General features: G+C 39.7%; 48 protein-coding genes and 1 tRNA gene (2 of these 49 cut by a window edge). 38 read left to right on the top strand and 11 right to left on the bottom strand.

The genetic code is table 11. From position 1 onward, the window contains the following. The 4 genes from AC1DDK_RS18270 to AC1DDK_RS18255 form a co-directional block, all read left to right on the top strand. Positions 1-998: the 3' portion of a SusD/RagB family nutrient-binding outer membrane lipoprotein gene (locus tag AC1DDK_RS18270; protein ID WP_337716995.1), read on the top strand. 460 nt of this gene lie to the left of the window's left edge; the window shows 998 of its 1,458 coding nt (coding positions 461-1,458); its start codon lies off the left edge, out of view; the stop codon is at positions 996-998. An 11-nt stretch (positions 999-1,009) separates the two neighbouring features. After that, complete coding sequence (locus AC1DDK_RS18265) at positions 1,010-1,459, top strand: hypothetical protein (RefSeq protein WP_172662180.1); 450 nt, start codon at positions 1,010-1,012, stop codon at positions 1,457-1,459. 94 nt (positions 1,460-1,553) lie between these two features. Next, on the top strand, positions 1,554-1,769 hold the full coding sequence (locus AC1DDK_RS18260; protein WP_048908302.1) for a hypothetical protein: 216 nt from the start codon (positions 1,554-1,556) through the stop codon (positions 1,767-1,769). Between the two features lie 61 nt (positions 1,770-1,830). Beyond that, positions 1,831-3,534 carry a S41 family peptidase gene (locus AC1DDK_RS18255; RefSeq protein WP_172662179.1) on the top strand — a complete coding sequence of 568 codons (1,704 nt, stop codon included), beginning with the start codon at positions 1,831-1,833 and terminating at the stop codon, positions 3,532-3,534. A gap of 9 nt (positions 3,535-3,543) precedes the next feature. On the opposite strand, the gene AC1DDK_RS18250 is transcribed toward AC1DDK_RS18255, so the two are convergent. After that, the gene (locus AC1DDK_RS18250) at positions 3,544-3,873 is read right to left on the bottom strand and encodes a 2Fe-2S iron-sulfur cluster-binding protein (RefSeq protein WP_068889978.1); all 330 of its coding nucleotides are present in this window, start codon (positions 3,871-3,873) and stop codon (positions 3,544-3,546) included. A gap of 2 nt (positions 3,874-3,875) precedes the next feature. Continuing rightward, a complete protein-coding gene (locus AC1DDK_RS18245; protein WP_172662178.1) occupies positions 3,876-4,886 on the bottom strand; it encodes an NAD(P)/FAD-dependent oxidoreductase in 1,011 nt (336 codons plus the stop codon). 128 nt (positions 4,887-5,014) lie between these two features. Here AC1DDK_RS18245 and AC1DDK_RS18240 point away from each other — a divergent pair, with 128 nt between their 5' ends. The 8 genes from AC1DDK_RS18240 (at position 5,015) to AC1DDK_RS18205 (ending at position 13,566) form a co-directional block, all read left to right on the top strand. Then, positions 5,015-5,767 (top strand): UDP-2,3-diacylglucosamine diphosphatase, encoded by a 753-nt coding sequence (locus AC1DDK_RS18240; protein ID WP_337716993.1) that lies wholly within the window; start codon positions 5,015-5,017, stop codon positions 5,765-5,767. 134 nt (positions 5,768-5,901) lie between these two features. Beyond that, positions 5,902-6,975: a peptide chain release factor 1 gene (prfA, locus tag AC1DDK_RS18235; protein ID WP_337716991.1), complete on the top strand. Its 1,074-nt coding sequence runs from the start codon at positions 5,902-5,904 to the stop codon at positions 6,973-6,975. Positions 6,976-7,094: 119 nt separating this feature from the next. After that, a tRNA-Asp gene (locus tag AC1DDK_RS18230) sits at positions 7,095-7,168 on the top strand. A 127-nt stretch (positions 7,169-7,295) separates the two neighbouring features. Next, positions 7,296-8,105, top strand: a complete 810-nt coding sequence (locus tag AC1DDK_RS18225; RefSeq protein WP_337716988.1) for a Fic family protein — start codon at positions 7,296-7,298, stop codon at positions 8,103-8,105. 591 nt (positions 8,106-8,696) lie between these two features. Continuing rightward, positions 8,697-9,059 carry a response regulator transcription factor gene (locus AC1DDK_RS18220; RefSeq protein WP_172662174.1) on the top strand — a complete coding sequence of 121 codons (363 nt, stop codon included), beginning with the start codon at positions 8,697-8,699 and terminating at the stop codon, positions 9,057-9,059. Next, complete coding sequence (locus tag AC1DDK_RS18215) at positions 9,056-10,120, top strand: HEAT repeat domain-containing protein (RefSeq protein WP_337716986.1); 1,065 nt, start codon at positions 9,056-9,058, stop codon at positions 10,118-10,120. The genes AC1DDK_RS18220 and AC1DDK_RS18215 overlap by 4 nt, the downstream gene beginning before the upstream one ends. Beyond that, the gene (locus AC1DDK_RS18210) at positions 10,117-11,541 is read left to right on the top strand and encodes a glycosyltransferase family 2 protein (RefSeq protein WP_172662172.1); all 1,425 of its coding nucleotides are present in this window, start codon (positions 10,117-10,119) and stop codon (positions 11,539-11,541) included. The genes AC1DDK_RS18215 and AC1DDK_RS18210 overlap by 4 nt, the downstream gene beginning before the upstream one ends. 3 nt (positions 11,542-11,544) lie before the next feature. Then, the gene (locus AC1DDK_RS18205) at positions 11,545-13,566 is read left to right on the top strand and encodes an LTA synthase family protein (protein ID WP_337716984.1); all 2,022 of its coding nucleotides are present in this window, start codon (positions 11,545-11,547) and stop codon (positions 13,564-13,566) included. Here AC1DDK_RS18205 and AC1DDK_RS18200 read toward each other — a convergent pair whose 3' ends face one another. From AC1DDK_RS18200 to AC1DDK_RS18190, 3 genes are read right to left on the bottom strand one after another with little or no spacing between them, the layout of a single operon-like run. After that, positions 13,567-14,709, bottom strand: coding sequence for a hypothetical protein (locus AC1DDK_RS18200; protein ID WP_337716983.1), 1,143 nt, complete (start codon positions 14,707-14,709; stop codon positions 13,567-13,569). It lies immediately after the preceding gene. Between the two features lie 20 nt (positions 14,710-14,729). Beyond that, on the bottom strand, positions 14,730-15,977 hold the full coding sequence (locus AC1DDK_RS18195; protein ID WP_172662169.1) for a YaiO family outer membrane beta-barrel protein: 1,248 nt from the start codon (positions 15,975-15,977) through the stop codon (positions 14,730-14,732). 38 nt (positions 15,978-16,015) lie between these two features. After that, positions 16,016-17,188, bottom strand: a complete 1,173-nt coding sequence (locus AC1DDK_RS18190; RefSeq protein ID WP_337716980.1) for a GAF domain-containing sensor histidine kinase — start codon at positions 17,186-17,188, stop codon at positions 16,016-16,018. A 668-nt stretch (positions 17,189-17,856) separates the two neighbouring features. Here AC1DDK_RS18190 and AC1DDK_RS18185 point away from each other — a divergent pair. From AC1DDK_RS18185 to AC1DDK_RS18175, 3 genes are all read left to right on the top strand, one after another. After that, a complete protein-coding gene (locus AC1DDK_RS18185; RefSeq protein WP_172662167.1) occupies positions 17,857-18,444 on the top strand; it encodes an RNA polymerase sigma factor in 588 nt (195 codons plus the stop codon). 83 nt (positions 18,445-18,527) lie between these two features. Beyond that, complete coding sequence (locus AC1DDK_RS18180; RefSeq protein WP_172662166.1) at positions 18,528-19,655, top strand: FecR family protein; 1,128 nt, start codon at positions 18,528-18,530, stop codon at positions 19,653-19,655. Positions 19,656-20,083: 428 nt separating this feature from the next. Further along, positions 20,084-20,608, top strand: coding sequence for an ExbD/TolR family protein (locus AC1DDK_RS18175; RefSeq protein WP_337716978.1), 525 nt, complete (start codon positions 20,084-20,086; stop codon positions 20,606-20,608). A gap of 11 nt (positions 20,609-20,619) precedes the next feature. Here AC1DDK_RS18175 and AC1DDK_RS18170 read toward each other — a convergent pair whose 3' ends face one another. Next, positions 20,620-21,513 (bottom strand): AraC family transcriptional regulator, encoded by an 894-nt coding sequence (locus AC1DDK_RS18170; RefSeq protein WP_172662164.1) that lies wholly within the window; start codon positions 21,511-21,513, stop codon positions 20,620-20,622. A 329-nt stretch (positions 21,514-21,842) separates the two neighbouring features. On the opposite strand from AC1DDK_RS18170, the gene AC1DDK_RS18165 reads away from it, so the two are divergent. The 7 genes from AC1DDK_RS18165 (at position 21,843) to AC1DDK_RS18135 (ending at position 34,172) form a co-directional block, all read left to right on the top strand. Next, positions 21,843-25,028, top strand: coding sequence for a SusC/RagA family TonB-linked outer membrane protein (locus AC1DDK_RS18165; protein WP_337716976.1), 3,186 nt, complete (start codon positions 21,843-21,845; stop codon positions 25,026-25,028). A gap of 20 nt (positions 25,029-25,048) precedes the next feature. Continuing rightward, on the top strand, positions 25,049-26,980 hold the full coding sequence (locus tag AC1DDK_RS18160) for a RagB/SusD family nutrient uptake outer membrane protein (RefSeq protein ID WP_337716974.1): 1,932 nt from the start codon (positions 25,049-25,051) through the stop codon (positions 26,978-26,980). A gap of 24 nt (positions 26,981-27,004) precedes the next feature. Further along, on the top strand, positions 27,005-27,703 hold the full coding sequence (locus AC1DDK_RS18155; protein ID WP_337716972.1) for a DUF3823 domain-containing protein: 699 nt from the start codon (positions 27,005-27,007) through the stop codon (positions 27,701-27,703). Between the two features lie 112 nt (positions 27,704-27,815). Beyond that, on the top strand, positions 27,816-31,373 hold the full coding sequence (locus tag AC1DDK_RS18150; protein WP_337716970.1) for a PVC-type heme-binding CxxCH protein: 3,558 nt from the start codon (positions 27,816-27,818) through the stop codon (positions 31,371-31,373). A gap of 20 nt (positions 31,374-31,393) precedes the next feature. Next, a complete protein-coding gene (locus AC1DDK_RS18145; RefSeq protein WP_337716968.1) occupies positions 31,394-32,134 on the top strand; it encodes a ThuA domain-containing protein in 741 nt (246 codons plus the stop codon). Positions 32,135-32,182: 48 nt separating this feature from the next. After that, on the top strand, positions 32,183-33,301 hold the full coding sequence (locus AC1DDK_RS18140) for a Gfo/Idh/MocA family protein (protein ID WP_172662158.1): 1,119 nt from the start codon (positions 32,183-32,185) through the stop codon (positions 33,299-33,301). 22 nt (positions 33,302-33,323) lie between these two features. Beyond that, positions 33,324-34,172 carry a sugar phosphate isomerase/epimerase family protein gene (locus AC1DDK_RS18135; protein WP_172662157.1) on the top strand — a complete coding sequence of 283 codons (849 nt, stop codon included), beginning with the start codon at positions 33,324-33,326 and terminating at the stop codon, positions 34,170-34,172. 47 nt (positions 34,173-34,219) lie between these two features. On the opposite strand, the gene AC1DDK_RS18130 is transcribed toward AC1DDK_RS18135, so the two are convergent. From AC1DDK_RS18130 to metK, 5 genes are all read right to left on the bottom strand, one after another. Continuing rightward, positions 34,220-35,722, bottom strand: a complete 1,503-nt coding sequence (locus AC1DDK_RS18130; protein ID WP_337716966.1) for a RagB/SusD family nutrient uptake outer membrane protein — start codon at positions 35,720-35,722, stop codon at positions 34,220-34,222. Positions 35,723-35,751: 29 nt separating this feature from the next. Beyond that, complete coding sequence (locus tag AC1DDK_RS18125; RefSeq protein WP_337716964.1) at positions 35,752-38,892, bottom strand: SusC/RagA family TonB-linked outer membrane protein; 3,141 nt, start codon at positions 38,890-38,892, stop codon at positions 35,752-35,754. Positions 38,893-39,126: 234 nt separating this feature from the next. Continuing rightward, on the bottom strand, positions 39,127-42,468 hold the full coding sequence (locus AC1DDK_RS18120) for a VCBS repeat-containing protein (RefSeq protein ID WP_337716962.1): 3,342 nt from the start codon (positions 42,466-42,468) through the stop codon (positions 39,127-39,129). A 184-nt stretch (positions 42,469-42,652) separates the two neighbouring features. Continuing rightward, positions 42,653-43,000 (bottom strand): hypothetical protein, encoded by a 348-nt coding sequence (locus AC1DDK_RS18115; RefSeq protein ID WP_172662153.1) that lies wholly within the window; start codon positions 42,998-43,000, stop codon positions 42,653-42,655. A gap of 147 nt (positions 43,001-43,147) precedes the next feature. Further along, on the bottom strand, positions 43,148-44,398 hold the full coding sequence (metK, locus tag AC1DDK_RS18110; RefSeq protein WP_172662152.1) for a methionine adenosyltransferase: 1,251 nt from the start codon (positions 44,396-44,398) through the stop codon (positions 43,148-43,150). A 233-nt stretch (positions 44,399-44,631) separates the two neighbouring features. On the opposite strand from metK, the gene AC1DDK_RS18105 reads away from it, so the two are divergent. The 16 genes from AC1DDK_RS18105 to nuoF form a co-directional block, all read left to right on the top strand. Then, entirely contained in the window at positions 44,632-45,522 is an 891-nt protein-coding gene (locus AC1DDK_RS18105; protein ID WP_172662151.1) for a diacylglycerol/lipid kinase family protein, read from the top strand. After that, complete coding sequence (locus tag AC1DDK_RS18100) at positions 45,512-45,865, top strand: translation initiation factor (protein ID WP_172662150.1); 354 nt, start codon at positions 45,512-45,514, stop codon at positions 45,863-45,865. The genes AC1DDK_RS18105 and AC1DDK_RS18100 overlap by 11 nt, the downstream gene beginning before the upstream one ends. A gap of 134 nt (positions 45,866-45,999) precedes the next feature. After that, positions 46,000-47,604 carry a phosphoenolpyruvate carboxykinase (ATP) gene (gene pckA, locus AC1DDK_RS18095; protein WP_172662149.1) on the top strand — a complete coding sequence of 535 codons (1,605 nt, stop codon included), beginning with the start codon at positions 46,000-46,002 and terminating at the stop codon, positions 47,602-47,604. A gap of 306 nt (positions 47,605-47,910) precedes the next feature. Then, positions 47,911-48,753: a MotA/TolQ/ExbB proton channel family protein gene (locus AC1DDK_RS18090; RefSeq protein WP_172662148.1), complete on the top strand. Its 843-nt coding sequence runs from the start codon at positions 47,911-47,913 to the stop codon at positions 48,751-48,753. Positions 48,754-48,840: 87 nt separating this feature from the next. Further along, entirely contained in the window at positions 48,841-49,458 is a 618-nt protein-coding gene (locus AC1DDK_RS18085; protein WP_172662147.1) for a biopolymer transporter ExbD, read from the top strand. Between the two features lie 9 nt (positions 49,459-49,467). Then, positions 49,468-50,001 (top strand): ExbD/TolR family protein, encoded by a 534-nt coding sequence (locus AC1DDK_RS18080; RefSeq protein WP_172662146.1) that lies wholly within the window; start codon positions 49,468-49,470, stop codon positions 49,999-50,001. A 28-nt stretch (positions 50,002-50,029) separates the two neighbouring features. Beyond that, complete coding sequence (locus tag AC1DDK_RS18075; protein ID WP_048903390.1) at positions 50,030-50,851, top strand: energy transducer TonB; 822 nt, start codon at positions 50,030-50,032, stop codon at positions 50,849-50,851. Positions 50,852-50,878: 27 nt separating this feature from the next. Next, the gene (locus tag AC1DDK_RS18070; protein ID WP_235206961.1) at positions 50,879-51,082 is read left to right on the top strand and encodes a hypothetical protein; all 204 of its coding nucleotides are present in this window, start codon (positions 50,879-50,881) and stop codon (positions 51,080-51,082) included. A 3-nt stretch (positions 51,083-51,085) separates the two neighbouring features. Continuing rightward, positions 51,086-51,991, top strand: coding sequence for a substrate-binding domain-containing protein (locus tag AC1DDK_RS18065; RefSeq protein WP_337716960.1), 906 nt, complete (start codon positions 51,086-51,088; stop codon positions 51,989-51,991). A gap of 150 nt (positions 51,992-52,141) precedes the next feature. Then, positions 52,142-53,878 (top strand): tetratricopeptide repeat protein, encoded by a 1,737-nt coding sequence (locus AC1DDK_RS18060; protein ID WP_337716958.1) that lies wholly within the window; start codon positions 52,142-52,144, stop codon positions 53,876-53,878. Positions 53,879-53,956: 78 nt separating this feature from the next. After that, positions 53,957-54,328: an NADH-quinone oxidoreductase subunit A gene (locus tag AC1DDK_RS18055; RefSeq protein WP_048903394.1), complete on the top strand. Its 372-nt coding sequence runs from the start codon at positions 53,957-53,959 to the stop codon at positions 54,326-54,328. Between the two features lie 107 nt (positions 54,329-54,435). Then, entirely contained in the window at positions 54,436-54,978 is a 543-nt protein-coding gene (locus tag AC1DDK_RS18050) for an NADH-quinone oxidoreductase subunit B (RefSeq protein WP_172662142.1), read from the top strand. Continuing rightward, a complete protein-coding gene (locus AC1DDK_RS18045) occupies positions 54,978-55,481 on the top strand; it encodes an NADH-quinone oxidoreductase subunit C (RefSeq protein ID WP_172662141.1) in 504 nt (167 codons plus the stop codon). Before AC1DDK_RS18050 ends, AC1DDK_RS18045 begins: the two co-directional genes overlap by 1 nt. Positions 55,482-55,487: 6 nt before the next feature. Then, positions 55,488-56,696 (top strand): NADH-quinone oxidoreductase subunit D, encoded by a 1,209-nt coding sequence (locus AC1DDK_RS18040; RefSeq protein ID WP_048903397.1) that lies wholly within the window; start codon positions 55,488-55,490, stop codon positions 56,694-56,696. After that, on the top strand, positions 56,689-57,201 hold the full coding sequence (locus tag AC1DDK_RS18035; protein WP_172662140.1) for an NADH-quinone oxidoreductase subunit NuoE family protein: 513 nt from the start codon (positions 56,689-56,691) through the stop codon (positions 57,199-57,201). The genes AC1DDK_RS18040 and AC1DDK_RS18035 overlap by 8 nt, the downstream gene beginning before the upstream one ends. Next, positions 57,201-57,671 carry the start of an NADH-quinone oxidoreductase subunit NuoF gene (nuoF, locus tag AC1DDK_RS18030; RefSeq protein WP_172662139.1) on the top strand. 897 nt of this gene lie beyond the right edge of the window, so 471 of the gene's 1,368 nt are visible here — the first part of the coding sequence; its start codon is at positions 57,201-57,203; its stop codon lies beyond the right edge, outside the window. The genes AC1DDK_RS18035 and nuoF overlap by 1 nt, the downstream gene beginning before the upstream one ends.

The following is a 57,671-nucleotide window of genomic DNA, read 5'->3' as shown; positions in this document are numbered from 1 at the left end:
GCCCGACTTATGATAAGCAACAAGATATATACACTGTATCATTAAAAGAGCTTTTAGACGGAGCAATAGCCGATTTAAATAAGCCTGTGCCAACAAATACAGCATTACAGGTTGGCGCTACTGATCTGGCTTTTAAAGGTGTAATTGCCAGCTGGAAAAAGGCAGCCTATGGTGCAAGAGCCAGATATTACATCAATTTATCAACTAAAGACCCATCTAATGCGCTTAAAGCGGCTGATGATGCTGCACTGGCCATTGATGATGTTACCGGAGCAGCCGATTTGCAAGTGAAATATACTCAGGATAAGCCTAGTCCTTGGTATACCAATCTTGGTCAGCCAGCCATTGCCTCAAAACAGCATCGCCCTTCTTATTTTATGGTTAACTTAATGAATGGAACGGGGTATTTTAACGCACTTATTGATCCAAGGTTGCCGAAATTGTTTGATAATGCTGGTGCAGCCACCTATATCGGCAGACCGGTTGGTGCCTTGAGCACCCAGCAAGGGGCTAGTTTGGCAAATAGTGATATCACTGAAAAAACCTTTTACGGAGCAAGAACATCGCCTGTGACTATATTGACATATGCCGAGGTTCAGTTTATTAGGGCCGAAGCATTATTTGCTACCAACAAAGAGGGAGCCTATACTGCATATTTAAACGGAATTAAAGGGAACATGCAGAAGTTGGGGGTAGGAACAGATGATATTAATAAATATGTTAATGATCCGCTTATCAGCAAAGGCTCTGCTAATTTAACGCTTACTGATGTGATGTTGCAAAAGTACATTGCGCTATTCCTGCAAATGGAAACCTGGACAGATATGAGAAGATATCAATATAGTAATACCATATATCCTGGTTTAGTTCCGCCATTTAAAAATTTATTGGGCACAAGCTATGTACAGCGTGCAAAATATGCAGATAATGAGCCGGGCAGAAATCCAAATGTTCCTCAGGTGGCCAATCAGGCTGTGAAATTATGGTTGTTTAATTAATATTGAAGAATATGAAAAATAAAATATCAAAACTCTTTATAGCTGCTTTTACTGCCATGATCGTGTTTTCGGCATGCAAGAAGAATGATCCGGACCAATGGCTAAAAGATAATATTACAATTATTGGAAAGGTACCTGTTGTGGCAGGATTTACGGTTAAGCCTCCGCAAACTACCAATGTAGCGGCAGGAACTAATGTACAGTTGGACCTGAGATATTGGTCTGATGATCCAATTGATAAAATCAATTTAAGATCAACTGTAGGTGCAAATGCTCAGGCACTTGTTTCGACAACTCCTTATCAAAAAGCGTATTCTTCAGTTAGTCGGACAGACTCTTTATTGCTTGGTTATCAGGTTCCTGGTGATTTGGCAAAAGGCACTTCTGTGGTTATGGAAATAGAGGTGGTTAATAAGAATACCCTTACTAAAAAAGCTACACTGACTCTTAAAATCCAATAATGTAATCTCTCGTTAGTCCCCGGTTGTATGACCGGGGATTTTTTATTGCAGAGATATCTCTTATTTTCATACTTTTGCGCTAAAGTATTTATTTATGGCAAGTTTTACTCTTACTCCTGAAACCTGGCAAAAGGTTAAAATTAAATTTTTAAGAAAATATCGTGATTTGGCGCAAGTGAATCTTTCTTTTGCTCCGGGACAGGAAGATCAACTTGTACAGCAGCTTATGGATTTGGTTAAAAGAGACAGAGAATATGTTGAATTTACCATAAAAAAGGCCCTGGCTGATCCTGACGGGAACAGACTTTAACTTTTGGATTTTTTTGGAGTGTTTTTATTTGTAAGTTTACCATTAAACAGATTGGTGAACGATGAAACAATATAAACTAGCTGCCGTTTTTGCGCTTATAGCTTTCGCTTCTTTAACATGGTCTTTTAAAGAGGACTTGTTTCAGGTATCTAAAAATCTGGACATCTTTGCGTCTTTATATAAAGAGATTAACATCAATTATGTAGAGGAAACCAATCCATCTGACCTTATGCGAAACAGCATCGATGCGATGTTGGAGAATCTTGATCCTTACACTGAATACATCCCGGAATCTGAAATTGAAGATTATAAATTAAAGTATGTGAGTACGCAATACGGTGGTATTGGTGCCAGCACGGTTTCTATTGAAGGTAAGTTGTTTGTAAATGAAGTGGTTGAAGGATATCCGGCAGATAAGCAGGATGTAAAGCCAGGAGATCAGTTGGTAAAGATAAATGGCAATGAGGTAAAGGGGAAAGACCGTAATCAGATAAGCCAATTGTTACGTGGCCCCAAAGGGTCTACAGTAGATATGTTGATTATAAGAGACGGTTCTGTAATCACTAAGAAGCTGGTGCGTGATGAGATTAAGCAACCTAATGTGCCTTATTCGGGTATGACGGAAGATAATATTGCCTACATCCGTTTAGATAAGTTTCTTGAAAATTCTGCTCAGGAGGTAAAGGACGCCGCAATTGCCCTGAATAAGCAGCAGCCAAAGGGAATGATCCTTGACTTAAGATACAACGGTGGAGGTATTTTACAGGAAGCCGTTAAAATAGTTAACCTTTTTGTAAACAGAGATGTGTTGGTGGTAACCCAAAAGGGTAGGAATCCGCAAAAAACCATTGTTTATAAAACAATGACTGAGCCTTTATTGCTGAAGATGCCATTGGTAGTGCTTGTTGGTGGTTCCTCAGCTTCTGCTTCAGAGATTGTTGCAGGATCATTGCAGGATCTCGACAGAGCAATTATTGTTGGCCAGCGAAGCTTTGGTAAAGGGTTGGTACAACAAACCTTTAATTTGCCTTACAATAGCCTGGTTAAGGTTACGGTGGCTAAGTACTATACGCCATCTGGTCGCTGTATTCAGGCGCTTGATTATGCGCATAAAGATGCAAACGGGAAAACACTGAAGTTTGCAGATTCGTTATCTCATAAATTTAATACCAGTGCAGGCAGAAGCGTTTATGATGGAAACGGAGTATATCCGGATGTGGTAGTGAACTCGAGCAGACCAAGCCCTATTACCATGTCAATTATGAGCAAGAATCTGTTTTTTGATTATGCTAATGATTATAAAAAGAAAAATAAAACTATTGCTCCTGCTGGTAACTTTCAATTGACAGATAACGATTACAATCAATTTGTAGCCTCATTAGCGGGTAAAGATTATTCGTATGCTTCACGTACTGAACGTTTATTGTCTGATTTGCGAGATGAGGCAGAAAAAGAGAATAAATTGGGCGTTGTTAAGGTAGATCTGGATGATTTAAAGGATAAGATGCTTGGTGCTAAGAAAACAGATCTTATCACTTATAAAGCCGAAATAAAACGTGTTTTAGAAACACAGATCGTAAGCCGTTATTATTACGAGAAGGGAAAGGTTATTCAGGCATTCCAATACGACAAGGAGCTTCAGGCAGCTAAGGCGCTTTTGGGTAGTTCCACTAAAATGCTAGCGGTATTAAAAGGTGAGGGTGAATATAAAACTATAGGCAGCCCCACCAAAACGATTGCAGCAATAACAACAGCAGAAAACTAAAGACCTTTTTTATTCAGCGTGATGTAGTTTAACAACTAAACCATCCATAGCAGGATTTAGCTGAAGCTGGCAGGCAAGTCTTGAATTTGGAAGTACATCTGGTAAAGTATCAAGCATTGCATACTCGTCATCTGTCATTTCATTCAGCTTTTCCTCTCCTTCAAGTACATCTACACAGCAGGTAGCACATAAGGCCATTCCGCCGCAGGTTGCAAGAATATCATATTCGCATGCTTTAAGGTACTCCATTAAGCTTAATCCCATATCTACTGGGGCTTCAAGAGTAGTTAAGCTGCCATCAGGGTTTTGTACGTGTAGGGTAATGTTATTGTCTTCCATGCTTAAAATTCTGATACGCCGTTTACAGTGGTGTATTTCATGGTGTATTTAACACCTGGGTTCATGTATTGGTATGCACTATGGCTCATCAAAGCAGCTTCGTGAAATCCACAAAGGATCAGTTTTAATTTGTTAGTGTAAGTATTGATATCACCAATAGCATAAATGCCTGGTATGTTTGTTGAATAATCGTCGGTATTAACTTCTATAGCGCTTTTGTTGATGTTTAAGTTCCATTGCTCAATAGGGCCTAACTTAGGGCTTAAACCGAATAAAGGAATTAAATGGTCTGCAGCTACTGCGGTAGTTTCAAGGCTCTTATTGTGAATAAGCTCTACCGTTTCCAGTTTTCCGTTTCCAGATACTGAATTTAGATTGCTGTTTAAAACAAGGTTTATACGGCCGCTTTCGGCTAATGCCATTACTTTGTTTACTGAATCTGGTGCGCCACGGAAGCTTTCGCTGCGGTGTACCAAAGTTAATTCATCTACGATGTCGGCTAAAAATATGGTCCAGTCAAGGGCAGAGTCACCACCACCTGCAATCACCATTTTCTGACCACGGTATTGCTCCGGATCAAGAATCATGTAGTTAACACCTCTTCCGTTTTCGAATTGTTCTAAACCAGATACAGCCGGTTTACGAGGCTCAAAGCAACCTAAACCTCCCGCAATTACCACAACTTTAGATTCTATAATAGTACCCATGTTTGTAGTAAGTACAAAATCACCTTCTCCACGTTTCTCTAAGCCTTCTATACGCTCGCCTAAAGTGAAACCAGGGTGGAAAGGTTTTCCCTGCTCCATCAGGTTATCTATAAGCTCCTGAGCCAATACTGTTGGGTAGCCCGGGATGTCGTATATAGGTTTTTTAGGATATATTTCAGACAATTGGCCACCCACCTGCGGTAAATAATCAATTAAATGGCAGCGCATTTTTAATAGTCCTGCTTCAAAAATTGCAAATAAACCTACGGGTCCGGCGCCAATTATGGCTATATCAGTAGAAATCATGTGTTTAAAATTTGTGCGAATTTACAAACTTTTGTTATAATATCGATGCTATTTATAAATAATCTAGATACTCCGTAGAACTTATGACAACAAACTGAGCTAATATTTTACTTATCTTTGTTTTATTGATGAATAAGAACATATATTTTGCCTCTGATTTTCATTTAGGCTCTCCGGATTTTTTTGAAAGTCGTAAGCGGGAAGATCGCATTCTTCGTTGGTTAAACGCCATTGAGCCCACATGTAGTGAACTTTTCCTGATGGGAGATGTTTTTGATTTCTGGTTTGAATATAGTACTGTAGTACCTAAAGGGTTTATTCGCCTGCAGGGAAAGCTGGCGGCTATGACAGACGCAGGGATTAAGATCTATTTTTTTAAGGGCAACCATGATATGTGGGTTAACGACTATTTCACAAAGGAAATGGGGATTGAAATTATAAGTGACGAACTTGTAATTGAAAGAAATGGGAAAACGTTCTTTTTACATCATGGTGACGGATTAGGACCTGGCGACAGGAAATATAAGATGCTGAGAAAAATCTTTAGAAATCCGGTGTGCCGCTGGCTCTTTTCAATGGTTCCACCAAGAATTGGAATGGGAATAGCAAACGGTTGGTCTAGAAGCAGCAGGGCAGCCAGTAGCAAAGTGGAAGTTTTTGAAGGCATTGAAAATGAATGGCTGGCCATATATGCTAAAGAGCAAATGGTAAAACAGCACTATGATTTTTTTGTTTTTGGGCATAGACACTTGCCTTTAGATTTGGATTTAGGTGGCGGAACTAAGTATGTGAACCTGGGCGAATGGATTACCTATAATTCATATGCGGTTTTTGATGGCGATGTGCTGAGCCTTAAATATTTTCCTGATAAAAATTTATAGTGTCGTTAACTGAAAAAGCCGTATTTTTGCTGCCCGAATAAAAAATCGTTATCTGGATAAAAGATGCTGTTAACAAACAGGTTGTGTTATTTGTTGCTAACGGTACAATTATAAAGTTTCTGAAATAAAAGAATATGTTAGAGAAATTAGAAGCAATTAAACTGCGTTGGGAAGATGTTGAGGAGCAGTTAAGTAATCCTGATACCATGCAGGATATGAAGCGTTTTGCAGCTTTAAATAAAGAGTATAAAGATTTAGGTAAAATTGTAGAAGAGTATAAAGTCTACAAGAATGTAATGAGCAACATCGAGGCAAATAAAGAGATCTTGAGTACAGAGAAAGATCCTGAGATGCGTGAGATGGCTAAAGAAGAGCTTGACTTGTTACTGGTACAACAGGAAGAATTAGAAGAGAAAGTTCGTTTGATGCTTATTCCTGTGGATCCTGAGGATGCAAAGAATGCGGTGTTTGAGATTAGAGGTGGTACAGGTGGTGATGAAGCAGCTTTGTTTGCCGGCGACTTATATAGAATGTATAGCCGTTTCTTTGAACAAAAGGGATGGAAAGTAGAAACAGTAGATGTAACCGAGGGTACTGCTGGTGGATACAAAGAGGTGATCCTGAAAGTAAGTGGAGAAGATGTTTATGGACAGTTAAAGTATGAGTCTGGAGTACACAGGGTTCAGCGTGTGCCGGATACAGAGACTCAGGGACGGGTTCATACGTCGGCTGCATCCGTAGCTGTTTTGCCTGAGGCTGAGGAGATAGATCTTTACATTAATCCGGCAGATATTGATTTGCAAACCTCCAGATCCGGTGGTGCGGGTGGACAGAACGTAAATAAGGTTGAAACTAAGGTTCAGTTAACGCATAGGCCTTCCGGTATTGTAGTAGTTTGTCAGCAGGAACGTTCTCAGCTAGGAAACAGAGTTATTGCAATGGAGATGCTTCGTAGTAAGTTATACGATATTGAATTGCAGAAGAAGAATGGTGATATTGCCGCCAGACGTAAGACTATGGTTTCCACTGGTGACCGCTCAGCGAAGATCAGAACGTACAACTATCCGCAGGGAAGGGTAACGGATCACCGCATCGGTTTAACGCTTTATAACCTAAACGGAGTGATGGATGGAGGTGTTCAGGAGCTAATTGATGCGTTGCAGTTCGCCGAGAATGCAGAGAAAATGAAAGAGGGATCTGTGATCTAAAAAATAATTATCAGAGAATTAAGGAGTTATAACTATTTTAAAATAAATGTTGCAAAGTTAAATAAAGGCGCTATATTTGCAATCCCGAAACGAAACAACGAAACGAAAATAGGGAAAACGGACCGGTAGTTCAGCTGGTTAGAATGCCGCCCTGTCACGGCGGAGGTCGCGGGTTCGAGTCCCGTCCGGTCCGCTAAAGGTAGCAATGCCAAACTAAAGCCTTCAAATTATACGTTTGAAGGCTTTTTTGTGTTTTTCTATATTTTTAGATTTGGTGTATCTTTAAAAGTCATCTTTTGAATCCTTAATCAAAACAATAAATGGAGAGCTTGATTAAAAAATATGATGCGCTTGTAGCAGAATACAGCAAAGTTATTATTGATAGCTTTAATCTCGAAGATTTTAAGGAATATAACGAAATATTGTTTTCTGCGCACAGCTGTGCAGTAGAGGGGAATACCTTTACCGTGGATGAAACACGCGAGCTTAAAGAAAAGGGCCTCAATTTAAAGTTAAACAACAGGTCTTTATATGAGGCATATGAAATCCTAGATCATTTTAAAGCCTATGAATTCGTATTTAACGACCTAAAACAGCCTTTAACCGAAAATTTGATCAAACAGGTACAAAGAATACTAACGGAAAATACCCTTAAATTTGCGAAGGGCCTTGAGCCAGGGGAATATACCAACACGCAAATGGCTGCAGGGGATACGGTTTTTGGAGATTTCAGGGTGAGTATTGCACGTATGCCATCATTGATCAGTTCCACAGAATTAGCTATGGAAAAGGCCGAATTACATCCGCTGGACATTAGCGCTAGGTTTCACCAGTTTTTTATTTATCTACATCCCTTTCCGGACGGAAACGGGAGAACTGGCCGTCTGATTTCAAACTTCATACTTGCAAAGTTCAATCTGCCGCATGTAATAATTGGAGCCGAAGAAAAGGCTGCTTATATTGAAGCTTTAAAACAATCTGCTAAACATAAAGATACCGGTATTTTAACTGTTTTTTTTGCTGAAACTTCTATGCAAAGAATGAAGAAGGAAATTGACCAAAAGAAAAATCTTACTCAAAACTTTGTCATGAACTTTAATCCGCCTAAAAAAGGGAGGAAGATGAGATAACATAAGCCTAACTAGACCCTATTATATCTCGCATTTATCTGCTCAGGATAACATGTAATCCTGACTTCAGCATAGTTTTTTGACAGATTTCTCAATCCATTGATCGATTTGGAATGGATGAGTATTGAGGACAATTCTTGGGAAATTTTATATACATCCTAACGTTTAGTATATTTGTTATATGGAAACGCTAATTATAAATATTCCTGACAAAAAAAGTACTTTGGTAAAATACTTAAAGGTTTAGGTGTAACCATTCAGGAAAATAATCAAGGTAAGAAATCTGCTTACAGGAAAAAATTGCTTAAAGCATCAACTTGGGCAGCAGAAGATTTGAAGAGTCTCGAAGACAGTTTTACATCAACAGGGTGCCACAAACGGCGGAAGACGGATATTTGGTATTGAGGTGATAATGTTGGTTAGTTTAAAATGACGTCTGCCAAATTGCCAGGATAAAAAAGATTATTGACCAATACTGAGTTCCCAATCATTTTCCAAAACATTTTTGCCTTTTTTTTGCTAAAAGACTTAACTTAGAGTCAGCATAACGCGTTTTAAAATTATTAGTTAATCATCCCTAACTGCTAATATATGAAGATTCTAATTGCTGAAGACGATGAGCTTATGCTCAGGACTTTAGAATTCCGTTTAAAGAAAGATGGACATCAGCTCATCCTTGCCAGGGACGGCAGGGAAGCTTTGGAAAAAATAGATCAGTTCCTGCCTGAACTGGTAATTACGGATATCATGATGCCTTATCTTTCAGGCTTGGAGGTGGTGGCAGCGCTAAGAGAAAAAGATCAGACGCCTATTATTATGCTTTCTGCCATGGGACAGGAGGATATCGTTCTTGAAGCATTCCGCCTAGGTGCCGACGACTTTATTACCAAACCTTTCAGCCCCAATGAGTTGTCTGTGCGAATAAAAAGGTTTATGCTTGTTCATTCGAGATGATATTTTTTCAGGCGCTTTTATTGTTCTTTTTCGGTGCGGCAGTATTTCTGATTTTTTTCATGACCGCTTACCTGTTGATCCGGAAAAAATGGAGAAAAAAATATGCCAAATGGGACAGTATGATTGATTTACTGCTCAGAAAGGCAATTTTTTTCAATGAAAGCGGCAGTAGCGCTGACCAGCCGATACCGGTCACTCCGCGCCTGAGGGTGAATCTGGAGAATAGCAGATTTAGGGCCCAGCTGACCAAAAAGATTACTGCGGCAAAGAAAAATATGTCTGGTCAAGCTGGACAAAATATCAAAAAACTGTACCTGCAGCTGGACCTGGATACCCATGCCATTAAGCTAATTGAAACAGGTAAGTGGCACCTTATGGCTGTGGGGATCCAGCAGATTGGCACCATGGAACTCAAGGAGCACCTTGCCAGGATATACCGCTTCACCAACAATAAAAATGAACTGGTCCGGGCAGAAGCTCAGCTGGCCGTGCTGAATCTTTTTGGGTTTGAAGGGCTTCGGTTTCTGGATGTGATCACTTATCAGCTCTCGGAGTGGCAACAGATGAAATTATTAAAGGAGCTGTCTGTTATCCCTCATGTAAACCTTACCGGAATTGACAAATGGCTTAAATCTGAAAATGCCAGTGTTGTTGTATTTGCGCTGAAACTCGCCCGTAACTACCATCATTTTGAACTTTACCAAGAGATTGTTGCTTGCCTTGAACACCTCGAATCCAGTGTAAGGACTCAGGCGATATACACCCTGACGGAAATTTACAGTGAAGACACATCAAAAAAACTATTGGACAGGGTCCCGTTGGAAGAATATAATAACCAGCTGGCCATTTTGAAGGCTGTAAAAAAAATCGGTGATGAAGCTGATCTACCCCGATTACAAGGACTTTTAAATACAGAAGATCTTGAAATGAAACTCTCGGTTGTCCGAGCAATGGCAAGCCTCAGTCAATCCGGTATGGACTTATTGATGGCTTGGCCACAATCACAGTCCTACCCGTTGAAGGAAATAATTACTCAGGTTAAAAGTGAAATTAGAGTATGAGCTGGCAAACAATAGTGCTTGATTTTTTTACCTACGGACTGCTGATCTATTCCATCCTGCTGCTTTCCTGCTACATGTTCATTGGCGGTTATTCAATCGGCGAAATCCGTACTTACCTGCGTAAAAACAGTTTTACAGACTACCGCGTGCTGGCCAGTTCGACACAGGCCCCAAGTATCAGTATTCTTGCGCCTGCCTATAACGAAGGTGCAAATATCATTGAAAACGTAAGGTCTTTGTTGTCGATCAATTACAACAATTTGGAGGTGATTATCATTAACGACGGGAGCAAAGACGATTCTCTAGAGAAGCTGATCAGCGCCTACGACCTTTATAAGACGGATTTTTTTGTAAACAAAAGGATTCCCACCAAGGACGTGCTGGGTGTTTACAAAAGCAGAAAGGCAGTTTACAAGAAGCTGATCATTGTAGATAAGCAAAACGGGGGGAAGGCAGATGCCCTTAATGTGGGAGTCAACATCTCCCAAAATGATTATATCGTTTGTATTGACGTGGACTGTATCCTGGAGCAGGATGCCCTGCTGAAGCTGGCAAAACCTTTTCTGGAAGACAGCAAAATCAGGGTTATCGCCACGGGCGGAGTAATCCGAATCGCCAACAGCTGTATTGTCGAAAACGGGCGATTGGTAAAGGTTAATCTGCCCAAACAGTTTCTTCCTAGGGTGCAAACCCTGGAGTACATCAGAGCATTTTTATTGGGCAGGATGGCCTGGAGCCGTCTAAACGGCTTGCTATTGATTTCAGGTGCCTTCGGGGCATTCGATAGGGATATCGTCATCAAATGCGGCGGATATAATCACAATACCGTGGGGGAGGATATGGAGCTGGTGGTAAGGATGCGCAGGTATATGGAAGAGCAAAAAGTACCTTATAAGGTGAGTTTTATTCCTGATCCGCTTTGCTGGACCGAAGCACCTGCATCTTTTAAAATTCTTGGCAGGCAGAGAAACCGCTGGACAAGAGGAACCATAGAGACCCTGCAGCTCCATAAAGTGATGTTCTTTAACCCCAAATACGGACGACTGGGGATGATCAGTTATCCTTATTGGTTCTTTTTTGAGTTTTTAGCACCAATCGTGGAATTTCTGGGATTGCTGAGTTTTGTGATTTTCGTATTACTGGGCTTGATTCACTGGTCTTTTTTTATTGGTCTGCTGCTGTTTATATTCAGCTTCGGATTTCTTTATTCGGTGTTTGCCATTTTGATGGAAGTACTGACCTATAACCAGTATAAAAGCAGCAAAGATCTGCTGATGTTAATCATTACGGCATTTTTAGAGCCATTTATTTTTCATCCTTTTGTTGTATGGTCAGCTATTAAGGGGAATATTGATTTGCTGAGAAAGAAGAATTCCTGGGGTGAGATGACCAGGCAGGGTTTTACAAAAAAAACAGTTTAGACAATGATCGATCGATTTAAATCAGCAACATTGGTTTTTATACAGCTGGCCCTGGTCTTGCTTGCTGCCTTATTCTTGATACGCATTTTTGAGATTTTGTTAAATGGATTTACCCATGAGTTCCCGCAAAAGGGAGCATCCTTTGTTTTCTGGGCGCTGCTGGGAGATGTGGTTTTCTGGTTCAAAGGGCTTTTTCTGGAATATATCTTTTTTGTTCTGCTTGCCCAGAGCTCTTTAAAGTTGTCAAAAGTGCTGTTCAAAATCTTTATCATCCTGATGATCATCATTCAGATCGGCCTGGTTCAATATTTCAATACCTCTCTGGTGCCTCTGGGTGCTGATCTGTATGGATATTCCATTGCAGACATCAAACAGACCGTTGGCGCCTCCTCAGGACTGGGTATTCAGCTGGTTGTGAGTTTTATCCTGCTGGTGGCATTGGTACTTGTGGCTTTAAAATTCCTGCCTGGTAAAATACAGCTGCCCTTTTGGGCCGCGGTGATCTTCCCTGGATTATCCTTGTTCTTTTTAGTTACCGGTGTCTTGCAGCTGATGCGTGGCCGTCCGTTTCAATCTGATTTTGACAACAATCTGGTGCTCAATAAAACTGACTATTTTTTTGTAAGTTCTTACCTTCATTTTTATCCTCCGGACGAGGAATCCGATATTTATGCAGATGCTTATATTGGGGATTATGGGGATACAAAGACCGTCGGCACATCATTTAAATATACCGGTGGTTCTGAATTCCCTTTCCTGCACGAAGTGTCCGATCAGGATGTGCTGAGCTCCTTTTTTAATTTATCCCCAAGCAGGCCCAATATTGTCATCATTTTGGTAGAGGGATTGGGTAGGGCATTCACTAATGAAGGGGCCTACCTGGGTAATTTCACCCCCTTTTTGGACTCCCTGTCCGGTAAAAGTCTATATTGGAAGAATTTCTTAAGTGAAGGTGGGCGTACCTTTGCTGTGCTGCCCTCTTTAATGGCCTCGCTGCCGTTTTCAAAAAATGGTTTTCTGGAACTTGGAGATAAAATGCCGCCACATGCCTCATTATATAGCGTGCTGAAGTTTAACGGCTATACTACTTCATTTTATTACGGGGGTGATGCGGGTTTCGACAATATGTCTCTATTCTTAAAGAAGAATCATGTTGATGAGCTCAGGGACATTCAATCCTTCCCCGGGGGATATGTGAAACTCCCCGCTGTCAACGGCTTCACGTGGGGCTACAATGACAAGGAGCTTTTCAGATACTATCTGGCCACCAGGGCGGATAGCGAATCAAAATCCCCGGAACTTAATGTGATCCTCACTGTCGCCAGTCATAATCCTTTTCTGGTTAATGATCAGCCTGAATATGTTAGTAAGTTTGAGCAGCGTATGGATGAGCTGGGTTTTGAGAATCCAAAAAAGGACACCTATAGGAATTACAAGCTGCAGTATTCTTCCATTATGTATACTGACGACGCACTCAGAAGCTTTTTTCAGGAGTGCAAAAAGCGTAAAGATTTTGCAAATACGATCTTTGTGATTACAGGTGATCATAGAATGCCCGAAATCCCCATGAGCAGCAAAATTGACAGGTATCATGTCCCGCTGATCATTTATTCACCCTTATTAAAGCGGAATGCACAGTTTGCATCCGTTTCCACACATTTTGATATCGTCCCAAGCCTGCTGAGCTTCCTTAAGGCCAGTTATAAACTTAAGGTGCCAGATCAGGCGAGCTGGATGGGAGAGGGCCTCGATACTGCAAGAAACTTCCGTAACGTTCATCAGTATCCCCTTATCCAGACCAAGACAGATATTATCGACTTCATCATGGGCGAGTACCACCTCAACGGAAGCTCACTTTACAAGATGGGCCCGGATCTGCAGGAGGAGTCGGTAGCGGATCAGCCCATTTATAAACGGCTAAAGAACGCCTTTGATCACTTTAAGCGGAGAAATGCTGGCATTGGAAACCGCGCAGGCATTTTACCAGATTCGGTGTTGAACAAGTACGGCCCAACTAAGCATTAATTACTTTTTGAATTTTTTTTCTTCCTTCAGTATTTGGCTAACCATGGGCCGGTAAAAGTTCCAGAAAAAACTGGCACGTTCCATCGGATCGCTTGTGTTATAGAACATCCATTTAAACAAACTGATACCTTTAAAATAGGAAGTACCCATGGTGATGGGATTGTCACAGAAATCACCAGAGAAGTAATAGAACCGATAATCTTCATGCTTATGCATAATTACAGCAGGGAAAACCCTGGGCAGCTGATGGGCTGCCAGCAGCTCACGGCCTTTCGCATTTACATCCAGGGTAAAGCTGGCAACCTGGGTATTGGTCTTAAGATCGGGCTGGATCACATCAAACCAGAACGCATACTTAATTTTGCTTGGAAGACCAAAATTCTGCTGCCCGTATGGACTGCTGGTAATATGGGGCATGGGATCATCCAATTCAGTGCTGTCCTGGAGAATGACTACCTGATCTTTATCGTTTACAAAGGCAACTCCTGCTTTTGTAAATGGCCACTGATTGTTGTTGTCTCTTTTGTAATTGCGGATTAACCATCTTGGTAGTTCCTTGTTTTTTGTACTGTCAAGGTTGTCAAAAAAGCGTCCGGTCCAGCCTGTCCAGCGCATGGCAAACAGCTTTTCGAACCTCAGGCGGGTATCCAGGTGTGTAGGACTTCCAATGCTATTGAATTCGGTAATGATCAGTTTGCCTTTGGCTTTCATCAGCCTCAGTAGTTCAATGTCCTGGCTGCTCATTCCTCCGTAAATCATGCCGGAGCGCTCGGTATTATTCTTTTGGCTATACCACTCATTGTTGTAAATGCCATAGGTATCTGTAAAATACACCATGTCCGCATCCTCACTCAGCTGTTTCAGCTGATCAGGATTAAATCGTTCCAAGCCTTTTAAGCGGAAGTTCTCCTTGTCCAGGGGGAAAAAACCGAAATAGTCCTTTGCAATCTGATAAGACTTGGTACTGGTTTTGGTGAATTTCTGGTGGTTCAGGATCCAGGTTAAGGAAATGTGTTCCTGGCCACGGGTGGTCAGGACCGTTTTGTCGATTATTGCCGCCACCATTTTTGTTTTAGGCGTGCAAAGCCAGAGCAGCCACATCAATAAGGGGATTGCCGCAATAACTGCCAGTAGGGCCAGCATTTTTCTCCTTTTTGACATCACTAAAAGCGTCTGATGTATCCCAGACCAAGGTCAATCTGTGTTCCTCTGGTATTCAATTTATATTCCTGATTGTCAACTCCCAGGTTAACGATTAGAATATTCAGGGACTTGAACGCGCGTCTGTATCCCAGAGTGATGTTGTTTGACCTTAGCTTATAGTTTGCATTGCCAATCAGCACATTGTTTTGCGGATCATCAGGAGAAAGACCTGTACCCAGCCGTAAACTGAAGTAATCATCTGCACCGCCGTAGTAATACCTGCTTGTTAAGGCAAACGACTGGGAAACCTCATTATTTGAAGGGGTGAGAAAAGTCCGGAAATTGAACCAGAAGCTTTTGTAATATTTACCAACAGAGGCGGTATAGATCCAGGTAGATTCACCAAAGGTAAGGTACCTGAATCCGGCTTCTGCTTCAAAACTTGCAGGCAAATTGGCATACAATGAAAAACCTGCCCGGTACTGGGGGAACACCCCGACATTATTGGAATATCCTCCGCTGATGTAAGCCTGAAAGGTATTGGAAATGCGAGGGTAGGCGTCAATCTCGAATTGAACCCCATTGTTTTTGAACCTGTTGGCGTAATTAATACGGCCAATGACCGAGCCCAGGGCGGTTTGATGGCTGTAGTCCACACTTACCAGGTGCCAGGGATCATCAAATTGTTTATCGAAATAGATAAAGTCGTAGTTGACCCCGATTTTGTTTTTTGAGGAATTCTCCCTTACCCTGGCCGCAAGTGTTCTTGCTTCAGTCATGTTTGGATCGGCCTTGATTACCTTTTCTATCTCTATATTGGCCTCAGACCATCTCTTCAGGTCATTCAAGACCTTTGCCTTCAGCAGCAACAGATCACTGGCATCGCTATGATGCTTCAACCCGGAGTTTACATGTTCAAGTGCCTTTTCAGAATTGCCTTCCCAAAATTCCAGGCTGGCAAAAGCCAGTGACGCATCCGCATTATCTGGTTGTTTATTTAAAACCTGACTAAAGGCCTGTCTGGCACTATCTGGTTGTTTATTCCAGGTATAAACTCTGCCAAGAAATATCCTGATATCTGTATAATCGGGACTTTTTGCAAGGGCCTGCTTACTTAGCGAAATTGCCTTGGGATAATCTTTTTGATCAAATGCCGCGCTGCGTGCTTTGGTAAACAATTCATCAGAACCGATATTCTGATCCTGAGCCTGCAGGAATTGGAAAGAAAAAAATAGAAGTGTTAAGGGCAAATGAAATTTTAAGCGCATGATTCATTACATTAGGGTGATACCCTAAAGATAATAAATTATAAATTACTCAAAGGGAGTTCCACTTTAAAAGTAGTCCCCTGACCAATCTGAGAGTGAATTTCCAATCGCCCGTTGAGTTTTTCAATTAGGTGTTTTACCAATGAAAGACCGAATCCATATCCCTTTTCCCCGCCTGTCCCCGCCGTGGTATGGCTGTCTCCCCTGAGGATCCGGGTGATCTCTTCTTCGGTTATACCAACTCCGGTATCCGAAACTGCAATATTCAGGTTATTTTGATCAGATTTGACAATCAAATCCAGATCTACCAGGATCCTTCCTTTATTTGGCGTAAATTTTATTGCATTGGAGATCAGATTGCCTGTAATTTGTAGAAGCTTGTTTTTGGAAAAGGGGATGTACTGGGTGTCCTGATTGACACTGACCTGCAACTGTAGTTGTTTGGTGACGGCCTGAGGGTCGTACAGCTGTTTCAGCTTATCACGAAAGCTGCTGAGATCGAAATGCTGGCTACTGAGCTGTTTGGTTTCATGCTCCTGGCTGAGAATTTCGTCAGCAAGATCCAGGATAGACTTGCTGCCTGTGTGGATCAGGTTAATAAAATCGATCACCTGGTCAATATGGGCAGTTTTGCCTTGTTCAGCTATGATCTGCGATAAGCCGATTATGCCCGCAAGAGGCCCCCTGATGTCGTGGGCAACTTTTTTCCTGGATTCATCAGCCTGTTTAACCTGATCACGTAATTCTTCCATAGCCTTATAAGCCTTCAGCCTGTTGACTATTTCTGCTGCAATGATCTTCAGCAGTTCTATTTTTTCCGGGTTAAGTGTCTTAAGTCTTGTATCCAGAACGCAGAGTGCACCAATATTCAGACCCTGTTGATCCTTCAATGGGACGCCGAAATAATACCGTAAGGATAAAGGGGCCTCTATGTATTTGTTTTTGTTAAACCTTACATCTTTGGAAAGATCCTTTACTTCAAATTGATCGTCATTCATGATTGTATACTGGCAGACAGATTCCTCTCTTGTCGTCTGATCCACCTCAATTCCATGGTTTGCAAGTGTCCATTGTGTATAGGAATCAATTAGATTGATCAGGGAGATTTCTGTGCCTGCTATTTTGGCGGCTAGGCGGGTGAGATCTTTAAAGTTTTCAGATAAACTGCTGTAGTCAATATCGAGTTCAGCTAGACGGATGAGTCTTGCCATTTCGTTTTCAGGTATAGGATGATTATTTTGGCGCATAGCTTGTTGACAATTGCCGAAGGTTTAATATAATACCGGTATGCGTATAACCAACAATGTGCCAGAATTTTTGAAACAGCAATGAAGAGATATGATGTTACCAAAGCACTGTAACCTTTCAAATGCTGTTAATTTGCAATTCGTTTTCACTGCGGCTATAGGCAACAGGTTGATTTCCTATTTTAGTAGAATAGCGGTTGCCGTTATATGGTAATTTGAAATCGTGAGTAATTCAGGGAGTTTTCATTGTGGGGCTTGTAAAATATTGATTTAAAGGTTGTTTTGGGCTTGGGTGAGTTCCGTCCGGCCCGTAAAAGCCACTCAATCGAGTGGCTTTTTTGTTTTTTCCAAGAATTCCGCGTGCGCCCAAAAGAATCCAAAAATAATGGATCAAGCGACATTTCTCAACAACATCTATATTTAAATAAATTGAATCCAGGTTTGTATGTTTTTTAAAAATACTGACTCTAAGGTTATTGTGATTTTACCCTTGATAGTTTAGAATATTTTTTATAATCTTGAGGAGAGAGCGTTAATTTAGGAGGCGGCGACTGTCCATTAATTTAGGCAGCGCCGCTTCTTTTTTCATTAAAGGAGCTCTAAAAGATCATTGTTGAAAGAAAACCTTATAAATGAATGATTGTAGAACACTTTCAGACGCTGAGCTTGTAGATCTCCTGAGGGCAGGGGACCATCATTCATTTACCGAGATTTATAAGCGGTACAATAGCCTGCTTTACATCTATGCGTATAAAAAGCTTCAGGACAGCGAAAGTGCCAAAGATATTATCCAGGAGATATATGTTCATTTATGGAATTCCAGGAGTAATTTAAATATTCAGACTACACTTTCTGGCTACCTTTACAAGGCTGTTTTAAATCGTGTACTTAATGTTTTTCGGCATGTGGCCATCACTCAGGAATACATCTCATCATTCAAAGAAGTTACAGACAATGCAGCTGCTCAAACGGACTATCGCATTAGGGAAAAAGATCTTAAATCATTAATTGAAAAAGAGATCAACAACCTGCCGGAAAAAATGCGCGAAATATTTCAATTGAGACGCCAGGAATATTTAAGTAACAAAGAAATAGCAGATCGCTTAAATATCTCCGAACATACGGTAGCTACTCAAATTAAAAGGGCGTTGAAAACACTTCGGGGAAAACTTGGACTGTTCCTTTTTATATATGCTTTTTTAACAGGGATGTTGAAATAATATTTTTTTTCCCTTCGTGTACCCGATTCCTAATTCTGAGGTGTCTTTGTTATGATTATCTTAAAAAACGCATAGGGTAGATTATGAACGATGAACAAGTAAAGGACTTATTGGAGAGATTTCAGGCCGGGACATGCTCCGATCGGGAACTTGAAAAAGTACGTTACTGGCTGCACAAATTCCGTGAGGATGAGCAGTCTGGTTTGTCACAGATTGATCTGGAAACTATCGATGATCAGATGTGGCAACCTATTCTAAAAGCTACTAAGCCAGAAACGGCCAGAATGATAAGCTGGCCATTAGGGGTTGCAGTTTCAGCAGCATCGATCATCGTCCTGGGTGTTTTTATTTATTTCTTCACTAAAGATACTTCGAATAAAACATATGTAAATGACATTGATCCGGGAAAGAATACCGCCGTACTCATTTTGAGCGATGGTAAAAAGATCAATTTGTTAAATGCTAAAATTGGTTTGCTGGCCCTACAATCTACCACTCAAATTACAAAAACCAAGGAAGGAGAAATTATTTATACCTCTCGACATGAGCTGCCCCCGTTACAGAACGGGGGCAAAAGCTCATATTCTGAAATTTCAAATACCATTCGAACGCCACGTGGCGGACAATATAAGCTCTCGTTGCCGGACGGCACGAAAGTATGGCTAAACGCCGCTTCATCTCTAACATATCCGATTTCTTTTCGTTGGCTTAAAGAGCGTAGAATAGAGCTGAACGGCGAAGCCTACTTTGAAGTTGCTAAAGATAAATTGCATCCATTTTTAGTACAAAGTAAAACACAAACTGTAAAAGTACTTGGAACACGGTTTAATATCAGCGCCTATTCTGATGACCAGTTTACAAATACAACGTTGCTTGAAGGTAGTGTTCAGGTTAACCAGATTACACTTAAACCCGGACAACAGGCTGTGAATTCAGGAACGGCGATTAAAGTGAATGTTGTGGACCCCAATGATGTTATTGCCTGGAAAGAAGGAGAATTTTCTTTTAGAAACGAACCTCTTCAAAATATCATGAAGAAAATATCAAGATGGTACAACATGGATGTTGTTTATCAAAATAAAGAAGCCGGCAAACAGATTTTTGGCGGTACCATATCCAAATATGGAAAAATCTCACAGATACTTCACGTCCTGGAGTTAACTGGTGATGTAAAATTCAGGGTAGAAGGAAAAACAATCATCGTGTTATAGTGTCTACTATCAGCGAGATGTACAATGGTTACAGCCAATTTAGTTATAGGGTATAATTAGCCGTTATTTGGTTTTTTAAGCTTTCATGAATGTCTATAAATCCCGTGTTTTTACTTAACATCACTTATTCTCTCGTTTGTTTGGAAGTTCTCAGGTTTCTAGGACGAGATTCTTAAGTGCTAAATGCTTCACATATTTTGAAGATTCGGCAAAAATATAGTATTTAGCTTTTACATATCTTTTTAGTTTTATCAAATATACTATGCTACTGTTCTAAGAACAATAGTTTCTATAAAATTAATTTAAATAGTTTATTTTAAAATTTTGAGTTAAAAATCAAAATTTTGATGATTCTGAGTTCAAAAAAATATTTCTGTCTTCCTTATGAAATTTGATGTTTATCCACATCATAACTAAAAGACAGAACTATGGCAACCTTAAGCATTCCTCAAAATGGCGACGCCTTAAAAGGAAAAAACAGAACCCGAAAAGCAGTTCCCTCCGTAGACCTTACCGCAATGGTAGATCTGGCATTTCTTTTAATAACCTTTTTCATGCTCACAACTTCCTTATCTAAGTCGCAGGCCATGGATATAGCCAAGCCGATTATCGATATCCCTGATCAGCCTTATCCTGCGTCAAGAACGCTAACGGTTCTTTTGGGTAAGGATAATAGCATTGTCTGGTATAAAGGTGAGACGAAGAAAGCAACTCCACATCGTGTAAGTTTTAAAATGATAGGCAGTGTTTTAGCTCAAAATAAAAAGGAAATAGCAAAGTTGCATGAAAATGATCCGGCCAAGTTTATGATAGTTATTATTAAACCCACCGAAGGATCTACATATAAGAATTTTGTAGACGTACTGGATGAAATGAGTATCGCAGATGTGAAATCTTATCTGATTGATGACAATAGTCTGGCCAGTCAGGAACAAGGATTTATAGAAAGGTAACCGTTCTAAGGTTAAAAATACCGATATGACTCGGCTGCTACTTTTTGGTATTCATTCCGGTATTGATTAGGTTGTTTTCCTATAACTTTTTTAAATTGTTTATTAAAGTTAGAGAGCGTTTGAAAGCCGCATTCGTAACCAATCTGATCAATATTCATTTTTCCTTCCTTGAGTAATTTGCAGGCAGATTCAATTCGGATCTCTTTAAGAAAATCTGAAAATGATTTATTCACACGCGCCTTAAAATATCTGCTAAAGGATGTACGGGTCATATTTATTAAGGAGGCAACCTCCTCCGCACTAATGGTATGTTTGAAATTCCTCATTACGTGCCCATATACCTTGTTCATTCTGGTAGTCTCCGCTTCAGTATTAGATGAAATCAAATAATTATGGGTAACAAAATGATAGTCGTTTGATTTAGCAAGTACATTTAATATTTTAAGCAATTGAATAACGCCATCCATGCCATCTAATTCTAACAGCTCACGCATCATTTTACTTACAACAACCTTTGTTTTCCCAATAATTTCTAGTCCCCGTTCAGATTTTTGAAATAGCCTGTCGATTTGGCCCATTTCATCTTTTAACCGCAATGCTTCTCCAAAAAAATCTTTATGGAAGTATACCACAATAACCCTGGTTGATAGTGTACTGTCCTTTTCGAAATATTTGTTTTCATTTCTCCATACATGGGGAAGGTGCGGACCAATAAGTACCATATCCATAGCCTTAAATGAGGTGATGTTATTACCTACAAAACGGCTTCCTTCGCCTTCCAGAACACAGTTTAATTGAAATTCGGGATGTGAGTGAAACGTAGGATCAAAGTAGGGGGCATAAATTTCTTTAACCACATACACTTTAGATTGTGAAATAGGCGATTTGGGAATAACGTGCGTCATTTTATTAAAATTATCTTAAATATTGGCTATATGGAAATTTTAGGATACAATATAGTCATTATTAGATAACAAGTGCCAATGATTCCAGCGCAATAAAATTTAAACTTGTATTAACCAAAACCAAATATAGACGATTGTAAAATAGAACGACGCGATTCCGGAATCCCGCAACTATCTAGAAAATCAGAACATGACGCCATAAGTTAATTTATGGGCGCGGTAATTTTTATTAGTCATTAATTAAAGAAAGGAGATAAGCCATAGTAGTATGAGCATTAAATATGTCGATTTCAGTTATTTAACCTAAACTTAATCAAACTTAATATAAGATGAAAAAATTAATACTCAAGAGATTTGTTCTATTTGAGCAAGCTTTGCTAAGAAAACATTATCCTGTTTTTCTTTTACTGATTACCCTTGTTTTATTGTCCCGGGAGTCTGTGCATGCACAACAAAAGACCATTACTGGTACCGTAACTTTTCAACAAAAGCCACTAACCGGGGTGAGCGTTAAGTTAAAAGGGGCCAATACAGGTATGAGTACAAATGAACAGGGCAAGTACACCGTTTCCTTACCAACGGGAAGGGGCGTATTGGTATTCACCTATATCGGATTTCTTACAAAAGAAGTTATCGTGGAGGGTGGCACCACAATTAACGTAGAATTGGAAGAGGATAAACAACAGTTAACCGAAGTTGTTGTAACGGGATATGGCACCCAAAAAAGAGAATCAATAACAGGAGCCATTTCAACGGTTACCAGTAAAGATCTGGAAAAAGTACATGGCGGATCGCAAGTAAGTACAGGATTGGCTGGGAAATTACCGGGCGTTACCTTTCGTATGCCTGATGGGAGACCAGGAGGTGGGGCTACCATTCAGGTAAGAAACATGGGGAATCCATTGTTTGTAATTGATGGGATCCAGCAGGATAAACGACAGTTCGACAATCTTGCGCCAAGTGATATAGAAAGCATTACCGTTTTAAAGGATGCTTCTGCAGCTGTTTATGGTGTACGTGCTGCGAATGGTGTAGTGGTTGTTACCACAAAAAGAGGAAGCAGAGGGGAAAAGAATGTAATAAATATCGATACCTATGCCGGCTTTCAGAATTGGAGCAGGTTTCCTGATGTAGTGAACGATTCATACGAATGGTATTTAGGCAAAGCTGATGCGGAGATGAACAACGGAGGGACAACTACCGTTACCAAAGAGGAATTAGCCAAATACAAGGAAGGCACCGCTCCGGGTTATCAAAGTTTTAACTGGAAAGACTTTATTGTACAGAAAAATGCGCCGTTGTATCAGCAGGCTATTAATGCTACAGGTGGTTCTGATAGAATAAACTATTATTTTTCTGGTACAAATATGTTCCAATATTCTGTATTAGGACGCGAGTTTACATATGGGCGTAAAAACATCAATGCCAATATGGATGCCAATATTACAGATAGGTTAAAGGTTGGGATTGGGATAAATGGATGGAACGAAGTGAGAGATAATCCCGGAATACCCGGAGGTGATGACTATAATTTACCAAGAGCTGCCATCTTATGGAACAGGCCCTGGGAACGTCCGTATGCCAATGACAATCCGGATTATATAAATGATATTGGCCACAATGAATCCAATTGGGCTTATAACAATAAGAAATACGGTGGATATTCGAATGATAGAAGACGTTACGGATCGGCCAGGTTTAATGCCCAATATCAAATCCCATACATAAAGGGACTTGTTGCACAGGGATCTTATTCTTACGGACTCGAAGATCGCCTGCACGATGGTCATGAGTATACTTACAAAACGTATACCTATAATCCTACCGACGATACTTATAAAGCAACCGGAGGTAGTATCAATCCATGGCGGGAGCGTAGGACTCAGAAGATAGAAAAGAATAACTATCAGGTTGGATTAAACTACAACAATACGTTTGGTAAACATACAGTAGGAGGGCTTCTCATTTCTGAAAGATATGATGTAAGGGACAAAGAAGTATTTGTTCATGCCGTGCCAGCAACAAATGTGCTTCCGCTTATCTATTTTAACACTACGGATACTTACAATGATCGCGATGATCAGCAAGCCCGTATCGGATACATTGGAAAGATAAACTACAATTATGCGAATAAGTACTACCTGGAGTTTTCAGGCAGGAGGGACGCTTCATGGAAATTTGCTCCGGATAAAAGAGTAGGATTTTTCCCTTCTGTATCTGGTGGATGGAGAATTACTGAAGAGAAATTCATGAAATCACTGTTAGGTGAAAACAGTAAGCTGAACGATTTGAAAATCCGTGCTTCTTACGGTGTACTTGGAGATGATGATAACGGGATATTACCAACTGATTATCTTGCCGGCTATAATTATAATCAGAATGGCTATGGCATTCTTGATGGAAATCCAATTATAGGTTCAAGAGATAAAGGTAAGCCCATCTTAAATATTTCCTGGTTTAAAAGTAAGATCCTGGACATAGGTGCCGATTTTACCATGTTTAACAATAAATTGATTGGAAGTGTCGACTATTTTAAAAGATTGCGAACAGGACTTAGAGGCACCAAATATGATATCGTTTTACCTAGCGAGATTGGCTTTAACCTAAGCGACGAAAATATAAATAAAGACGAGCAGGCCGGGGGTGAGATTTCACTTGCTTACAATGGATCGGCTGGTGCAGTTACTTTTAGCGTTGGTGGAAATGTTGGATACGCACGTAGTAAGTTCACCGCTTCTTACAAACCGATATTTTTTAACTCATGGGATCAGTACCGTAATTCTGCCGAGGGTAGATACAAGAACCTTTTTTGGGCATATGATGTAGTAGGCCAGTTTCAATCACAGGAAGAAATAAATAACTATCCGATAAATATTGACGGACAGGGTAATAAGACCCTATTACCGGGCGACTTGATTTATAAGGACCTTAATGGTGATGGAAAAATTGATGGATATGATGAGCGCCCGTTAGGTTATGGAAGAAGCGCCGACGGAACCAACCAGCCAATTATCAATGGTGGGTTTAATTTTAGCGTAGCATGGAAGGGATTTGATTTTGCTGCTGATTTTTCAATCGGATCTATGTACAGCTATAATCAGGAAAACGAAATCAGAAGAGGGTTTTCATATAATTCAGGTGCATTAAATACCATTTTAACGGACAGATGGAGAAGAGCTGATGCTTTTGATTTAAATAGTGAATGGATACCAGGTAAATATCCTGCATTAAGATTTAACGTCAATTCAGCCAGTTCGGTAAATAAAAACTCTATTTTTTGGTTGCATAATGTAACGGCCATTCGTGCCAGAACACTGGAGCTTGGTTATTCCTTACCTAAATCACTAATAGGAAAAATAAACATCCAAAAGGCACGCCTGTTTGTAAATGGCTATAACCTATTTTCTATTGATAACCTAAGCAAGTACAAGGTTGACTCGGAAGTTCAGGATACAAATGGTTTACAGTACCCACAAAATTCATTTGTTAACATGGGCATTAACCTCACTTTATAACAGTTTTTAATTGAACTAACATGAAAAATAAATTTATAATAGCAATAGCCACCTTATTCGTTTTTAGTTTGGGGTGCAAAAGCGATTCAGATTATTTGGATATAAAGCCTACTCAGGTATTAAGTCCTGAACTGGCCTTTAGTGATCCTACACAGGTGCTCTCTATCCTGGCAGATCTTTATAACCGTCAGTACGATTACCCAAGGCTTACTGAATGGGTTACTTTTGGTGACTTTAATGAATCATTTTATTCTGAAAATGGACAATATAACAATTACCATGGCAACAGTACCTGGGGCTTTAGGGGATACAGAGGTCCAGATGTTGGCGGCAGGCCAACGTACTTCTGGACACCATGGGATTATACTTATATCCGAGAACTTAACTTGTTTATGGAGCGCTGTGCAACAGCTACAGCACTGGATGCGGCAACCAAGGCATCTTATATTGCTGAAGCCAGGTTTTTAAGGGCAAGTTATTATTTCACCTTAACCCAGTATTATGGAGGCGTGCCTATCATTCTCAATTCATTAGAGTTTAATGGGACTGATGTTACTTCTTTGCAATATCCAAGGGCAAAGGAATCGGAAATGTATGACTTTGTAATTAAGGAGGCAGAGGAATTAAAACTGTTGCTTCCTGCAAATAGCAATACTAAAGCCCGTGCTACCAAAGGTGCTGCATTGGCTATGGAATCAAGAGCTGCTTTATATGCTGCTTCTATTGCAAAATACGGCGCAACAACTCCTTCCGTTTCGCTCTCAGGTGGCGAGGTAGGTATTCCGGCAGGTATGGCAAATGCTTATTATACCACTGCCTTGAAAGCTGCTGAAGAAATCATCAGTGGCTCAGCGGGAGCTTATTCACTATACAAAAAGCAACCCGGAAATCTTTCTGAAAACTTTGCTGCCATATTTTATGATAAAACACAAAATAATGAGGTGATATGGGTTGACGATTATGCGTTAAAATTCAAAAGACATGGATTTACGCAAGTAAATCAGCCCCGTTTTGGTGCTGAAGAAGAAGAAGGTGGCCGTATAAATCCATCCCTTAATTTGGTTCAGTCATTTGAAAAGTTAGATAATACATTCGCCCCTTTAGCTACCAATGACGCTAACGGTGATTATGTTTATTATACCAATCAACAGGACATATTTGCCGGCAGAGATGCCCGTTTGGGTGGCACGGTAATCATCCCGGGCTCAAGCTTTAAAGCCAGACCAGTTGACATTTGGGCTGGAGTGCAACTAGCAAACGGAACGGTAATCAGTGGAGGTGAGCGCGGTGCTCAAAAGGTATTACCTGGTAAAACGGTACCGGAACAGGTTGTTGGCTTTGATGGGCCAATTAACGGAATTGGTAATACTGCTCAAACCGGTTTCTATATCCGGAAATATCAGGACCCTGCTATTGGCTCGGGTCAGCGTGGGGTAGGAAGTGCCGTTTGGTTGGTAAGATATCGTTATGCTGAAATCTTATTGAATGCAGCCGAGGCAGCCTTTGAGCTAGGACAATCTTCGGTTGCTGCGGGGTACATGAATCAGGTACGGGCCAGGGCCGGATTGGTTGTTCCTTTAACCGGTGGCGATATCACTTTTGATCGGATTGTGCATGAGCGTAGAGTGGAATTTGCTTTTGAAGGACAATATTTCTTTGACCTTAAAAGGTTTAGAATTGCCCACCAGGTATTTGATGGGGTTGCTTTAAATAAAACAGATCTTTTAAGTAATCTTTCTAAAGCGACAAAACGCAGTACTCAACCTTACAGTTTGTTGCCATATAAATATTATGCTCCGGGATCACCAAATAATGGTAAGTGGATTTACAAAGTGGATTTATCAAACATTGTTACTGCAAGCGACAACTGGCAATTGGGTAATTATTATAGTGAGATTGAGCCCGATATCCTCACAAGAAATCCAAAACTAGTTAAACAACCTAATCAATAAGTATTATTTATAAATCTTATAATTATGAAAATTAAATTTCATTATATACTGTTTTTCGCACTCAGTACCGTTATTCTGTCTTGTAAGAAGGATAATTTTGATGCGCCTAAAGCTGCTTTAGCCGGACGTATAGTTTATCAGGGGGAGCCACTGAATTTTGAGTATAATAAGGTGAGCTACGAGTTATATCAATCGGGCTTTGGTAAAACCGGTGCCATAGGCAGTATATTCACGCCTGAAGGGGCGTTTTCACACCTGCTTTTTGATGGGCTTTACAAAATGGTTGTTCCGATTGGACAAGGCCCCTTTGTTTGGAAACAAACCGGTGGCAAGCCCGATTCAATTGCAATAACTTTAAAAGGAAACACCAATATGGATATTGAGGTAATGCCTTACTATATGATAAGGACACCTCAGCTTACTTATTCAAGTGGAAGTGTTACCGGAACATTTAAGTTAGAACAAATTGTAAAGGATGCAAATGCTAAAACAATAGAACGCGTAACGCTTTATATCAGCAAAACACGATTTGCGGATTCCCAAACCAATGTTGCTACAACCAACTTAGCCGGGTCTGCCATTACCGACCTGAATAATGTTAGTTTAAGTGTTACTGTGCCAACATTAGTACCTACTCAAAATTATGTGTTTGCCAGCATTGGGGTCAAATTTTCGGGTGTTGACGATATGATTTTTGCACCTGTAAAGAAATTAACTTTTTAATATTTTTTTAAGTTAAACCAGCTCCCTTTTCTTATTGGGAGCTGGTTTGACAAAGTTTAAAAAGATGATTTTAGCTAAACCAGTATTTTTTAACTAAATAATCTTAACACACATGAGAAAAACATTTTTTTTATTGCTGTTTAGCGCATTTTTATTCCAAAACTGCTCCAACAAAACACGAGTAAGTGGAGCAGCTCAGGGATTAACAAGTTCTGCTAAAGAAGCACCCCGAAGGGCAGAAATTTTATTCCTGGGGAACGTCAGTACACATCACGATTCAGGTAAATATGCGCCCTGGCTGGCCATTGAACTTTTTAAAAGCGGTGTTAACCTTACTTATACTACAGACCTGAAGGATCTGAATACAGAAAACCTAAGCAAATATGACGGGTTGATTATCTATGCCAACCACGATACGATATCCGTTTCACAAGAGCAGGCTTTGAAGGATTTTGTTGAAAATGGTAAAGGTCTGATTCCACTACATTCGGCTTCAGGTTGTTTTAAAAATTCTGAATGGTATATAAAAGCAATTGGAGGTCAGTTTGCATCGCATGGTAACGGATCATTTACTGCTCAGATCGCAAATCCTTCGCATCAGGTAATGAAAAACATTACTGCATTCACCACTACAGATGAGACCTATGTTCATCAAAAACTCAATCCTGATATCGTTGTATTAACCGAACGTACCGAAGGGGCAAGAAAAGAGCCATACACCTGGGTACGAAATGAGGGAAAAGGAAGGGTTTTTTACACCGCTTACGGACATGATGATGCAACCTGGAAGAACGGAAATTTCTTGAAATTGGTAAGGAACGGAGTCTTATGGGCTGTTGGCGATAAAGTAGAAGATCAGATTGCAAGATTAAAAATTCCTAATATGAGCATTTATCCGGATACAATAGCTGATTTTACAGCAAGGCACATCGTTCCTAAAATACAGGAAGGGTTAACTCCGGAAGAATCTTTGAAATTAATACAGGTTCCGGTAGATTTTGACATTAAGCTTTTTGCTGCGGAACCAGATATCACCAATCCTATTGCAATGGCATGGGATGAAAAAGGACGACTTTGGATAGTGGAATCTGTAGATTATCCAAATACTTTTATTGAAACAGATGGTGCGGCAAATGACCGGATAAAAATTTGTGAAGACACAGATGGAGATGGTAAAGCGGATAAGTTTACCGTTTTTGCAGACAGTTTAAATATTCCAACAAGTATTGTTTTTGCTAATGATGGAGTGATCATTTCGCAAGCACCGAACATGGTGTTTTTGAAAGACACCAATGGTGATGATAAGGCTGATGTTCATGAAATAGTATCAACCGGATGGGGTAAAAATGACACCCATGCAGGTCCTTCAAACTTGCTATATGGTTTTGATAATAAAATTTGGGGGGTCGTGGGCTTCTCGGGTTTCAATGGGCAAATAGAGGGCGTTAATACCCGTTTTGGGCAGGGTGTTTATCGGTTTAAGCCGGATGGAAAAGATTTCGAATACCTGGCGCCAACAAGTAATAATACCTGGGGGCTGGGCTTCTCGGAAGATAATAATGTTTTTATATCTACCGCTAACAATACACACAGCGCATTTTATTCTATGCCTGCTTCTTACACCAAAAGGACACTTCCTGGTTTAAATCTAAATGCAGTTCAGAAAATTGATGGCCACTATGATGTGCATGCCATGACCCCTAACCTGCGACAAGTAGATGTGGTTGGCGGATTTACTGCAGCTGCTGGTCACCATTTATATACTGCCAGAAATTTCCCAAAAAATTACTGGAACCGCATTGCCTTTATATCTGAACCTACGGTGAAATTAATCCATAATGCAATCATTGAGCCGGATGGAGCAGGATTTAAAGAAAAAGATGGATGGAATTTCCTGGCAAGCTCCGACGAATGGGTTGGTCCGGTGCAGGCAGAAGTTGGTCCGGATGGTGCGGTATGGGTGGCCGATTGGTATAATTTTGTTATTCAACACAACACATTTGTTCCCAGACAATCGCCTACGGAGTTTATTCTGCCACTTACTTTAGCAGATCAAAAACTAGGACAGGGAAATGCATTGATCAGCAATTTAAGAGATCTTGATCGGGGTAGGATATATCGTGTGATATATAAAAAGGCTAAGCCATATACTCCAATATCATTATCTAAGAATGATACACCCGGATTGCTTGCCGCATTAGAAAGCGACAATATGTTTTGGCGAATAACGGCTCAACGTTTACTGGTAGAGAAAAAAGATCAGAGTGCTATTCCTGCATTGTTAAAGTTGGTAAGCGATCAAAAAGCAGATGAAATTGGGCTTAATGGATCGGCTGTTAATGCATTGTGGACATTAAATGGCATGGGCGTATTGGACGGTAAAAACGCTGAAGCTACGAAAGTTGTAGTGCAGGCCTTATCTAGCCCTGTGGCTGGAGTAAGAAAAGCTGCAATAGAAGTATTACCTAAAAACAACCATACGATACATCTAATGCAAAGCAGTGGTATTCTTAACGACCAAAATTTAAATACAAGAATGGCTGCAATTTTAACACTTGCCGCTTTACCCGAATCACAAGAAACTGCGAAGATCATTTATGAAGCCAGTTTTGAAGCGGAAAATGAAAAAGACCAGTGGCTCTCGCAAGCACTGTTTGCAGCAGCTTTGAAGAATAGAGAAGGTTTTTTGTCAGTTTCAAAAGAAAGTGGTAAAAAAGTTAGTGACTCAAGTCTTACCTGGCGCCTGGTAAATGCGGTTAGTCAGGAAGTTTATGTGCTGGATAGGGGTAGCAGCACACAGTTGTCGCCTGATGTTGCCGGAAAGGAAATTCATTTCAAGGCGACTGTAACCAAGGCTAGAAACAGTGAATTTAATGGTGCCATTATGGCTCAGGGAAATAAGGATAATGGATATTGCTTATTTATTGAATCAGGGAATCTGAATATGGTGGTTAACCAAAACGGTAAATCATATACAGCAGTAACGAAAGATTCAGTACCGAACAGATCTTTTGATGTGATTGCCAGTTTGGAGACAGGTGGTATGATTACACTGGAAATAAATGGCAGAAAAGTAGCCGATGCAAAAGCTTCCGGGCTCTTTAAAAATGCACTTAAGGGCAGCTTGCGCTTTGTTGGAGATAAAGAAAGTGAGGACCAGAAACCATTTTATAATGGAATGTTGCCACTAAAAGGGGAAACAAGAAATGCATCACTTGAATTAAAAAAAGCAGAACCCTCAGGAAGTAAAAAGGCAGCGACCGCAACTACAATTAAAAATGATGGTTCTAAACCTGTGCTGATTAAAATCAAAGTGGTAAAGGACCTGATGCAATTTGATAAAAATCTCTTTACAGTAAAAGCGGGGCAGAAACTGATTTTTGAATTGGAAAATCCGGATGGTATGCAGCATAATATGCTTATTATTAAACCCGGTACCTTACAAAAGGTAGGGAAAGCTGCAGATGATATGCTTCGTGATCCGCAGGCTGCCCAAAAGAATTATGTGCCTGTTATGCCCGAAGTTTTGCATGCCACTAAACTTTTGAACACGGGGGATGTAGTAACTTTTGATTTTACAGTGCCAGATGTCACTGGCGACTATCCTTTTCTTTGCACGTTTCCTGGTCACTGGAGAGGAATGAATGGTATTATGAGAGTAGTTAAGTAATTTAAAATAAACTTTTTGATATGAAATGGAATGTAATTTTTTTGGCTTCGCTTTTTATCCTGGTATTATCGTTGAGTAGTTGTGGGGTAAATTCTCCGGCCAACGCTCAGAAAAAAACCAAAGCAATACGTACGCTGATGGTAGGTGGGGGTGCTTCCCATGATTTCGACAAATGGTATAAAGAAGTCGATACAAAAACCTTAGCGCAAGACGGGCTTGCTACTGTGACCTATACAAGTGATGTGAGCAGTATTCTTTCTAAACTGCCCGATATTGATGTTCTATTCTTAACGAACAACCAGCCAATGGAAGATCCTGAACTGAGGAAAGCCATTTTTGCCTTTGTTAACGCTGGTAAGGGCCTGGTGCTTGCTCATGCTGCACTGTGGTACAACTGGAAAGACTGGCCCGAATATAATCTTCAGCTGGTAAGTGGTGGATCAAAAGGTCATGATAAATATGGCTCATTTGAAGTGAATGTTGTTGATGCAAAACATCCTGTAACAAAGGGGGTAGACCAGAAGTTTAGCCTGAAAGATGAACGCTACTACTATAAAGTGGATGCTGCGGGGCCGGGAATAAAGATTTTAGCGAATTCTAGTGTGGAAGGATCTACCGCTATTTATCCTTCTGTATTTGTTGTCAATCATCCGAAAGCCCGGATTGTTGGGATCGCATTAGGTCATGATGCAGAATCGCACGATTTACCTGTTTATCATACGCTTATCCGGAATGCCATTAAGTGGGTGAGCCATAAATAATATTGTTGAACTTTTTAATAACTGTTAATATCTAAATTAAATAATCACATGAGTCAAAAGAAAATTACCGTAATTATTGTAGGGATGGGTTTTGGTAAAGAGTTTATTCCAATCTATCAGAACCACCCTGATGTTAAAGCCGTAGGGATTTGTACCCGCAATCAGGACACTATTGATGAGCTTGCCACTAAATTTAATTTGGATAGGGATCTTTGCTTTACAAATTATGAGGATGTTCCTTTAAGAGAAGACGTTGATGCCATCCATATCGTAACTCCTGTTCCTGAGCATGCTAAAATGACGCTTGCATCACTCAACGCCAATAAACATACTGCATGTACCATTCCTATGGCGATGACGGTTGAGGATTGTACGGCGATAGTTGAAGCTAAAAGAAAGGCTAACAAAGTGTACATGATGATGGAGACGGCACTATATACCAGAGAGTTCCTTTATGGGCTGAAACTGGCAGAAAATGGTGATCTGGGTCGGATTCAGTTTGTTAGAGGTTCCCATATTCAGGACATGAGTATGGATGGATGGGGCGAGTACTGGAAAGGCTATCCGCCAATGCTTAATGGAACGCATGCCATCTCTCCTTTGTTAAGGATCAATAACACTAAAGCTGAATCTGTTGTATGTCATGGTTCAGGAAGGCTAAGCGATGATCTGACCAGCAGATATGGATCTCCGTTTGCAGTGGAAACCGCAACATTTAAGTTAAAAAACTCGGATGTAGTAGCAGAAGCTACGCGTTCTTTATTTGATGTGGTACGCCAATACCGTGAAAGTTATGATGTATATGGTACGAAAATGTCATTCGAATGGGAACAGTTGCAGGATGAAGAACACATCGTGTTTGATGGGGGTGAAAATGCGCGCAGGATAAGCGTACCTGATACCGATGAACAGCTAATTCCTGAGATTGCGAATTTCACAAAAAGAGAAAAAATAGATGATCCGAATCATGTTTCATTTTTACAGGGAGCAGGACATGGTGGCTCACATCCTCATTTGGTTCAGGAATTTGTTGCTGCTATAATGGAAGGTAGAGATTCAGCAGTTGATGCTGCACTGGCAGCCAATTATACTTGTGCAGGCATCTGTGCGCATGAGTCTGCAATGAAAGGTGGTACGCGTATCAATATACCTGATTTCGAAATCTAATTAAAACTTTAATTTATCCCTTATGAAATTTGGAGTAAGTACATTCCTTTGGAAATCACCCTTTACTTCTCATTCCTTTGATCTTGTTCATAAGATCAAAGGAATGGGATTTGACATCATAGAAGTAGCAGTTGAACAACAAGAATTAATTGATTGGGTTAGATTAAAAGAGCTCATAAAAGAAACCGGATTACAGGCTACTGTTAGTGGTGCATTTGGTGCCGAACGCGATATTTCCAGCGAGGATCCACGAATAAGGGCGCAAGGTCTCAAATATATTACTGATTGCATTAAAATAGCGGAGCATTTAGGGAGCCCTATTTTTGGTGGCCCGGTATATTCTGCAGTTGGAAAAACCCGTTTTATAACCGAGGAACAGAAAAAAAGAGAAAGAAGCTGGTGCGTTGAAAATCTGGTTAAAATTGGTGAAGTAGCAGCCGACTATGGGGTGGTGGTGGGGGTAGAGCCATTAAATCGGTTTGAAACGGATATGATCAATACTGCCGATCAGGCTATTTCCTTAGTTAGTGAGGTAGGCAGTCCCAATGTCAAAATACAATTAGACACTTTCCATTGCAATATTGAAGAAAAGAATATTCCTGATACGATAAGAAAATTGGGCAAGGATCTATTGTGTCATATCCAGGCAAATGAAAGTGACAGGGGAACTCCCGGAACTGGTAACCTTGATTGGATTGGCATTAAGGAGGCATTGACTGAAATTGGCTATGAAAAAGCTATTGTGATAGAAACTTTTGGTGAGGTGTCGGAAGAGATTGCAAGAGCGGCCTCTATATGGCGGCCGCTGGCGAATAGTTCAGATGATCTTGCGATAGACGGTCTTGCTTTTTATAAAAGGCTATTTTCTTAGTTCAATAGAGGCTATCCTTTTTGGATAGCCTCATTAACTAACATTAATTAATACCCTGGTGTTGGAATCAAATTAGTGTTGTTCCTCAACTCCCTGCTAGGGATCGGGAACAGCAGTTCTCTTTGGGTTAAAACCGGGCCATAGGAGAATTTATGGCCAACATAATTATCAAATCCTTTGGTGCTCACATTAAATGCTTTACGGAGACGTGCCATATCGAACCAGGTCACATTTTCAAAGCACAATTCATACCAGCGTTCGCGCCAAATCGCTTCCCGTAATTGATCTTTGGATAAGCCAGTTAATTTTGGCAATTGTGCCCTTGTCCTTATCAGATTAACTTCGTCATATATTTTGGTACTTGGGCCATTTACTTCATTTGCAGCTTCAGCATATATCAATAGCACCTCGGCATATCTGAGCAGGGACCAATTAAGATCGCTATTGGCCGTGCTTGTATGTGCCGCTACATCAAAAATTTTGTAAATAAAGTATCCTCCCAGATCTACTACCAGATTTCTGTTGTCCTGATTGGTAAACTTGGTGAAAAAGAACTGACCTTCTTTTGCACGCAGATCTGCCGGATCATATGATTTTACAAAGTCAGCTGTGGCATAAATACCTCCGGTTTCGGCAGAGTATGCTGAAATATTTTTATTATAAGGGATAATCAATTCCTGCCAGTTTGCCGGAATGATCTGTGTCTTATACTGAATCATAAAAATATTCTCTTCAATATTTTTCTTAGCCGGGTTGTGTAAATCTCCGTAAGTATTGAACAGCTTAAATTGTTTGGAGTCGATTACTTCCTCTGATTTTTTTGCTGCCAAATCGAAATATTCAGCTCCTTTCTGTAATGGGTAGCCAGCCATGGTAAGGTATACTTTGGCCAGTAATGATTTTACTGCTCCTAAGCTTACTCTTCCTGTAACATCAACCCATGCCAGGCCTGCAACTTCTGCTGTTTTTAAATCTTCCACAATCAATTTGTAGACATCATCCGGAGCTGCTTGTTTTGGTCTCAATTGATCCGATTTCAAATCAACGGGCTCTGTTATCAGCGGAATATTACCAAACATCTGAACTAAATTGAAATAATACCAGGCGCGTAAAAAATGAGCCTCGCCAAGTAATTTTTTAGCTTCTGCAGCATCCATTGCGATGGATGGTATCTTTGCTATTGAAAGGTTGGCATTACCTATGCCCTTATAGTAATTTTGCCAATAATTTAATCCATAGCTGTTATCGGCAGTATTTTGCAGATCCTTTACAAAATAGCTGTCAACAGCCTGCCCTAAATCAGTAGCAGCCTGCCCGGTAGCAAATTCAGTCATTGTCCAGGGGCCGCCGCCAAAGCCGCTACTCATCGGATCACGCATGCTTGCATAGATCGCATTTACAGAACTTCTTGCATGTTCTGGTTTAGTAAAATAATTTTCTACCGTAAAATTGCTGGGATCCGATTCATCTAGAAATTTGGTACAGCTGGTAAACCCCAAAGTGTAAACCGTTAATACCAGGAATCCATATTTTTTTATTATTGTTTTCATTTTTCTTTCTTAAAAAGGTTTGTATTAAACTATAGCCCGATATTAAGCCCAACCATAAATACCCTTGGCTTTGGGTAATCATATAATGTTAAGCCCTGATCGAAGGGTGCTCCTGAGTTGGAAACTTCCGGATCATAACCTTTATATTTAGTAGCTACAAAAAAGTTCTGAACGGAACCATATATCCTTAGGCGATTCAGTTTTAATGAAGCAGCTGTTGCTGATGGAAAGGAATATGCAAGTAATAAATTGCGCCCACGGATAAATGATCCATCAGTTACTTTATGACTATCATTGTTTGTGGTATAATAGGCATTAATTGGTCTGATTTGGGCAATTGAGGTATTTTGATTGGTTTCTGTCCAGGCATTTAACACGGTTTTGTAACTGTTGGCAATGCCTTGTCTGTCTTCCGCTGAATGGATGCTTCTATCCAGTACATCATTGCCATACATATACTGAAGGTCTACGGTTAATGACCATGCCTTGTATTGGAAAGTATTTAAGAACGTGCCAAACCCATCTGGGATACCTTTTCCTATTATAGTCCTGTCCAGATCGTTTATTCTGCCATCGTTGTTTAGGTCCTTATATTTTACATCACCTGGCAGCATATTGTATTTCTTTGCTTCTGCAGCTTCATTGGTCCCCCAGGTTCCCAGGTGTACCCTTCCAAAGAAAGAGCCAACAGGTTCGCCTACTCTAATTACTCCATTTCCTGAAAATATATCGCCACTGGCCAGGGCAAGAACTTTGTTCTTGTTCACGGAAATATTGAAGGTTGTACTCCAGGAGAAATCGTCTGTTTTGATGTTCGTGGAGTTTACACTAAATTCAATACCCTTGTTTTCCATACTTCCAACATTAGAGAAGATGCTGGGATACCCGCTGCTTAGTGGTAAAGGGGCTTCTAGTAACATGCCATTAACCTTTCTGCGATACAGATCGAGTTCGAAATTTAACCTGTTGGAGAATAAGCCGACCTCAAGCCCGAAATCAATTTGTTTCGTTTTTTCCCATTGTAGGGTAGGATTGGCCATGCGGTTGGTGCCTATGCCAATATTTCGGGTTCCATCGAAAATTACGTTATAATTACCCATGCCTGCAAGTGCTCTGTATGCCGGAATCTCAGAATTTCCGGTAGCGCCGTAACTGGCACGAATCTTCAGGTTTGAAATGCTGGGAATATTCTTCATGAAGTCTTCTTCGATTACTCTCCAGGCAAGTGCGGCCGAAGGAAAGAAGGCATACTGGTTTTCGGTTCCAAACTTAGAAGACCCGTCTGCCCGACCCGTAAAAGTTATTAAATACCTGTTGTTCAGGCTGTAATTTATGCGGGCAAAATATGAATTTAGCCCGTAAGCCTGGCCATTGGAGGAAGGAGCCTGAGGGCTAGATCCTGCACCCAGGTTATTGTACAGAAAATACGAGTCGTCGAAACCCTGAGTGTTTGCTTGATTTTCAAAACGATCAATATGCTGCCAGGATAGACCTGCCATAGCGCTTATGGAGTGTATTTTCCCAAATTGCTTGTTATAGGTTAAGTAATTCTCGAATTGCCATGAGTTGTACCTGTTGTTATTTACCCGGGCGTCTCCATTGTCAGAAATGTATTGCATCCCTTTGGCTGCAAAATAATCCTCTCTCTGATTAATGATGTTAGTACCAATTGTTGATTTGAACTCCAATCCGGGAGCCAGATTAATGGCCGCATACATATTGCCGAGCAAAGTTTGGGTGCGCAAAAAATATAACCTATCGGCAGCTACACGAAGAGGGCTGTCGCCACCTTCCATTCCCGGATAGTCTCTGTTGCTTGCCCATGATCCATCGGCATATTTTACAGGAATAATCGGTAAGGCCTCTAATACCTGGCGCATCATGGTTATTCCTCCTCCATCGAGCTGATCAACTTGTTTGTCATTTTGATCTGTATAACCCATTGTTCCACCTACTTTTAGCCAACTCTTTATCTGGCTATCAAATACAAAGCGGCCGGCATATCTTTTTTGCCATGAGCCACGTGCGAGCCCCTCCTGATTGCGATAGTTTAAAAAAGCGCCAAAGCTGCTTCTTTCATTACCATCGGCAAAGCCAAGCTGATGATTTTGTGTAAACGCTTTTTGGAATGCTTCATCCTGCCAATCTGTATCATATAATGGGTTGCCTTGTGAATCAAACAATTTTGGATTGTTACGCTTGGTCTTAGGGTCTGTGTATTTTGTTCCTGTTGCCCACCCTACGGGATCATATTTTTTGGCGTTTGCATAGGCTAAATCCTCTACTGCTAAAAATTCTTTCGAATTGAGCACTTCAAGTTTTTTAGGTAGTACACCTAAACTAAAGTCTGATTCATAGGTTACATTCCCTCCATTGGAAGATCCACGTTTAGTGGTAACCATGATTACACCATTGGCTCCACGTGCTCCGTAAATTGCTGTTGATGAGGCATCTTTTAATACTTCGATAGAGGCGATATCGCTAGGGTTTATGTAATCGATCGGGGAACTCCCGTTTTTCAGATCTACAGCATTGAGTATAACTCCATCAATCACATATAAAGGATTATTAGACACACTTAATGAACTTGCGCCCCGAATGCGGATGCTGGCCCGGCCGCCTGGTCTGCCGGAATTGGAGGATACATTTACGCCTGACACGCGACCCGATAAGCTTTGATTAAGAGACGAGGCCGGACGCTCCTGAAGCGTTTCTGCTTTTACTGTACCTACTGCTCCGGTTAGATCCGATTTTTTTGCGGTTCCGTACCCTACAACAACAACCTCATCTAAACCTTGCAATTGTGGCACTAACTTAATTGACATGTTTCCGGAAGTAACCTTTACCTCTTGAGTGGTATAGCCGACATAGGAAACAATCAAAATCGCCTCGTCGGTTAAACCCTTTATGCTGAAATTGCCGTCATTATCAGTTGTTGTAGTTTGTCCTGTACTTTTTACTTTAATGCTGACTCCGGGAATTCCAACACCCTTTTCATCCAGGATTTTTCCTTTTGCATCGATGGGGGGGATGCGTAGGTAAGCAGGATTTTTTTTTAGATAGTTTGCATGTAGTTGCATCGTTGTCGCCAGGAACAGAACTGTTAACAGGCAAATAATTTTTTGGCGCAAAGCCACACCCTTGGGTGTCAAAGTTAAAAACTGGTTCATATTTGGGATGATTTAGTTAACTAGCAGATACCTTTTAAGTTATTTTTGTACCTGTTTCTTCTCCGATCTGAGCTGCTTGATACGCATCCAGATTTTTAAAAGAAATAGATTTTAATAAAAGATATGATGCTATTACTATGAAAGTATAGTAAAGTTCAGTTGGATTGTTAACTTATTTTTGCAAATCATTAAGCTATTTTGCCATGTAATTTATCTGGCAATTGCCTTTCCCGATTACCTTAATGTATATGCCTTCAGGCCCTGTTGGCTAATGCCGAATATCAGTTTGTTATTGGTTTGTACTACGCTTCTCACATCTCCTTTTATATTAAAACCGGATTTTTGCTGAGAGATGTAGGTAAAACCGCCTTTACCGTTGCCTTTAAGAAGCAAGCCATAATTGGCGTCGTATTTTCCGAATCTGAGTCGTGCACGGCTAATGTTACCACATAACAACAAATCTTTATTGCCATCCTTATCGTAATCAATGGCGGTAACGGTAAACACAGGCGAAAATTGAGCCTCGATGGGCAAGTCCAATTCTTTGAATTTGCCTTTCCCATTATTAATAAAGGCTGTGGTTTTTAAATGATTGGCTTTTAGCCTTGATACACCGTTTAATTCCTCTTTCGTGAATATGTCTTTCATTGATGCATCAGCATAACTTTTATAATCCGGAAAACGGGTGCGCATGATGCTCATCTGGTCAAGCATTTCATCCCTGGTTACGTAGGGGTAGCTTTTTCCCTGAATGTAAAAGCATAATATAGGGTCAACTGATCCATTGTCGTCAAAATCTTTGTAATACATTTCTGCGGGTTCCTGTTCTGTTGCCTTGCATTGTGTATTCAAGCCGGTATTTCCAATCACTATATCCGGCAAGCCATCATTGTTTAGATCATCAACCAGTAATTTATTCCACCATCCTGAAAAGGGTTTATCAAAATAATCAGTGGTTTTATCAATCAATTTTCCATTATTACTAATTAATACGGTAACAGGCATCCACTCTCCTACAATAATTAAATCCTGTTTTTTATCGCCATTCAAATCCACCCATGCTGCATCTGTGATCATTCCTGCTTTTTGTAATTGCGGCGCTATGGTTTCAACTTGATCTTTGAAATTTCCCTTCCCATCGTTAATCAGTAAATAGCTCGCTGGTGTTTCTGGATAACGACCTGGGACTACTCTTCCTCCTATAAATAAATCTGGATGACCATCTTGATTAAAATCTGTGACGCGGACACAACTCTTGCTACTTAGCATTTTAGGTAGCGCATTAACTGCTTGCCTAAAATTACCTTTGCCATCATTTAAGTATAGCCGGTCTTGCAGTGATGGGTCTGCTGCAGTATAACTGTCATAGCCCCCGCTGCATACATAAAGATCGATAAAACCATCTTTGTTGGCATCAAAAAAAACTGCATCTGCATCCTCACTTTTTATGCTGGAAGCAAAAGCTGCCTGAGGTTTTTTTACAAATTCGCCATTCTTTTTTTGAATAAAAAGCACAGCGGTTTGCCCCTGAGTTCCGCCGATATAAATATCTTCTAAACCGTCGCCGTTTATATCTGCTTTGGCTATACACGGCCCGGAAAATGACATAGGATTTATTAATAATGGTTGTCGCTTAAAATCGTTGGTTGATTTTTTTTGCTGTTGGAATGCTATAGGCGATTTAACCTCTTTAAATATAGAAGGAACAAGCTGCGGAGCTTTATATATTAGTTTTGCGTTTGTTTCTAACAAGGGTATTTGCTGGTTTGCTTTTATACCTGAGATCACCTCTTGTTTTCCACTTGTCCAAACTATTCGAAGAGAGTCAATGGAATTAGCATCCCCTAAGCCAAAATGCAAAATCGGGGAAACACTTGATTGATAGCCGCGAGATGGCATTTGTTCAAGATACTGTTGTTTGTTTTTGTTATAGATCCATATCTTTGCCCCAATACCCTGAGTATTTTGTCCGGATCCTTGCAGTTTTACTTTGAGAAATTGATTTTTCGCTTTTTTGTCTGATTTGTTTTCATAAACAAACGCCGCCAGGTTGATGTTGTTAACTACCAGATCCAAATCCCCATCGTTATCCAAATCAGCATATGCTGCCCCATTGCTATTCGAAGGAATGTTTAATCCCCATTCCATCACTTTATTGGTAAATGAGAGGTTTCCATTATTCTTGTAAATGTAGTTGTTAACATTGGATGCCGGCATCGCGTGAATCAGATCTAACAGACTCGCTTTTATTTGACTTGGATCGGTGCTACGCAAGAAATCTCCTTTGAACTTCAGAAAGTCCATGTTGGTATAGTCCCTCATATAGCCATTAGATATAAAAAGGTCTTTCCAGCCGTCATTGTCGTAATCTGCAAACAATGGTGCCCAACTCCAATCTGTATTTGAAATGCCCGACAGCTGGCCCATTTCACTAAATGTGCCGTTCCCATTATTTAATTGAAGCATATTGCGCATATCCTGGTAGTGGAAGCCAAGACGCAGGCGTAAATCATAATATTCATAATTGTCAGGAGAAAAAAGCAACTTCTGCCTGCGATTGTCTTCCGGAAGCATATCTAAGGTAAAAATATCAGAAAGGCCATCATTGTTAATGTCTGCAATATCATTACCCATCGAATATAAAGAGGTGTGACCGATTTGGGATTGAATTTGATTTGTGAAAGTGCCATTCCCGTTATTCATGTACAAATAATCGGGAGCCGAATAGTCATTTGAAATGTAAATGTCGGGATAACCATCATTGTTCAGGTCACTTACTCCGGCACCTAAACCATAGGTAAAAGAGGAATTATATATGCCAGCCTGATCAGAAACGTCCTTGAATTTTTTATTTTCATTTTTATATAGTTTAATCCTAATGGTTGGTGCAGGCTCTTTTAAGATTAGAGGGGCAGATATTTCATCAAGGGTAGTAAAAACTTTCGGATTATGGTTTAACAGGAGCATATCAAGATCGTTATCTTTGTCATAATCAAAAAAAACGGCCTGGGTACTATATGCGGTATCTGCAAGTCCATACGCTGCAGCCTCGTTCTTGAATATCGGGATTCCCTGATCGTTGATTCCCTGATTGATCAGCAAGCTATTGGATCTGTTTTTTGCTGGTAACGCCCCGGAGTAACACTGATAAATGTCTAATCTTCCATCACCATTAACATCTGCCATGGTAACTCCTGTTTTCCAGGAAAGGCCCACTTCAGTTATGCCGGCTTTATCGGTAATATCCTCAAACTGCATGTTCCCTTTATTAAGATATAGTTTGGCTTTTGTCATGTTCCCCGAGAAATAAATGTCATCGAGACCATCATTATTTAAATCGCCGATTGCAACACCTCCACCATTATAGAAGTACTGATAAGATATAATGTTTGCTCTCTCGTTCTCAATGATTGTATTATTGAAATCGATATGTGTTTGATCTGAGGAAAGTAGAGAAAAGAGTTTATTTGTGTCAGCCTCAATGCTCGTTTTTTTATCATTATTTACACAGGATGTAAATGAAAATAGGCTGAGAAGCGCTATGCTCAGGTGCAGTTTAGAGGTTAAAGAAGACATTTGGTTAAGAAGTTTGGTTTAATTCTTCTTGAAGATAACAACTTTATTTCAATGTATCATCTTTTTTACGGAAAGCATTAAAGATGCACCATCCCCAACTTCTTATACAAAAAAAGCATTCGATTAAAAATGCTTTTTTTGTATCTGTTTTTTTTAGCTAAACAAGCTGTAGATATAATTTTGGTTAACTAAATAACTCTTGCATATCCCTATCTGCGGTAGGTATTTTTTTTAGAAAGTCATCGAACCCGGCATTTTCCTGAGAGCTATACATTCCATAAGCATCAAGAATATAGCCTATCTGTTTGTCTTTGTCTTCTAACAAATAAAGTATGGAGTTGTCAGCAGGGTCAGAATCTCCTTCAAAGCGATAGGTTTTAATTATGGTAAGGTCTTCGGGGTTATAAATTTTATTAATGCCCACTCCTTGCATTTTACCATGATCTGTCATCTTTATTTCGTTATCCAGGCCTTTAAGTCTTAATTTTTCTAAAACCTGACTAAGTGTATTCATTTCTATTGGATGTTCCATAATAGGTCTTGTTTTTTGTAAGTAAAACAACAGCTTTTAGAAATGGTTTTCTTTTTTGTTGAAAGGGTATTATTCGATGTGCTATAATGTAAAAAGGCTAACCATAATTCATGGTCAGCCTTTTTGAATTTTAAATATTCCTTAAGCTTATAATGAAAAAGCAGCTTTTACTTTATCTACAAAGTCCAGTTTCTCCCAGGTAAACAATTCAACTGTAACTGTTTTTTCTTCGCCTCCGGGGCTTTTGAAAGTTTTGGTCACTGTTTCAGGTTTACGACCCATATGACCATATGCTGCAGTTTCACTATAAATTGGATTCCTTAGCTTTAAGCGCTGCTCAATAAAGTACGGGCGCATATCAAATAGGTCTTCAACAATCCTGGCAATTTCGCCATCTGTTTTATTTACTTTGCTTGTTCCGTAAGTGTTAATATAAATGCCCATTGGTTTTGCAACCCCAATAGCATAACTTACCTGAACTAAAATTTCTTCAGCTACACCAGCAGCAACAAGGTTTTTCGCAATATGACGAGTTGCATATGCCGCACTTCTATCTACTTTGCTTGGATCTTTTCCTGAGAATGCACCACCACCATGAGCTCCTTTTCCTCCATAGGTATCCACAATGATTTTACGGCCTGTTAAACCCGTATCGCCATGAGGACCTCCGATAACAAATTTTCCTGTAGGATTGATGTGATACTCTATCTTATCGTTAAACAGATGAGCATATTGCGGGTATTTTGCAATAATTCTTGGAATAAGAATGTCCACAAGGTCCTTTTTGATTTTGGCTAACATAGTAGCCTCTTCATCAAAATCATCATGCTGGGTGGATATTACAATAGCATCAATACGAACTGGTTTGTTGTTGTCTGAATATTCCAGCGTTACTTGTGATTTAGCATCAGGACGCAAATAAGTAATTTCATTGTTTTCTCTTCTTAAGAGCGCTAATTCCTGTAAAAGTGTATGTGAAAGATCTAATGCCAAAGGCATGTAGTTTTCAGTTTCGTTGGTTGCATAGCCAAACATCATTCCCTGATCACCGGCGCCTTGTTCCTCTTTACTGGCTCTGTCTACACCTTGGTTTATATCTTGGGACTGTTCGTGGATTGCGGAAAGAATGCCACATGAGTTGGCTTCAAACATGTACTCACTTTTTGTATAACCAATTTTTCTGATTACATCACGAGCAATTTGCTGCACATCCAGGTAAGTTTGTGATTTTACCTCGCCAGCTAAAATAACCTGACCTGTGGTAACCAAAGTTTCACAAGCAACTTTTGACTCTGAATCGAATGCCAAAAAATTATCAATAAGTGCGTCTGAGATTTGATCTGCTACTTTATCCGGATGACCTTCAGAAACTGATTCGGATGTAAATAAATACGACATTTTAAATAATTAAAAATTTAATTTAAACAATTATATAAAATGGAATCAGACCCTGCGTAGCAGGCAGTAAAATGAAGTGTATGATAAGGTTAGCACTTTTTTTTACGTGGTTGCAATCCCGCTATTCTTAAATAGCATCGCAAATCAGTCCACTTTAATGCTGCAAAATTAGCATATATATTTAAATAGTCAAAAAATATCAATTATTTTGTACTATCATTAATCAAAAGGTTTTGTCGAAATCAAACATTCTATTTATTATTAATCCCATATCAGGAGGGAAGGATAAGTTAAAGATACCTGCATTGATAGATGCACACCTGGACCGCTCTAAGTTTAGCCCGAATTTTAGCTTTACGGAATATGTTGGCCATGCCTCGGAAATAGCTGAGGAAGCTGCAAATAAGAATTTTGATGTAATTGTGGCCGTTGGAGGCGATGGTACCATAAATGAAATTGCAACTAAGGTCATGCAACAGAATAAAGTGCTGGGTATTATTCCTTTTGGCTCTGGAAACGGGCTGGCAAGGTTCTTGAAAATACCCATGAATACTGTTGCTGCAATCAAGGTGATTAATAAGCTTAACGTTGAACTCATCGATACTGCCAGATTTAATGATAAATCCTTTTTCAATATGGCGGGGATGGGCTTTGATGCACATATCAGCTCTGTTTTTGCCGGAAATAAATCAAGGGGATTAACGGGCTACCTCAAATTAGGATTAACAGAAGTGTTAAACTATAAGCCTCAAATCTATCGGCTGAATATAGATGGAGTAGATTATGAGCGTAAGGCATTTGTGATCAGCATAGCCAATTCTTCTCAATATGGCAACAATGCACACATCGCCCCCAAGGCATCGGTAGTAGACGGACTTCTTGATGTTTGTGTGGTTAAAGAATTTCCAATGTACAAATTACCGCTACTGGCATATGAAATGTTAAGTGCAAGAACTGATCGCTCCAAAATTGTTGAAATTATAAAAGGTAAAAATATAAAGATCAGCCGCAGTCAGGACGATGCAATACATATTGATGGAGAACCCTTTTTCATGGGAAAGGAAATAGAAGTGTCTATTGTGCCGTTATCGTTAAATATAATTACTCCTAGTTATGAAGTCTAAAAAGAAAACGCTAAGTGATCTTGGAGGAATAATGTATTCCACAGACCCTTCCTTTGTTTATCAGGAAGAAAGCGACGGTTCCAATGAATCAGTACCTAAAAACCAACAGGACCTAAGAGTTACATTGGATCGAAAGAACAGAGGTGGAAAAGCAGTTACCTTAGTCACAGGATTTAGAGAAAGTGATGAAGAACTGGAAAATTTGGCCAAAATGCTGAAAACGAAATGTGGCGTAGGAGGGGGAGCAAAAGATGGCGAGATCATCATCCAGGGAGATTTTAGAGATAAAGTGCTTTCACTCTTGCAAAAGGAGGGTTATAAAGTAAAGAAATCTGGAGGATAAATCGTTGACTTAATTTATTGATTTTCAATATTTTAATTGTAAGTGTATAAGCAACAATAAGTTAAAATTTTCTTTAAAAAAGGTGTTTTTACCTTTTTATCTGTATAACTTTGCCTGACTAACTTATTATTCTTATGAGCAAAGCATTTATGCTTAGGCCTGATTTGAGCTATCTGGATCTGGATTCGGATATGGCTTTATATCAGCTTAACGTAGCACAATTGGTTGAGGAGGCCATAAAAAATGGAGAAGGTTCACTGGCTGATACAGGTGCATTGGCAGTAGATACAGGGAAATTTACGGGCCGTTCTCCAAAAGACAGATTTATCGTTTGTGACGAGCTAACCCGCGATTCGGTCTGGTGGGGTGATATAAATTTCAAATTCGAGCCGGAGAAATTTGATGCGTTATATAAAAAAGTAACAGCTCATCTTAGCAAAAAAAAATATTATGTAAGAGATTCGTTTGCCTGTGCAGATGAGGCTTACAAAACGACCATTAGGGTAGTAAGTGAGACAGCATATCAAAATCTGTTTTCTCATAATCTATTCTTAAGACCGGAAGACGGAGATATTCAAGAGCGACCGGAATGGACCATTATTGCCTGCCCTTCTTTTTTGGCGGACCCAGCTGTAGATGGAACGAGACAGCCTAATTTTACGATCCTTAATTTTTCAAAAAAAATAATCCTTATAGGAGGATCGGGATATACAGGAGAAATTAAAAAAGGGATTTTTTCAGTGTTAAACTTTATTCTTCCAGAGCAGAGACGTACATTATCAATGCATTGTTCAGCAAATGTTGGGAAAAAAGGAGATACAGCCATATTTTTTGGCTTATCAGGAACAGGTAAAACCACTCTTTCTGCCGATCCCGAACGTGGACTGATCGGAGATGATGAACATGGCTGGGGAAGTGAATCTGTATTTAATTTTGAAGGGGGCTGTTATGCTAAATGTGTGGATTTGACTATTGAAAAAGAACCACAGATTTTTAATGCCATAAAATTCGGTGCCTTGTTGGAGAATACCAATTACTTTGAGGGCACCCGAACTGTTGACTTTTCCAACATTGATAAAACGGAGAATACCAGGGTCGCCTATCCGATAAATTACATTGATCATGCCATAGTCCCTTCAATTGCTCCTGAACCGAAAAACATTTTCTTTCTTACAGCTGATGCTTTTGGCGTTTTACCACCAATTGCCAAATTAAATATCGGACAAGCGATGTTCCATTTTATATCCGGATACACCGCGAAAGTTGCCGGCACAGAAGCAGGTGTTACTGAGCCCCAGCTAACCTTCTCTGCTTGTTTTGGTAAGGCATTTCTGCCACTTCATCCAACAAGATATGCAGAACTCCTTGGAGAAAAGATGGAAAAGAATAATGTAAATGTATGGCTGGTTAATACTGGCTGGAGCGGAGGAGCTTACGGAGAAGGTAAGCGGATGAAGTTAGCATATACCCGTGCGATGATTTCTGCAGCGTTGAATGGAGCGCTTGAAGATGTTGAATTTACCACTGATCCTGTTTTTGGGTTACGGACTCCTTTGACCTGCCCAAATGTTCCATCAGAAATTTTGAATCCAAGAAATACTTGGGCAAGCAAGCAAAAGTATGATCATAAAGCCAATGAACTTTCTTTGGCCTTCATAAATAATTTCAAGCAATTTGAAGCCTTCGCAAGCGAAGAAATGATTAGTTCACTACCAAAAATAACCGAAAACACAGTTTAAAGCATTTTTTTTGCCTAAAAATTTGCATTTCAGTTTTTTTTTAGTTTTAATTGCGAAAGATTGTCTCCGCAACGAGACAATCTTTTTTAATTATACAGTAATACGTTAGATATAACGGGAGTGCAAACGGGTAAAATTGACGGGACAAAACGAATTAGCAAGCTAACGATTATTTAATTTGGAATTAAAATCAAAGTTATAAATTTGTTACGGCAACAATTGTTTGTAATAGTCGTTGTGTGTATTACGGAATATTTAATCTAATTTTAAAAAACAAAGTACTAAAAACTAAAAAACTAAAAAAAAATGGCAAACGCACCAAAACCAACAACAGTTAAAAAAGAAGGCTCTTCTACAGCTTCAAATTTATTCGCAACTCTTACTATTCCAATTTGTATCATTATTGGTATATGTGTTTACAAATTTATTTTCGGAGATAGAGGGAATTTCATCGATGGGGCTGATCCAGATCTTCACGATACACTTCCAAAAGTAGGTAACTACATGGGTATGGCTTACAAAGGCGGAGTTATCGTACCTGTTCTATTGGGTATGTTTCTTATGGTAATTGTATTCTCTATCGAGCGTCTTATTGTAATTGGTAAAGCAACTGGAAAATCTAGCCTGGATTCATTCGTTAAAAAAATCCAAGGATTTTTAAATTCAAACAACATCGAAGCAGCCTTAACTGAGTGTGATAAACAACAAGGTTCAGTTGCTAACGTAATCAAATCAGGATTGAAAAAATATCGTGAGATGGAAGTTGAAGCAAACATGGATACAGATCAAAAGTGTTTAGCTATCCAGAAAGATATCGAAGAAGCTACTACTTTGGAAATGCCAATGTTAGAGCAAAACTTAACTGTAATTGCTACTTTGGTATCAGTAGGTACATTAACAGGACTATTAGGTACAGTAACAGGTATGATCAAGGCCTTCGGTGGTTTGGCTAACTCTGGTGCTCCGGATCAGGCTGCATTGGCAACTGGTATTTCTGAGGCCCTAATTAACACAGCTACTGGTATCGGTACTTCTACTTTTGCGATTATCATGTATAACATCCTTACTTCTAAAATTGATAAATTAACTTATGCAATTGATGAAGCAGGTTTCAGCATCATTCAAACTTACGCCAGTACACATAAATAAAAAATAATGTATTTTTTTTTACCGGCTTTATGGAAAACCGGAAGAATTAACATCATTAGTAAAAAGTAAGTTTATTTATTAAATATTATGGCAAGAGCAAAGGTTCAAAGAAAGAGTACTTCGATAGATATGACCGCCATGTGCGATGTGTCTTTCCTGCTGCTTACTTTCTTTATATTAACAGCAACAGCGCGCCAGCCGGATCCTTTGGAAGTAACAATTCCAAGTTCTACCTACAAGATTAAAGTTCCAGATTTGGATATGGGGATTTTATCTATTGGTCAGGGTAAGGTGTTCTACGAAATCGTAGGAAAGGACGTAAAAATGGCAACGCTTGATAAAATTGGAGAGCAATACAAAATTCAGTTTACTCCTGAAGAGAGAGAACGTTTCGGTGTTCTTGGATCATTCGGAGTTCCTGTAAGCAGCTTGAAAAAGTTTATCATGATGAACGGTGACGAGAGAGATAAGTTTGCTAAGGCCAACTTGGGTATCCCGGCTGATTCAACAAACAATGAATTGTCTGAATGGTTATTGCAATCCCGTAAGGCGGTTGCAGAGTTACACCAGACTTCAATGAGGATAAGTATCAAGGGAGACGCTGAAGAAAAATATCCAAACATCAAAAAGATTGTTGATATTCTTCAGAAGCAAAAAATTAACAAATTTAGTTTAATTACATCGGCCGAGGGCGATGCTAAATAAAATCATACTATGGCAGAATTAGATACCTCCGGCGGGGGTGGGAAAAAAGGCGGCAAAGTAAGAAGTAAGAAAGCAAATACCAAAGTAGATTTAACTGCCATGGTAGATTTAGCCTTCCTGCTGATCACCTTCTTCATGTTAACCACCTCGTTGTCAAAGCCGATTGCAATGGACATTGCAAAACCTGATCAAGAGGACAATGATGTGAAAAACGAGCTTCGTGCATCTCAGACCATGACAATTCTATTGGGTAAAAACAATAAGGTTGCCTGGTACATGGGAGAAGCAGGAAAGACTCCACCAAATATTGAAAGCTTTGCTGAGGTTAGAAAATCAATATTAAAAAATAAAGACGAGGTAAGTAAAACTACCGGCCGACAAATAGTGATAGTAGTGAAACCAACAGAAGGAGCTACTTATAAGAATTTTGTTGATATAATGGACGAGTTGAATATCGCTAAAATTAAAACTGCTCCGGCTATTGATGATGTAAACATTATCGATAGTGAGAAAGATGCGATGAAACAAGCTGGGATATTATAAATAATTATAAACATAAAAATATTAGGCTATGTTTGGTTCTAAAATAGATTTATTAAAAAGGGATTGGCTTGATGTTGTGTTTGCCAATAAGAACAAAAGCTACGGAGCTTACGAGCTTCGTCAGAGAAGTTCTGCGAATACAACGAAATCATTGCTAATAGCATCAACAGCATTTGTGTTGTTGTTCTTATCCCCTAAAATTATGGAGTTATTCAAAGGAAAAGCTCCAGAAGAGGAAATTGTTAAGCAAACGGAAGTAGTGGTGCAGCCACCTCCTCCTGTAAACCCGGAAACACCTCCACCGCCACCGGTTGAGCCACCGCCGCCAAAACAGGATCAGGTTAAGTTCCCTCCTCCAATTGTAAAACCGGATGAGTTGGTACGTGACGAGGAACCGGTTGAAATTGAAGATTTGAAAAAGGCTGACCCAGGTCAGAAAACCATTGCCGGCGACCCTGATGCGGATATCGTTATTGCAGGTCCGGCAGGTGATGGCCCTAAACAAGCAGCGGTAGTAGAGGATACCAAAGTTTATGACTTTGTGAGTCTTGAAACGCAGCCATCTTTCCCTGGTGGTATGGAGAAATTCTACGCTTATTTGAAAAAAGCGGTAAGATATCCTCCTATGGCTCAGGAGAACAACATTCAAGGTAAAGTGTTTTTATCGTTCGTTGTTGAAAAGGATGGTAGCTTAACCGATATTAAAGTTGATAGAAAACTTGGTGGTGGTACAGATGAGGAAGCTGTTAGGGTGCTAAAAGCAAGTCCGAGATGGATCCCAGGAGTTCAAAATGGTAAAAAGGTGCGTGTGAAATATAACATCCCAATCAGTTTTACCTTATCACAATAGAATACAATGTTTAATTTGAAAACATTTATGCAGAAATCGCCTCAACAGCGATTTCTGTTTATTTTAGGGCTAGTTATGTTTGCCTTTTACCTGGTTCTGGGCCTTACATTAATCGTTTGGAAAGACATGCCGGTAACCATCGAACGGACTTACAGAGTGCTCCTTGGTGTGTTGCTTATCGTTTATGCAGCAATAAGATTTACCCGGGTAATTAATCAAAAAGATAATTAAAGAATGAAGAATCTAAGCTTTGCGTTCATTTTTCTGGTGCTGCTGTCTTGCAAAAATAAAAAGCAGACTGAGGTTGTTGAACAAACACGGACATCAGGATCGGTTAAAATTCTTGTTGACGAATCTTTTTCTTCGATTATCGCTGATCAGATCATGGTATTTAAATCTGATTATAAGCATGCGGAGTTTGCAGTCACTGCCGGTAACGAGAATAAAATAGTGCCTGCTTTTTTAAATGACAGCATTAGAGTAATCATATTATCCCGGATGCTAACACCCCAGGAAGATAAAATATACAGAAACAGAAGCATCGTTCCAAAGACATCCAGGTTTGCCATAGACGGAATTTCATTGCTTACCCAGAAGGACGATCTTGACTCAAATATCACTGTTGAGGAGGTGATAGCGATATTAAAAGGAACTTCAAACAGTGGAAAACAGCTTGTTTTTGACAATGCCTATTCCAGCACGCTCCGGTATTTCAAGGAGCTGGCTCAAATCACGGAACTTCCAAAAAAGGGAGTTTATACTTTGAAGAACAATAATGACGTTATAAAGTACGTTGCTGAAAATAAGAATTTTATAGGAGTAGTCGGTGTAAATTGGTTAATAGCTAATAATTCCGATATGACTCCTTATATTGCAAAGGTGAAAACGATGGGGGTGAAGAATATTAAGGGGAAAAAGGGGGATAATGCATACTATCGTCCCGATCAGGCAAATCTAATTAGTGGTATTTATCCGTTTTTAAGAAATGTTTACATCATAAATTGTGAGGGACGGGATGGTTTAGGCACAGGTTTTGCAAACTGGTTATTAAGCCCGAGAGGTCAGTTGATCGTACTGAAATCTGGACTTGGTCCGCATAAGATGATGTCACGGGATTTTAACTTGAAGAATACAAAGTAAATTTTATATTTGGAAAACGAAAGTAATGGGCAGGGTAAGATGAGTTTGATTTTAGAAATGCCTTTTAAATATTTGAAACTAAAAACAAAATAGCGAACCATGAAAGCTGCAAAGCCGGCTTCATAACAATTAATTGAAAATAGAGGAACTATGAAAATGACAAAGAAAGCAATAACCTTAGGTTTAGGTTTAGTAGTGATGGGTTCTGCCTCTTTTGCTCAGAGCATTACCGATGCAAAGAAGGCGATAGATGCCGAACAGTACCAAAAAGCGACTTCAATGCTTAAAGCGTTGGTGTCGTCACAAAAAGGCAAAGGGGAGAATTACTTTAGTTTAGGTGATGTTTATTTAAGAAGGGATTATATTGATTCTGCTAGAGCTGCCTTTACTCAAGGTGTGACAGCTGATCCAAAAAATCCTTTAAATTATATAGGTTTAGGCCAGGCTGATCTTGCTTCAAATAATGCCGCGTCAGCTAAAACAAATTTTGATAAAGCAATTGAAGTTTCTTCAAAAAAAGACTTTACTCCATATTTGTATATAGGAAAGGCTTATTTGGAAGGTGAGAAACCAGATTTTGCTGCAGCACTACCTAACTTGCAAAAAGCGGAAGAGCTTGATGATAAAGATAAAGAGGCAGAAACATTTGTTGCTTTAGGAGATTACTATGCAGCACAAAGAAAGAACTCAGAGGCGCTTCAAAACTACATGAGGGCTTTGAGTATTAATCCGGCCCTTTACAGATCTACCGTTCAGATTGGAAGAATGTATAAAGAGTCAAGAGCATTCAGTGATGCGGAAGTTGAATTGAAAAATGTAATCGCTGCTGATCCAAATTATGGCCCTGCTTATCGTGAGTTAGCTGAGCTGTATATGCAATGGGGAAATCAGGAGCCTGCAAATTTTGATGCTAAGGCGGCTGAGGCATTAACAAACTACAAGAAATATCTTGATTTGACTGATAAATCATATGATTCAAGATTACGTTATGCAACTTTCTTGTTTTACGCGAAAGACTTTAAAACGCTGGAACAAGAAACTTCAGAACTGGCCTCAGTAAATCCCAACGATCCTAAAAGCTTGATCGTTTCAAGGTTGAGAGGATACTCTGCATATGAAAACAAAAATTATCCTCAGAGTTTACAGTACATGAAAGACTTTTTTGCGAAGGTAAAAGATACTTCACGTATTATCTCTGATGACTATATGTACCTTGGTAAAGCCTTAATGAAGGATTCTACAGATAAGGCTAACGACAGTTTAGGTTTAGTAAATGTGATTAAAGCGGTTAATATGGACTCTACTAAAGTTGAGGCTTTAGCAGAACTTGCAAAATCATATTATGATGCTAAAAACTATCCTAAAGCAATTGCAACATATGATGTGGTTAACCGTTTGAACCCAGAAGGTAAAGGTTCATTGTATAACTATTTTTACCATGCTATTGCCTCTTATGTGTCTTATTATAAGGCTTATACTGCAAAGACCAATCCATCTAAACAAATCTTAGTGAAAGGAGATTCTTCGTTAGCGAAATTGCTGAAGTTAGCTCCATCGACTTATGATGCGATTTTGTATAGAGCTAGAATCAATGACTTCATGGATGATGAAGCAAATCCAACGGGGTTAAAAATACCTTTCTACCAACAGTATTTAGATTCTGTCGAGGCTCATGTTGATAAACAAACTCCGGCAGTAAAAAAGAATATGGTGGAAGCCTATAATCAAATAGCGGGTTTTGCTTCATACAAAGAAGATAAAGTAAAAGCAAAATTATTCTGGGACAAAAGTTTAGCTATTGATCCTGCAAATACCACTGCATTAGAAGGCATTAAATCATTAACAGCTCCAGCACCAAAAGCTGCAGCTAAGCCAAAGAAAAAGTAATAATTTTATAATAAAAGAAAAAGGCGGGGTTGTTATCCCGCCTTTTTCTTTTATTTTTGCCTCATAATTTATATTTAAATGGAAACTCAAAGCGTACCCGTAGATTTTTTACCAATTATATTTCAAGTAGTTGTTGCCTTAGGATTTGTGGTGGTTACTTTAATCGCGACACACTTTTTAGGTCCAAAAAGAAAAACAGCTGATAAGCTGGCAACATTTGAAGCAGGTGTAAAAGTTGTCGGTAATGCGCGTCAGCCATTTTCCATCAAGTATTTTCTAGTGGCTATACTGTTTGTCCTGTTTGATGTGGAGGTGATATTCATGTACCCTTGGGCAGTTAATTTTAGAGCACTTGGAATGTCTGGAATGATAGAGATGTTCATCTTTATGGGAACCTTATTATTAGGCTTTATTTATGTGATAAAAAAGAAAGCATTGGATTGGAATTAGGTTATTTAGATTGTTTCTAAATGCCCTCAACTTAATTCATTTGCTTTTAAAAAATTGTAGATTTGTGGTTCATTCTTTAAAGGAATGAACCTTTTTCGTTTTGTATCATGAGTAACATCAATATAGTAGACGCGCCTCCAGGCATAGAAGGATCTGGTTTTTTTGCTACCTCCTTAGACAAGGTTATCGGCCTGGCCCGTTCCCATTCATTATGGCCCTTACCATTTGCCACTTCTTGCTGTGGTATTGAGTTTATGGCCACCATGGGATCTCATTATGACTTTGGCCGATTCGGATCTGAGCGTTTAAGCTTTTCTCCCCGTCAGGCAGATTTATTAATGGTAATGGGAACCATAGCTAAGAAAATGAGCCCGGTTCTTAAACAGGTATATTTGCAGATGGCTGAACCCCGTTGGGTGATGGCTGTTGGCGCTTGTGCATCCAGTGGAGGTATATTCGATACTTATTCTGTTTTACAGGGAATAGATGAAATTATTCCGGTCGATGTATATGTGCCAGGATGTCCACCAAGACCAGAAGCTATATTGGATGGTTTTGGTAAAATTCAGGAATTGGTTAGGAATGAATCTTCAAGAAGAAGAAATTCAGATCAATATAGAGAAATGTTGGCTTCATACGGAATTGACTAATGGCAGAGGTTACTAATCAGGAATTAATACAACAACTGACTGAAAAGTTCGGTGAAAAAATAGTTGGAATTAATGAGCCTTATGGCTTGCTTACTTTTGAAACCACAAAGGATGTTATTATTAATGTTCTGGCATTTCTTAAACAAAATACGCTAGCTAGCTTTAACTTTCTTACCGATATTACTGCAGTACATTATCCTGAGAAAAAGCATGGCATTGCTGTAGTTTACCATTTACACAGTATGGTGAACAAAATCAGGATTAGGGTTAAGGTTTTCATTGATGAGCATCATCCTGAAATCCCAACCGCTACAACCTTATGGAATGCAGCTAATTGGATGGAAAGAGAAACTTATGACTTGTTTGGAGTAAAGTTTGAAGGCCATCCGGATTTGAGAAGAATATTGAATATGGACGAGCTAGGTGTGCATCCCATGTTAAAACAATATCCTTTGGAAGATCCGAACAGAGTAGATAAAAAAGACGAATACTTTGGTAGATAAGAAAAAATGAATCAACCGGTATATACAGATAACGACCCACAGAATGAATTGGTAACCTTAAATTTAGGTCCAACTCACCCTGCAACACATGGTGTTTTTCAGAATGTAATTCAATTGGATGGTGAGCGCATCGTTAGTGGTGTATCTACTATTGGGTACATTCACCGTGCTTTTGAAAAAATTGCGGAACATCGCCCATTCTATCAAATTACTCCTTTAACAGATCGGTTAAACTACTGCTCTTCTCCCATAAATAATATGGGATGGCACATGACTGTAGAGAAGTTATTGAATATTAAAATGCCAAAGCGTGTGGATTACTTAAGGGTAATTATTATGGAACTGGCACGTATTTCAGATCACATTATCTGTAATACCATTATTGCTCAGGATACAGGCGCAACAACCACATTCTTATATTTATTTCAATTCAGAGAACATATTTATGAGATCTATGAAGAGATTTGTGGTGCAAGATTAACGACCAATATTGGTCGTATTGGAGGCTTCGAAAGAGACTTTAATGAAATTGCCTTTGCCAAAATCAATAAGTTTTTGAAAGAGTTCCCCGTAGCACTAAGAGAATTTGAAAGCTTGCTTAACCGTAACCGTATTTTTATTGACCGTACAGCGAAAGTTGCAGCGGTATCAGCGGAACAGGCACTGGATTATGGATGGACCGGACCGCTGTTGCGTTCAGCTGGAGTTGACTATGACGTTCGCGTGAGTGATCCATATTCGTCATATGAAGATTTTGATTTTGAAGTTCCGGTAGGAACAAGTGGTGATATTTATGACCGTTATCTTGTTCGGAATGAAGAAATGTGGCAAAGTGTTAGGTTAATCGAACAGGCTTTAGAAAAATTAAAGCACGAACCGGCAGGTATTTTCCATGCGGATGTACCTGAATTCTATTTGCCTGCTAAGGAAGAAGTTTATAATAACATGGAAGCTTTAATCTATCATTTTAAAATCGTGATGGGCGAAATTGATGCTCCTAAAGCTGAAGTATATCATTCAGTTGAAGGTGGTAATGGTGAGTTGGGCTTCTATTTAATCAATGATGGAGGAAGAACGCCATATCGTTTACACTTCAGAAGACCTAGTTTTATTAATTACCAAATGTTTGCACCAATGAGTAAAGGCATGCTGCTGTCAGATGCCATTATCAACATGAGTAGTATGAACATTATTGCAGGAGAATTAGATGCTTAAAGTAGAACAACAACAACCTGTAGAGTTTTCATCAGCTTTAAAAGAGAAGTTTGATGAGATAATTAGCAGATACCCGAAGGGTAAACATAAATCTGCTTTATTGCCGATGCTTCATGAGGTTCAGGCTGAATTAGGCTGGTTAAGCCCGGATGCAATGGATAAAGTTGCTGCTTATCTGGATATCCAGAACATTGAGGTATATGAAGTAGCTTCGTTTTACAGCATGTATTTTTTAAAACCTCAGGGTAAGTATGTTCTGGAAGTATGCAGAACCGGCCCTTGTTGTTTAGTGGGTGCTGAGAAGCTGATGAACCATATAGAACAAAATCTAGGCGTTAAAGAAGGGGAGGTTACACCTGATGGCTTGTTTAGCTGGAGAGGTGTAGAGTGTTTAGCTGCCTGTGGATATGGCCCGGTATTACAGATCGGTCCGGAATATACATTTTACGAAAACCTTAATGAACAAAAGGTTGACGAGTTGATACAAGATTTACGCAAGAAATAATGGCCCGTAAACTATTATTAGAACACATAAACGTACCAGGCATCAATACATTTGATGTTTATCGCCAAAAAGGCGGTTATCGTGCCGTAGAAAAGGCCTTAAAAACTTTGACTCCTGATGAAGTAGTGGAAGAAGTTAAGAAGTCTGGATTACGTGGACGTGGCGGTGCAGGATTCCCTACGGGAATGAAATGGAGTTTTTTGGCGAAACCTGAAGGCGTAGCAAGATATTTAGTTTGTAATGCAGACGAGTCTGAGCCAGGAACTTTTAAAGATCGTTATCTGATGACCCATATCCCTCATGCACTTATTGAGGGAATGATCGTTTCAAGTTTTGCGCTGGGTGCTAATACCTCTTACATTTATGTAAGAGGTGAGATGATGCCCCAGATTAGAATACTGGAAAAAGCAATTGCAGAAGCAAAGCATGCTGGGTTTTTAGGAAAGAATATTTTAGGAACCGGCTATGAT

This window comes from Pedobacter sp. 05T44 (assembly GCF_056395985.1).
The sequence above is the reverse complement of the archived record's forward strand: the minus strand, read 5'-3'. Positions and strand labels throughout refer to the sequence as shown.

Bases quoted from the DNA above. Each gene is read 5' to 3' on its own strand.
- AC1DDK_RS18180 (WP_172662166.1), top strand. From the start codon at position 18,528: ATGAACGATGAACAAGTAAAGGACTTATTGGAGAGATTTCAGGCCGGG.
- AC1DDK_RS18260 (WP_048908302.1), top strand. From the start codon at position 1,554: ATGGCAAGTTTTACTCTTACTCCTGAAACCTGGCAAAAGGTTAAAATT.
- AC1DDK_RS18055 (WP_048903394.1), top strand. From the start codon at position 53,957: ATGGAAACTCAAAGCGTACCCGTAGATTTTTTACCAATTATATTTCAA.
- AC1DDK_RS18240 (WP_337716993.1), top strand. From the start codon at position 5,015: ATGAATAAGAACATATATTTTGCCTCTGATTTTCATTTAGGCTCTCCG.
- AC1DDK_RS18225 (WP_337716988.1), top strand. From the start codon at position 7,296: ATGGAGAGCTTGATTAAAAAATATGATGCGCTTGTAGCAGAATACAGC.
- AC1DDK_RS18050 (WP_172662142.1), top strand. From the start codon at position 54,436: ATGAGTAACATCAATATAGTAGACGCGCCTCCAGGCATAGAAGGATCT.
- AC1DDK_RS18220 (WP_172662174.1), top strand. From the start codon at position 8,697: ATGAAGATTCTAATTGCTGAAGACGATGAGCTTATGCTCAGGACTTTA.
- AC1DDK_RS18135 (WP_172662157.1), top strand. From the start codon at position 33,324: ATGAAATTTGGAGTAAGTACATTCCTTTGGAAATCACCCTTTACTTCT.
- AC1DDK_RS18190 (WP_337716980.1), bottom strand. From the start codon at position 17,188: ATGGCAAGACTCATCCGTCTAGCTGAACTCGATATTGACTACAGCAGT.
- AC1DDK_RS18265 (WP_172662180.1), top strand. From the start codon at position 1,010: ATGAAAAATAAAATATCAAAACTCTTTATAGCTGCTTTTACTGCCATG.
- metK (WP_172662152.1), bottom strand. From the start codon at position 44,398: ATGTCGTATTTATTTACATCCGAATCAGTTTCTGAAGGTCATCCGGAT.
- AC1DDK_RS18255 (WP_172662179.1), top strand. From the start codon at position 1,831: ATGAAACAATATAAACTAGCTGCCGTTTTTGCGCTTATAGCTTTCGCT.
- AC1DDK_RS18070 (WP_235206961.1), top strand. From the start codon at position 50,879: ATGCAGAAATCGCCTCAACAGCGATTTCTGTTTATTTTAGGGCTAGTT.
- AC1DDK_RS18140 (WP_172662158.1), top strand. From the start codon at position 32,183: ATGAGTCAAAAGAAAATTACCGTAATTATTGTAGGGATGGGTTTTGGT.
- AC1DDK_RS18145 (WP_337716968.1), top strand. From the start codon at position 31,394: ATGAAATGGAATGTAATTTTTTTGGCTTCGCTTTTTATCCTGGTATTA.
- AC1DDK_RS18165 (WP_337716976.1), top strand. From the start codon at position 21,843: ATGAAAAAATTAATACTCAAGAGATTTGTTCTATTTGAGCAAGCTTTG.
- AC1DDK_RS18155 (WP_337716972.1), top strand. From the start codon at position 27,005: ATGAAAATTAAATTTCATTATATACTGTTTTTCGCACTCAGTACCGTT.
- AC1DDK_RS18040 (WP_048903397.1), top strand. From the start codon at position 55,488: ATGAATCAACCGGTATATACAGATAACGACCCACAGAATGAATTGGTA.
- AC1DDK_RS18150 (WP_337716970.1), top strand. From the start codon at position 27,816: ATGAGAAAAACATTTTTTTTATTGCTGTTTAGCGCATTTTTATTCCAA.
- AC1DDK_RS18210 (WP_172662172.1), top strand. From the start codon at position 10,117: ATGAGCTGGCAAACAATAGTGCTTGATTTTTTTACCTACGGACTGCTG.
- AC1DDK_RS18185 (WP_172662167.1), top strand. From the start codon at position 17,857: ATGAATGATTGTAGAACACTTTCAGACGCTGAGCTTGTAGATCTCCTG.
- AC1DDK_RS18195 (WP_172662169.1), bottom strand. From the start codon at position 15,977: ATGCGCTTAAAATTTCATTTGCCCTTAACACTTCTATTTTTTTCTTTC.
- AC1DDK_RS18215 (WP_337716986.1), top strand. From the start codon at position 9,056: ATGATATTTTTTCAGGCGCTTTTATTGTTCTTTTTCGGTGCGGCAGTA.
- AC1DDK_RS18100 (WP_172662150.1), top strand. From the start codon at position 45,512: ATGAAGTCTAAAAAGAAAACGCTAAGTGATCTTGGAGGAATAATGTAT.
- AC1DDK_RS18245 (WP_172662178.1), bottom strand. From the start codon at position 4,886: ATGATTTCTACTGATATAGCCATAATTGGCGCCGGACCCGTAGGTTTA.
- AC1DDK_RS18160 (WP_337716974.1), top strand. From the start codon at position 25,049: ATGAAAAATAAATTTATAATAGCAATAGCCACCTTATTCGTTTTTAGT.
- AC1DDK_RS18090 (WP_172662148.1), top strand. From the start codon at position 47,911: ATGGCAAACGCACCAAAACCAACAACAGTTAAAAAAGAAGGCTCTTCT.
- AC1DDK_RS18125 (WP_337716964.1), bottom strand. From the start codon at position 38,892: ATGAACCAGTTTTTAACTTTGACACCCAAGGGTGTGGCTTTGCGCCAA.
- AC1DDK_RS18170 (WP_172662164.1), bottom strand. From the start codon at position 21,513: ATGACGCACGTTATTCCCAAATCGCCTATTTCACAATCTAAAGTGTAT.
- AC1DDK_RS18065 (WP_337716960.1), top strand. From the start codon at position 51,086: ATGAAGAATCTAAGCTTTGCGTTCATTTTTCTGGTGCTGCTGTCTTGC.
- AC1DDK_RS18205 (WP_337716984.1), top strand. From the start codon at position 11,545: ATGATCGATCGATTTAAATCAGCAACATTGGTTTTTATACAGCTGGCC.
- AC1DDK_RS18250 (WP_068889978.1), bottom strand. From the start codon at position 3,873: ATGGAAGACAATAACATTACCCTACACGTACAAAACCCTGATGGCAGC.
- AC1DDK_RS18045 (WP_172662141.1), top strand. From the start codon at position 54,978: ATGGCAGAGGTTACTAATCAGGAATTAATACAACAACTGACTGAAAAG.
- AC1DDK_RS18115 (WP_172662153.1), bottom strand. From the start codon at position 43,000: ATGGAACATCCAATAGAAATGAATACACTTAGTCAGGTTTTAGAAAAA.
- AC1DDK_RS18080 (WP_172662146.1), top strand. From the start codon at position 49,468: ATGGCAGAATTAGATACCTCCGGCGGGGGTGGGAAAAAAGGCGGCAAA.
- pckA (WP_172662149.1), top strand. From the start codon at position 46,000: ATGAGCAAAGCATTTATGCTTAGGCCTGATTTGAGCTATCTGGATCTG.
- AC1DDK_RS18130 (WP_337716966.1), bottom strand. From the start codon at position 35,722: ATGAAAACAATAATAAAAAAATATGGATTCCTGGTATTAACGGTTTAC.
- AC1DDK_RS18060 (WP_337716958.1), top strand. From the start codon at position 52,142: ATGAAAATGACAAAGAAAGCAATAACCTTAGGTTTAGGTTTAGTAGTG.
- AC1DDK_RS18085 (WP_172662147.1), top strand. From the start codon at position 48,841: ATGGCAAGAGCAAAGGTTCAAAGAAAGAGTACTTCGATAGATATGACC.
- AC1DDK_RS18175 (WP_337716978.1), top strand. From the start codon at position 20,084: ATGGCAACCTTAAGCATTCCTCAAAATGGCGACGCCTTAAAAGGAAAA.
- AC1DDK_RS18035 (WP_172662140.1), top strand. From the start codon at position 56,689: ATGCTTAAAGTAGAACAACAACAACCTGTAGAGTTTTCATCAGCTTTA.
- AC1DDK_RS18120 (WP_337716962.1), bottom strand. From the start codon at position 42,468: ATGTCTTCTTTAACCTCTAAACTGCACCTGAGCATAGCGCTTCTCAGC.
- AC1DDK_RS18200 (WP_337716983.1), bottom strand. From the start codon at position 14,709: ATGCTGGCCCTACTGGCAGTTATTGCGGCAATCCCCTTATTGATGTGG.
- AC1DDK_RS18075 (WP_048903390.1), top strand. From the start codon at position 50,030: ATGTTTGGTTCTAAAATAGATTTATTAAAAAGGGATTGGCTTGATGTT.
- prfA (WP_337716991.1), top strand. From the start codon at position 5,902: ATGTTAGAGAAATTAGAAGCAATTAAACTGCGTTGGGAAGATGTTGAG.